Here is a 56,337-nt window from a genome sequence, read left to right on the forward strand (position 1 = left end):
ATCATAATCATGATCGTCGATGTTCGGACGCATCTTGATCTCCTTGATCTCCTGCGTCTTCTGGCTCTTGCGGGCGAGGTTGGCCTTTTTCTGGGCCTCATATTTGAACTTGCCGACATCAAGAAACTTGGCGACGGGCGGATCAGCGTTGGGCGACACTTCGACCAGGTCGAGGCCAACGGCTTGCGCCTGTTCCATCGCTTCGCGGGTGTACATCACCCCCAGATTTTCGCCATCCTGATCGATCACGCGCACTTTGGGCGAGACGATGAATTCATTAAAGCGCGGACCGTTGATCGGCGGTGGCGCGAGTGGGCGCCGGGTCATGGGAGGACGTATGGGTAAAGCTCCTGTGGTTGTAAGGGGTCTATATAGGGTTTTTTGCGCGAATGCGAAAGGGTGATGCGGCCCGATCAGCGAAGATCGGGCGGCGTGGCATCCTTGACCAGCATTGCCACCAGATCATCGAGCGTCATCATCTGCTGCCGGTCGCTGCCGAGTTGACGTAGCGCGACGGTGCCTTCCTCCGCCTCACGCTTGCCGACGACGAGCAGATTGGGGACTTTTGCCAGCGAATGTTCGCGCACCTTGTAGTTGATCTTCTCGTTGCGCAGATCGGTTTCGACGCGGATGCCGGCCTTGGCGAGCTTGTCCGCCACCTGGTGCGCGTAATCGTCGGCGTCGGACACGATCGTGGCGACGACCGCCTGCACGGGTGACAGCCAGAGCGGGAAACGCCCGGCATAATGCTCGATCAAGATGCCGATGAAGCGTTCGAACGTACCAAGGATCGCGCGGTGGAGCATGATCGGCCGGTGGCGCTCGCCATCCGCGCCGACATAGCTCGCATCGAGCCGCTCGGGCAGCACCGTATCGGTCTGCATCGTGCCGACCTGCCATGTCCGCCCGATCGCATCGGTCAGGTGGAATTCCAGCTTGGGCGCATAGAAAGCGCCTTCGCCCGGCAGTTCTTCCCAGCCATAGTCAGCCGTATCGCGCCCGGTGGCCTTCACCGCATCGCGCAGTGATTGCTCGGACCAGTCCCACATTTCCTCACTACCGAAGCGCTTTTCGGGGCGCAGCGCGAGCTTGATCGCGTATTTGTCGAAACCGAGATCGCGATAGACCGAATCGAGCAGATCGCAGAACGCCTTCACCTCATCGATCAATTGATCCTCGCGCACGAAGATATGCGCGTCGTCCTGCGTGAACTGACGCACGCGCATGATGCCGTGGAGCGCGCCATGGGCCTCGTTGCGGTGGCAGCAGCCAAACTCGGCCATGCGGATCGGCAGGTCGCGATAGGATTTGATGCCCTGCTTGAAGACCAGAATATGCGCCGGGCAATTCATCGGCTTGAGCGCCATCATGTCGCCCTTGCCATGCAGTACCGGGCCTTCGCCCTCGGCATTGGGGACCTCGTCGGGCACCGCGAACATGTTTTCGCTATACTTGCCCCAATGGCCGGATCGCTCCCACTGGCGCACGTCCATCAGCTGCGGCGTCTTGATCTCGGCATAGCCCGCTGCGTCGAGCCGGCGGCGCATATAGGCCTCGAGCTGGCGCCACAGGATGAAGCCCTTGGGGTGCCAGAAAACCGACCCTTGCGCTTCGCTCTGCAAGTGGAACAGGTCCATTTCCTGCCCGATCCGGCGGTGGTCGCGCTTGGCGGCTTCCTCCAGCCGCGTCATGTGCTCGGCGAGCTGCTTCTTGTTGAGCCAGCCGGTGCCATAGATACGGCTCAGCTGCGGGTTGTTCTGGTCACCGCGCCAATAGGCGCCGGAGACGCGCGTCAGCTTGAAGGCGTCGGGATCGAGCTTGCCCGTGGAAGCAAGATGCGGCCCCCGGCACATGTCGAGCCAGTCCTCGCCCGACCAATAGACCGTCAGCGGCTCGTCGCCCGGCAGTTCCGCCGCCCATTCGGCCTTGAAGGTCTCGCCCTGCTGCTTCCAGCGGCTGATCAGCGTCGCGCGGTCCCACACTTCGCGGCGCAGCGGCTTGTCGGCGCGGATGATGGCGCGCATCGCCTCCTCAATCGCGGGCAGATCTTCATCGGTGAACGGGCCCCGCTCGGCCGTCGGCGCGAAGTCATAATAAAAGCCGTCGTCCGTCGACGGTCCGAACGTAATCTGCGTGCCCGGAAACAATTGCTGCACCGCTTCGGCCAGCACATGCGCAAAATCATGCCGCGCCATTTCGAGCGCATCGGCCTCGTCGCGACTGGTAACGAGCGCCAGCTGAGCGTCACCCTCAAACGGCCGCCCGATATCGCGCAACTCACCGTCGACGCGCGCGGCAATCGCCGCTTTGGCAAGGCCGGGGCCGATCGCGGCGGCGATATCTGCCGGCGTGGTGCCGGGGGCTACTTCCCGAACCGAACCGTCGGGCAGCGTAATCGCATAAAGGTCTGTCATAATCGTTCCTGTCGCATGGGCGCGCTTATGCACAAAGGGGCGTCAGGGGAAAGGGGAGAACGAGAAAGCGACGCCAGCCTCCCCCGTTCCCGGGTGGAGCCTGAAGCGTGGACGTCAACCGGTGACGCGCAACCCCAAGCCCCCCGGGAAGCCCCGGGTGGTGGTAACAAAACAAGTCACCTGAAACGGCGTGACAGCACCCCGCTAATCATTGTGTTGCCTGCTGCATCAAGCCTAACCTGTGCCTTACAACCTCAACGGGAGTCGCCGCATGTTAGACCTCACGCGTCCTGAAGGATCGGAGCCGCAGGATTTCCACCTGACCCGGCGCACGGCCGTTAGTATGTTTTTCGCAGGCTATGCGGTGGCCGCCGTGGCGGTGAATGCGAAACCCGTGACGACGCCCGCCGATGGGCTGGTGATCGAAGAAGTGTTGATCCCCAACGGGGCGGCCACGCCGCTCCCCGCTTATGTCGCGCGGCCCAAGGGTTCAGGCAAACATGCAACGATCATCGTCTGCAACGAGATTTTCGGGATCCACGATTACATCAAGGATGTCTGCAAGCGGCTGGCGACGCTTGGCTATGTTGCCGTCGCACCCGACTTTTTCTACCGCGCCGGGGTTAGCCTGCCGGCGCTGAAGGATTTCGCGCAAATCCGGCCAATCGTCGCCCAGGCAACGCCCGATCAGGTCGATGGCGATGTCAAGGCAACGACGGCATGGATCAAGGCGGCCAAATTCGCGCGGGCAGGCAAAATCGGCATCACTGGTTTTTGCTGGGGCGGCGCGGTCGTTTGGCGATCGGCGATGGTCAACCCCGATATTAAGGCAGGGGTGGCGTGGTATGGCCAATTAAAGCCGCTAATTCCCCGTGCCGCCGAACTCAAAGCACCAGTTCTTGGTCTCTATGGTGCGCTCGACAACGGCATCCCGCAAACCGATGTCACCGCCATGCTCGATGCGCTCAAAGCAGCTGGCAAAAATGACAGCAGCATCCAGGTATACGCCGACGCGCAACACGGCTTTCACGCCGATTACCGGCCAAGTTATAATGAGGCGGATGCGAAGGACGGCTGGGCGCGACTGCTGGCGCATTTTAGGGCACATGGGGTGGGGTGATTTTTTACCCTAAACATTTGCATCAATAGGACGAAGGAAGTTCATATCGGTGCGCGATCGTCCTGAATACTGTGTACCCGATCAACCTAGACCGATTTATTGGTCCTTTTCAGCATCTTTGCGCTTGAGTTTTCCCTTTGCGCCAATCAATTGTGTGAATCGAAAAGCATTGGTGCATCCTTAATTTTTAACGATCGCACGGTGCTCAACCGATAGGGGGCAGTTTGTGCGTAAAGGGGGATTTTTAGCATCGGTTTCGGTCATGGTGCTCGTGACCGCCTGTTCAGGCGGCAGCGGCTCAACATCTGCACCAGCACCGCTGCCGGCGCCGGCACCTATGCCAACACCTACTCCGACGCCGACGCCGACGCCGACGCCCACTCCAACGCCAACACCCACTCCAACTCCAACTCCAACGCCAACACCCACTCCAACGCCAACACCCACTCCAACGCCAACTCCAACGCCAACACCCACTCCAACGCCAACTCCAACTCCAACTCCAACTCCAACTCCAACTCCAACTCCAACTCCAACTCCAACTCCAACTCCAACTCCAACACCCACTCCAACGCCAACACCCACTCCAACGCCGACGCCGACGCCGACGCCAAACGCGTCGTTGATCGGGCTTAGCAATACCCAGACATTTACAGCGATCGGCGCGACAGCAGCGGCTACCTATCCAGGCAACGGCACCAGCGCCCAGCCCCGGCAACGCGCGGCAATTTCTGTCACTTACGATGCTGCAACCCAGAGCTATGCGATCGTCGCACCCCAAGCATCACAGACATTTACGCCATCTGACCGCGTCGCCGGGCTGAGCAACGCCAACCTCACGACCTTTCAGCGCATTGCTGGCACGACCACGGACACCCTTATTCTAACCAATCCCGGCACATCAGGCCTGTTCAACTACCAATTTGTGGGCGGCGGCATTCAAAGTCGCGTAGTGAGCGCGAGCGGGGTTGATGACGGTCGTTTCAATGCGTTTACCTATGGCATTCCCGCACCGAACACGGCGATTCCGCTGACCGGCACCGGCACTTTTCCGATTACGATCACCGGCATGCAGGCAATGAACAGTGCGCCCGTGCGTTTCGATGGCACCGGATTATTGACCGCCGATTTTGCGGCACGGACTTATAGTGGTTCAGGTATCGTAACGACCAGACTCCCGTCTGTCACAGGAAATGCATTCAGCCTATTGAACCAGCCGTTTTCGCTGAACGGCTTAATCTCAAATGGCACCGTAATCTTCGATGGTTCGATAATCGTCAATTCAACCGCAAGTTATACAGCCGGCATCAGCCTGGGTTTTTATGGTCCTGGGCTACAGGAAATCGGCGGATCCTTCACCGGCCAGAATGCAAGCAACCAGAGCATCGTCGGTGTTCTGCTTGGGCGCACCGGCACAACTGCCCCGCCGCTCGAAACGCTCGAATCCTTGCTCACGCCCGTCAGCGTCCAGGCGCTCTCAACGGGCATACGTTATTCAGCGAACAGCCCCGGATTAGGGTTTAACGGCGCGACGCTCGAATCGTCATTTCAATCGGAATTGCTACTCAACACACCGCCCGTGAGCTATATCTTTGGCGATACGCTCGATAGTAGCAATATTGTGGCGGCCGAATCCAATGCCCGCTTCAACGTGTATCGGCCGAATGCAAGCACCCTCGTCAGAATCTATCGGGCCGGGTCCGGGAATGACGAACTCGCGCTGAGCTATTCAGGGTTCGGCTCGCGGGAACTGCAATTTACCGGCGCACCGAGGATCGACCAGTTTTTCGTTTTCGGTCTGGAAACCGGCGTTTCGCTTCTTCCGAGAACCGGCACCGGGATATATCAAGGTGTTCTTTATGGCAGCGGGGTGGGTGCCGGCAGCTTTGCCGACCGGTTCAGTTTGACGGGCACGGCCAATTTCAACTTCAATTTCGCAGGCGGCACCTTCACCGGATCGCTCTTGCCCGTCGCCATCAACCAGCGCGATCTGTCCTCGACAAATCTTGGAACGTACACCTTTAGCAATGGCCAGGCGCCCGGGGCCAATGCCATGTCAAACGCGTTTTTTGGCGACATCATCGGTATTGCTGGCGCAACCGGACGGATCAACGGCAGGTTCTACGGCCCCAACAGTCAGGAAGTCGGCGGCGCGTTCAATCTCACGACCCCCGGCGCTGGAACAACCTTGACCATCGCTGGTGCGGTTGTCGCAAAACGCCAATAGATTGTTCGCATCCGTTGAAGAAATTGCCGATATGGCTGGCCGCATTGGCCGTGCTACCGCTTGCGCTCCACCCCGGAGCGGCGCTTGCGCAAGAGGTATCCGGCGTATCGGCGGTAAAGATGTTCGATCTGGCCGATAAACTCCGTGTGGCTGGGCGAATTGACGATTCAGAAGCAATTTATCAGGCGCTGACTCGCGATCCTGATCTCGAGATTCGCACCGAAGCCCGGTTTCGACTGGGTCTCATGCTCGCCGAATTGAATCGCCCGCGTGAAGCAGCGGTGTTGTTTCGTGCACTGCTCGATGAAAAACCGGATGCCCCCCGAGTACGCGTCGAGCTTGCACAGATTCTGGCGAAACTGGGAGATATGGGCGCGGCTGCACGCCAGCTCCGCCAGGCCCAATCGGCTGGGCTACCGCCCGATGTGGCGCGGGCAGTGGATCAGTTTGCTACCGCGCTGAGATCCTTCAAGCGCTATGGTGCCAGTATCGAGCTCGCCCTCGCCCCCGATACCAATATCAACCGGGCCACCGATGCCCGCACGATCGATACCGTGATCGCGCCGATCGACCTGAGCGACGATGCGCGGGCACGGTCCGGCCTTGGCCTAAAGGTTTCGGGTCAAGCATTTGCCCGCTTTGCGCTGGGGGCACGCACCGCCATATTGCCCCAGATTTCTGCCAGCGGGGACATATATGGGGCATCGCAATTCAACGACGTTTCCGCCCGTGCCCAGATCGGCGTCGAGCGATCGGGCCTAGGTTCGGGGCGAGCAACGCTGTCGGTCGGCCAAAGCCTGCGCTGGTTCGGCGGCAATCCCTTTTTGCGGATGACCGATGCGACGCTCGATTGGCTAAAGCCCCTGGGCAAACGCAATCAGCTCACGCTGGGCGCATCGATTGGCCACGCCGTTTATCCGATCAATCGCCTGCAGGATGGTCTGCTGATCACGGGCAATATTGGCTATGAACGGGCCTTCACGCCGCGATCGGGCGGTAGCATGCGGATCGATGCGTCCCGCCAGACAGCGGCCGATAGGGGATATTCGAACGTCGCGGCGGGCGTGACCGGTGTGTATTTCCGCGACATCGGCCGGACGACCGCGTTCACGTCAATCACCGCACGTCGGCTGATTGGCGATGAGCCCTTCTTTCTGTTCCCCGAAAACCGCCGCGAATGGCTGATCCGATCGACCCTGGGCGCGACCTTCCGCCAGGCCACGATCCGCGGTTTTGCCCCGATTGTCCGATTGAGCTATGAGCGAAATTTCTCAACGGTCCCCTTGTTCGATTATGGCCGCAAGACAATCGAACTGGGCATCAACCGCGCGTTCTGAAGGCTGCAACGCACCGCATCCATTGCCTTTCAGCCATCTATTTCCTCGGCCTGCCTAGCTGCTTTGGTGACGAATAGCATCTAAGCGACCAGGCTCCGTGCGGCTGGGCGCGACTTCTGGCGCAATTCGAGGCGCATGAGGTGGCAGGTCCGCAGACGGACGTCGGTCGATCGGACAATTCTTTGTCATTCTTCAAGCCTGCCCGCTCCGGCACCAACGCCTTTTCTATTCGCTGTTAAGCCATCGTCGGCTGGGCACGCGCCAACCCCCAAAATCCGCCAAATTTTCGCTTATTCGTTGATGGCGCGCCCGTGCCAATTGATCTGCCACACGGCTTTTGCATTGACGGACCTTGGCTGATCGTCAACCGGGGGCTACGATACCGATCAGCAGCGCAATTCAGCATAGGCACTGAGCAAATTACGATTCCCGATTTGCATAATCGCCCCTGCGCGCCCGCAGATAAATTTCGCCCAAGCGATTGGGTTGTTCCTGTGTTAATCAATGGTCAATAGCTAATGATGTTGCTGTTTACGCTATGAAAATTTCAGATCTCCGCGTTGCACTGTTAAGCGGAAACTATAATTACACGCGCGACGGTGCCAATATGGCGCTGAATCGCCTTGTCGGCTATCTGCTCTCGCAAGGGGCGGCCGTGCGGATCTATTCGCCGGTGGTCGACAAGCCGGCCTTTCCCGCGACAGGGGATTTGATCGGCGTGCCGGCGATTCCCATTCCGCTCCGGTCTGATTACCGGATCGCCTTTGGGATGGGTCGCCGGATCAAAAACGACCTGCGCGATTTCGCGCCCAACATCATGCATATCTCTGCACCGGAAACGCTGGGGCATTGGGGCGTATCCTATGCCCGCCAGCATGACCTGCCGTTGATGGCATCAGTGCACACGCGGTTTGATACCTATCTTCGCTATTATCGTCTGGGGCTGCTGGAGCCGTCGCTGACTGCCTTGCTGCGGCGCTTCTATCGGCGCTGCGATGCCATTGTCGTGCCGTCGCAGTCGATGGCCGATTTGTTGCGCGACCAGCAGATGAATGACGATATCGGCATCTGGCCCAGCGGTGTTGATCACCATATTTTCACGCCCGAAACGCGTTCGCTCGAATGGCGGCGCTCGGTTGGCATTGCCGATGACGAGGTGGTTGTCGGTTTCTTCGGCAGGCTGGTGCTGGAAAAGGGTATCGCCGTTTTCTGCGATACGATCGACGAACTGAAGCGGCGCGATGTCAAGATTCGTGTGCTTGTTGTCGGTGACGGCCCTGCCCGCACCGTGTTCGCCAATCGCCTGCCGGACGCGATATTTGCAGGGTTCCAAAGCGGCGACGCGCTCCCCCGCGCGCTTGCCTCGATGGACATCTTGCTTAACCCAAGCGTCACTGAAACCTTTGGCATTGTGACGCTGGAGGCCAATGCCTGCGGTCTGGCCGTGGTTGGGGCCGATGCCACCGGCACATCAAGCCTGATTGTCGATGGCGTGAATGGACGGCTAATCCCGGCTGGCGATGTGAAGGGCTTTGCCGACGCGGTTGAGCGCTATGTCGCGCATCCTGCTGATCGCGCTGCCGCTGGTGCCGCTGGCATCAAATCCGCCGCTGCCTATAGCTGGGATGCCGTCAACCACGCCTTGGCCGATACCTATCTGCGCGTGATTGAAGGCCATCAGCAAGTGCAGAACAGCCGCCCGGCCTAGGCGACGCGCTATTTACCCGGCTTGCCGCCTGGCTTCCAGCTTGGCCGAAACGCGCTATTGGCCAACCAGCGCGCTGGCCCGACCAGTGACTGGATGGCGGCGGTCATGAAATCAATGTCGAGCTTTTCGACCGTGTCGTTCGGCGTATGATAGGTCGGCACCACCGCCCAGCCGGATATTGTGTGCGCCACCACGCCCTGCAGCGCGAGTGAGTAGTTGTCTGATCGCTGGAAGAAGTTCTGCTCGGGATACGGGTCCGCCGTCACAAGCGCGCCATGCGCCTTCATCGCCTCGCCAAAAGTAGATCGGTCGTAGCCGGTCATCATCATCACGCCTTTTGGCAATTTCGGGTCCTGCGCACCGATCATCTCGATTTCGAGATTGGCAATAATGTTTGAGAGCGGCACCGGCGGATGTGCGGCGAAATAGGTCGAACCAAAGCCGCCAATTTCCTCGCTGCCATAAGCGACGAACAGGATACCGCGCTTCATTGGCTTGCCCGATGCCAGCACGCGGGCCAGCTCAAGCACGGCGGTGGTGCCCGAGGCATCGTCATTGGCGCCCGGCATCACTACGCCATCGGCGCGTCGCCCAAGATGATCGAGATGCGCGGAGAACAGGATGACGCCCGCCTTGGGGTCAGTGCCCGGCAGATAGCCAATCGCGTTGGTGGTCGGCGCGGTCGTCGTCACGATCTCTGGGAAGCGCAGCGCGATATCGCTGCCCGGCATCGCCGCCAGCGCCTTAAGCGATGCGTCGGAGAGCGTGGCGAGCGCAGTGCCGCTGGCGGTCGCCATCGATGCGCCAGCGCTTGCCGCACCTTCCGGGCGGATCGGAAATTGCGGCTCGCCACCCGTTTGCGCGACGCGGCTGCGCGTCGCCGCACTTTCCGGCACGATAACGAGCTTCACCTTCTTGGCTTGCGCAGCGCGGAGCAGCGCAAAGGGCGACGCCTTGGCTGAGGTGACCACCACGACATCGCCCATGGGCAATTCCTTGGGATCATCGCCGGTGAAGACGGCCAGCGTGCCGATCACCCCGCCGCTCGCGATCAGCACCGATGCGCCGTCAACCGGCTTGCCATTGGCAGTGAGGACAGCCGCGCCAACCGCGCGCTGACGGACGAGATTGATCGACTGGAGATAGCCATCCATCCCCGGCGCGGGCTTTAGCCCATAAGCCAGGAACTGGGCGGCGACATAGGCAGCAGCAATCGCCTCATCCCGCGTGCCGCTGCCGCGGCCCTGCAGCGCGTCACCCGCCAGGAAGCGCTCATGCGCCAGCACCCATTCGCGCTTGACGGTCGCCGCCGATGACGTGCGCGCCTCGGCCAGTGGGGCGGCAAGCATCGCCCCCATCCCCAGCATCAAAGCAAGCGCGGCATGCGGGCGAGGAGAGGGCATCAAGAAGGACCTTTCGGGGCTCAAGCGATCATGCCGAACGGCACAACCTTGTTGTCGGCATCATGACCGATATCCGCCGCGCCAAGAAAGGGCACGCCGAGATCGCGGCACCAGCGCGTGATCATTGTGTCCAGCGGCTCGGTCCAGGGCGGATCATTGGGCTGGATATCGCTGATCCGGCCAAGCCTGATTCCGGCAACCCCTTTGAGCTGAGTCGCGTTGGCGATCTGGAACAGCATGCGGTCGATGCGGTAAAGCGGTTCGGACACATCCTCGATCAGCAGGACATGATCGGTCAGGTCGGGCATCCACTGGGTGCCTGCGAGCGACGCGAGTATCGCGATGTTGAACGCCGCACTTGGCCGTCCGGCTAATCCGCCTTCCAGCCCCGCCCGGTCCTTCGCCACCAGCCATCCCAGCGCGCGCGCTACGGCCGCGCTGCCATTGCTGCGGGCCAGGTCCATTACCAGCGGGCCATGAACGGGCCGCCCGATCCGCCGGGCATAAAGCGCGCCAAGCAGGAAGCCCATGTCGGAATAGCCCAGATAGGTCTTGCGCGCCGCCGCCGGCCCCAAAGCGGGCATCACTGCCTCCACTATCCGGTTCGATCCATAGCCGCCGCGCGCAAACCATATCGCGTCGATCGTCGGATCATTGGCGACCTCAAGAAACGCGGCAGCGCGCGCTGAATCCGGCCCGCCAAAATGGCCATCGACCAGATAGCATTGCGGGTGGATCACCAGCTCGACGCTTGGAAAAGCGAGCGCCGCCAGCGCCTGCACCTCGGCAGCAACCGCCCGGTCCAGCGTCTTGGCCGGTGCCACAATCCCGATCCGCATCTTGCTGTCCCGCCCCGGCTTGCCCCGCGTCTGAAATGTCGCGATAGCGCGGGCGCATGAGCACAGGCAAATCCTTCTTCTTCGTCGGCATTGGCGGCAGCGGCATGATGCCGCTCGCGATGATCCTCGCCGGGCAGGGCGCGACCGTCGCTGGGTCGGATCGCAGCCTTGACCAAGATCGGCTGCCAGCCAAGTTTGATCAGCTCCGCGCGATGGGAATCGCGCTCTTCCCGCAGGACGGCAGCGGCATCACTAGCGCCGACCAGATCGTGATCGCCTCCGCCGCCATCGAAGCCACCGTCCCCGACATGATCGCTGCCGACCGCGTTGGCGCGACCCGGATGAGCCGTGCCCAGTTGCTCAGCGATTTGTTCAACGCAGCCCCCCAGGCCATCGGTGTCGCTGGCACCAGCGGCAAATCGACCGTGACGGGGATGATCGGCTGGATGCTGCAGGCACTTGGCCGCAACCCGACGGTGATGAACGGCGCCGTGATGAAAAACTTCGCGCATGCCGATGCGCCCTTTGCCAGCTCCCTGGTCGGCGCGGGCGATCTGTTCGTCAGCGAAGTCGATGAAAGCGATGGCTCGATCGCGCTTTACCAGCCGGCCGTCGCGGTGCTCAACAATGTCAGCCTCGATCACAAATCGCTCGATGAACTGCGCGCGCTGTTCGCTGATTTCATCGGTCGCGCCGGCCACGCCATCGTCAATATCGACAACCCCGATGCCGACGCGCTCGCCGCCGCGCTGCCGGCCGACCGCGCCACCCGCTTCTCGATTGAGCGCGCGGCTGATCTTCAGGCGATCTTCATTGAGGAAAAGCCGTTCGGCGTCGATTTCATGGTCACCGAAGCTGATCTGATCGTTGAAGTCACCTTGCAGGTACCCGGCCGACACAATGTCGCCAATGCGCTGGCAGCGATCGGCGCGGTGCGCGCGGTTGGCGTTTCGCTGCATGACGCGGCCTCTGCGCTGGCCGGTTTTGCCGGGCTAAAGCGCCGCTTCGATCTCGTCGGGCAAGTCAATGACATCGCGGTAATCGACGATTTTGGGCACAACCCGGACAAGATTGCCGCCACGCTGGAGACGCTCCACGCCTTTGCCGGGCGCCTGCTGATCCTGTTTCAGCCGCATGGCTATGGGCCATTAAAGGTGATGCGCCACGAACTGGTCGCTAGCCTGGTCGCCCATATGGCCCCCGATGATCTGCTGGTGCTGCCCGACCCGGTCTATCATGGCGGCACGGTGACGCGTGAGGTCACCAGCGCCGACATCATTGCCGACATCGCCGCCACCGGCCGCCACGCCCGCCACATCCCGCTGCGCGAGCAAGCGGCGGCCTGGCTGGTCGATCAGGCCCGGCCGGGTGACCGCATCATCGTGATGGGCGCGCGCGACGATACGCTCAGCCAGCTTGCGGCGGATATGGTGACGGCGCTGGCATCGCGCGGATAGCGTGATAAGGTATCACACCGGCAACCAAGACGAGATCGCCCATGTTCCGCCGCCTGTTCCTCGAACACCCTGAATCGGTTGGTGAAAGCTATGCCGAGCATTTCCGCGTGGCGGGCGGCTTTGGCGTGACGATGATCGTCGGCGGGCTCGGCGCAGTGCTCCACGCCTTCCTACCCTTTGTCTGCAAGACGCGTGGCAGCGACACGATCAACACCCTTCACGCCCGCATGGTCGCCAAGCGCGACGCAAAACGCGCGGCGACGACGCAGATGAAGACGGTCGACTATATCATCTGACGACCGCGCGCTTTGGCGCGCCCCGCTTCCCTGATCGACAGCTCATTTGCGTTGCTCGGCACCCATTGATGGCGACCGTAGGCGCTGCATTTTGGAAAGCGTCCGCTCCACAATGACAAGCGTCATTGACAATCCGCGACTCGCGATGTAAAGTGTCCTTCACTAATTCGAAAGGAAGCTTGTCATGGCTAAATCTCTGGCGCTGCGTCGCCATGATCGAGCGATCATCGGGCTCAGTCTGGCCTATGCGGCGGCGTTGATCGGGGCCAATCTGGTTTTCAAAGGCGCTGCGCCGAACGGCCCGTTGGCCTATGCGGTTGCCGTTTTGCCCGCCCTGCCGATCATCGGCATGTTCGCCGCGATCGGCCGCTACCTAAACGAGGAGCAGGACGAATATGTCCGCATGCTCGCCGTGCGCAAAACGCTGATCGCCAGCGCCTTTGCGCTCAGCATCGCGACGGCCTGGGGCTTTTTGGAGAGCTTCAACGTCGCTGGCCATGTCGATAGCTATTACATCGCCGTGCTGTGGTTCGGCGGGCTGGGCGTGGGGGCGTGCTTCAACCAGATCGCGCCCGCAGGCGCTGCCGCATGAAGGCCGTCCGCACCGACCCGGCCTTCCGGGCCTATCTCCGCCGATTTTTCCCGACCATGGCGCTGTACGTCATCCTCGTCTGGGCGTCGCCCTTCGCGATCGAGTCCACCGGTGCCACTGGCCCGTTGCTCTGGGCGATCGCAATCCTGCCCGCGCTGCCACTGATGGCGGTATTCTGGATCATCGGGCGGCTGCTGATTGAGCTGCGCGACGAATATATCCGCATGCTGCAGATTCGCCAGGCGCTGGTCGCCACTGGCTTTGCGATGTCAGCGGCGAGCGCCTGGGGCTTTCTGGAAGTCTATGCCGATGCCCCGCATCTGCCGTTATTCACGGTGCCAATCCTGTGGTTCGGGGGTCTGCTCATCGGGTCGATCGTCAATGTCGTGCTTGAACGACAGGCGAGTGACGCATGAAGAATCGCCTCCGCGTGCTCCGCGCCGAACGCGCATGGAGCCAGGGCGATCTGGCCGACCGGCTGGAGGTGTCGCGCCAAAGTGTGAACGCCATTGAGACCGGGCGTTACGACCCATCCCTGCCGCTCGCCTTTCGCATCGCCGAACTGTTCGAGCTTTCGATTGAAGACATTTTCATCAGCCCCTCAAAGGAGTCCTGAATCATGAACCACCTTCTGCTCCGTCTGTCGGTTGCTGTGCTGGCCCCGATCGCGATTCTTCACCCGCAAGCAGCCCATTGCCAGGCCGCCCCGGTCACGGCGGCACCCAAGCTTGATCCTGTTGTCACCCAGTTGCCGCATATTTCAATCGCGACGGTCGGCAAGGGACCGGCGCTGTTCCTGATCCCCGGCCTCGCCAGCCCGCGCGCAGTGTGGGACGGCGTCGTTGCCGATCTTGCGAAAACCCACCGCCTCTATCTGGTCCAGGTCAATGGTTTTGGCGGCGATGATGCGCGTGAAAACACCAAGTCCGGTCTGCTTGACGGGATCACCGCCGATCTCAACACCTATATCGTCGCCAACAAGATCAAGGATGCAGCGATTGCTGGGCATTCGATGGGCGGTCTGCTCGCGATGATGATGGGCGCGCGCTATCCGCAATCGACCGGGCGGGTGCTGGTGGTCGACTCACTGCCCTTTTTCAGCCTGTTGTTTGGCCCGACGGCGACCGTCGAGAGCGCCCGCCCCTTTGCCGAACAAGCGCGCGCCCGCACGATATCGACACCGCAAGCGACTGCACCCGTGACGAGCGATCCAGGGGGCATCTGGTCGATCACCGCAGAAGGTCGGATCAAGGTCGCCAATTGGGGGGCCAAGGCCGATCCACGCGTGTCGGGTCAGGCCGTCTATGAAGTGATGACCACCGATCTGCGCCCGGAACTCGGCAAAGTTACCGCCAAGCCCTTTACCGTGCTTTATGCGACCGGTGCCGGCCCTAAGGCCAAGACCATCTGGGAAGGCGGCTATGCCGGGTCGCCAGCGACTTTGGTGCCGATCGCCGATAGCTGGCATTTCATCATGCTCGATCAACCAGCGGCATTCTTGCAGGCACTGAAGTCCTTTGTTGGTCCGCAATGAGGCGGTTGATCGCCTAGCCCGCATCGAATCATTTGACCCCGGCGTCGCGCTCGGCTCCACCTAGGCGACGACCGGGGGGCAACGAATGACGACCGACCAGCAACAAGAAGCGTTTGAGTTTACCAGCGATTGGAAACAATTTGCGCCGATCGCCTTCACCAATTTGCTGCTCTGCATTGTCACGCTTGGCATTTATACTTTCTGGGCCCGGACGCGTGAACGCCGCTATTTATGGAGCAATACGCGCTTTATCGATGATCGGCTGGAATGGACGGGCACCGGGCTTGAACTGTTGATCGGCTATGTGTTGGCGATCATCCTGTTCGGCGTACCGGTCGCGGCGCTGCAATTCGGGCTGCAATCGCTGGCGATCCGCGGCTATGGCGCCGCCGCCGCCGGGATAGGCATCGCCCTCTATTTCGCGCTGCTCTATATGGTCGGCATCGCTATTTTCCGGGCGCTGCGCTACCGGCTGAGCCGCAGCTATTGGCGCGGCATTCGCGGCGGCAGCGACAGCCAGGGCTTTGGCTTTGGCTTCAGCTATTTGTGGCGCACCATCGTCGGGGCATTCGCCTTTGGCCTGCTGGTCCCCTGGTCAATGGTCAGCTTGTGGAACCAGCGCTGGAACGCGATGAGCTTTGGTCCGATGCCGTTTGAATCCAATGCACGGGTCGCGCCGGTGTTCGCACGCTATCTGCTGTTTTACCTCACCCCCATCATCATGCTCGTGCTGTTCGGCGTGCTGGCCTTTTTGGGATTTGCCGGCGGGATAGGCCAAATGGCGCCGACGCCGCAGCAACTACAGCAGAACGTCATCTTCATCGCGGTGGGGACATATCTGCTGTTTTTCGTGGTGTTCGGGCTGATCGCTTTGGTGTTTTATTCGGCCTATTTCCGCGAAGTGATCAGCCAGCTGACGCTGGGCGACCTCTCCTTTGAATTCACCGCCACAAGCTGGGACTGGTTCAAACTGGTGTTCGGCAGCCTGTTGCTGGTGGTGTTTACGCTGGGCATTGGCCAGATTTTCGTCGGCTATCGCAACTGGACCTTTTTTATCCGCCATATGCGGGCCTATGGCGAGGTCCGGATCGATACGCTCACCCAGTCCGCCACCCGCGAACCCGGCCAGGGCGAAGGACTGCTTGATGCCTTTGATGTTGGTGCGTTCTGAGATGATCGAACCGATCCGCGTCTGGCATTATGACGGGCAGATAGCGGTCCGCCGCGAGCCGCAGTTGATCGACGACGGCGCGATGTTCCGCCTGGTGGAGGGCGATTGGACGAGCGATTCGGTCGCCTATGCCGATCTGGTCCCGCGCGATCCGATCGGTGGCCAGCCAAGCTATGGGCTGAAAAAGCTGCCAGGCTGGAAAATCGGCTTTTTCAGCCCGCCGCCGGCCGGCTTGCTGGATCGGCTGCCCAAGCCGCGTACCTATGGCGGGCTGATTGATCGCTTCGGCCTGTGGCCAGCCGCCGCCGGCTGCGGCGTGCTAGCGGCGAGCGCGCTGTTCGTGGTGGCGCAGACGCCATCGCTGGTCGCCAAGCTGGTGCCACCCGCGGTGGAGCGCCAATTGGGCGACGCGATGGTCGGCGATTTCGGCAACAGGGCCTGCACGAACGAGCCTGGCCGTGCCGCGCTCGCCATGCTCACTGATCGGCTTGGCGTGCGCGGTCAGCAAGGCGTGCGCGACCGGCGGGGCATTGATGCCAGCGACATCATCGTCGTCAACATCCCCATCAACAATGCCGTCACGCTGCCTGGCGGGCGCATCATCCTGTTCAATGGCCTGGTGCAGGATGCCAAATCGCCCGACGAGATTGCTGGCGTTCTTGGCCATGAACTTGGCCATGTTGCGCACCGCGACGTGCTCGAATCGCTGTTGCGGCAATTGGGGCTGAGCGTCGTGCTCGGCGGGCTCGATGGCAATATCGGCGGCTATACCAACATGCTGCTGTCGACCGCCTATTCGCGCAGCGCCGAATCGCGCGCGGATGAATTTGCAATTGAAACGCTCAACCAGCACCGGATTTCCCCTGCCCCGACTGCGGGCTTTTTCCGTCGGTTGGAAGGCGAAAAGCCGGGCCCCAAAGGCAGCGCCGCCACGCTGCTCGCTTATGTGTCGTCGCACCCGGTCTCGTCGCAACGCGCGGAGCGCTTCGCGCAGGCAGCCAAGCAACAAAAGGATTACCGTCCGGCGCTTGATCCGGGTCAATGGGCGGCGCTGCGATCAATCTGCACAGGAAGCAAGGCAGATCCCCGGTCGATGTTCGGCTTCTGACACGCCCGCGCCATCGGGGGACATGCTTTCCAAGGCCGCCCCTTTTGCCTAGACGCTGGCGACCATGACCGATGCCGTCTCCCCACCAACCGAGCCCGTTGATCCAGCGGCGGCGCGCCCGGCGCTTGCCTATCACCAGACCGAGGGGCGCGGGCCTACCATCTTGTTTCTGCCCGGCTATGCCTCTGACATGAGCGGCAGCAAGGCGCTGGCGCTCGAAGCCTGGGCGCGGGCGACGGGCCGCGCCTTTATCCGCTTCGATTATGGCGGCTGCGGCCAAAGCCAGGGCGCGTTTGAGGATCAGACGCTGGCCGGCTGGCGCGATGACGTACTGGCGATGATTGATCTGGTCGATACCGGGCCAGTCGTGCTGGTCGGCTCGTCGATGGGCGGCTGGCTGATGCTGCTCGCCGCGCTTGCCCGGCCGGATCGCATCGCCGCGCTGATCGGCATCGCTGCTGCCCCTGATTTCACCGACTGGGGCTTTAGCGTCGACGAAAAACTGGCCTTGCTCAGCAACGGACGGCTTGAGCGGCCCTCCCCCTATGCGCCAACACCGACCGTCTATACCCGCCACTTCTGGAGCTCGGGCGAGGCCAATCGCATCATGCACGGCGTGATCGCGATCGATGTGCCCGTCCGGCTGCTCCATGGGATGCACGATAGCGATGTCCCGGTGATGCGCTCGGTTCGGCTTGCCGAGCTCATTCGTTCAGCCGATGTGCAGCTGGTCATCGTCAAGGATGGCGATCACCGCCTGTCACGCGATAGCGATATCGCACTGCTGATCCGCGCGGTGGAGGAAGTGATCGACCACCCATGATGTTCCTGCTGCTGCTTGCCCAAAGCGCCGCCCAAACGCCGGCCGCCACACCGCCATCCATCGCCGAGGGCAGAGCAGCGCGGTATGACGAGTGCGTTGATCTGGCGACCGGCGATCCGCCCCGCGGCGCTTCGGCGGCATCGCAGTGGCGCACGAACGACGGCGGCTTTCTCGCCCGGCAATGCCTGGGCATCGCCTATGCCAATCAGCAACAATGGATCCCAGCGGCCGAGGAATTTACCGCCGCCGCGCAGGAAGCAGAAGTGGCGCGCGACCCGCATGCTGCGCAATATTGGGCGCAAGCCGGCAATGCCTGGATCGCGACTGGCCAACCAGCCAAGGCGCGCGCTGCGCTTGATGCTGCGCTGGCCGCCGGGACACTGACCGGGCTTGACCGTGGCGAGGCGCAGTTTGATCGCGCCCGGGCCTTTGTCGGCATTGGCGATCTCGAGTCGGCACGCGCTGATATCGATAAGGCAATCGAGCTGGCACCTGCAGACCCCCTGATCTGGCTCGCCTCCGCCGCGCTCGCGCGTCGGATGGAAGATCTGCCGCGCGCGCGCAGGGATGTGGCGGAGGCATTCCGCCTGTCCAGCGATGACCCGTCGGTTTATCTGGAAATCGGCAATATCTCGGCAGTAGCCGGCGATGAAGCGGGCGCCCGATCAGCCTGGAATGACGCGATCCGCATCGCACCGTCGAGCCCGGCCGCCGAAAGCGCGCGCACCGCGATGCAGCAGTTTACGACCGACCCACCCAAGCCTTGACCGGATGGCATTTTCCACCGCGTCGCCCTATGTCCTAGTCGGGACGTCAACCCGGAGCCATGCCAGACCCAAATCGGAGCGCAGCTTTGAAATATCTCCACACCATGATCCGCGTCAGCGATCCGGATGCGACCGTCAACTTTTTCAAGCTACTCGGGCTGGAGGAGCAAAAACGCTTCGATAGCGAACAAGGGCGCTTCACGCTGATCTTCCTCGCCGCGCCGGGTGACGAGCAAGCGCAGGTTGAGCTGACCCATAATTGGGACCCGGAAAATTATGGCGAAGGTCGCAATTTCGGCCATCTCGCTTACCGGGTCGATAATATCTACGAAACCTGCCAGCGGCTGATGGATGCCGGCGTCACGATCAACCGCCCCCCGCGCGACGGTCATATGGCGTTCGTTCGAACCCCCGATAACATCTCGATCGAATTGCTCCAGGACGGGCATTTGCCGCCCGCTGAACCCTGGGCATCGATGCCGAACACGGGGCACTGGTAATGGCCGGTCTGGAGGTCGTTCGCCTTCCCGTCCTCAGCGACAATTATGTCTGGCTGATGCACGATGCGGCATCAGGCGAAACCGTCATCATTGATCCCGCTGTCGCCGGTCCGGTACTCGCTGCCGCCGACGCCCGCGGCTGGACGATCTCCGCGATCTGGAACACGCATTGGCACCCCGATCACACCGGCGGCAATGCCGAGATCAAGGCCGCGACCGGGGCGATCATTACCGGCCCGCGCGCCGAAGCCGGGCGCATCCCGACGCTCGACAAACAAGTGGCGGAGGGCGACACAGTCAGGATCGGCGCGCATGTCGCAACCGTCCTTGAAACCCCGGCGCACACCGCAGGCCACATCACTTATTATCTCGCCAACGACGCTATCGCCTTTACCGGCGATACGCTGTTCGCAATGGGCTGTGGCCGGTTGTTTGAAGGGACCGCCGAACAGATGTTTGCCAATATGCAGCGCCTCGCCGCGCTGCCGGACGAGACAATGGTCTATTGCGCGCATGAATATACCCAGTCCAACGGTCGCTATGCACTTGCCGCCGAACCCGATAACAGCGCGATTGTCTGGCGCATGACCGATGTCGACGCGGCCCGCGCGCGTGGTGAGCCGACCGTGCCAACAACAATTGCGCTCGAACGCGCCACCAATCCTTTCATGCGCGCAAGCTCAGCGGCGATGCTTGCTGAGCGGCGCGCAGCAAAGGATGTATTTACCGGCTGAATCTGCTATAGAATCGTGGACGGGGCGACGGCCAAGGGGCCAGTATTGGAGACCAAGATGCGCATCATCACCTTGACGACCCTGCTCTTGCTCGCCGGCTGCACGGCAAATGCCCGCAGTTCTTCCAATCAGACGACAGACGAGAGCAATGCGGCCGAACTCGCCAAGGCGCTTGACGGCCTGACGCCGGGCAAGCCGCGGTCCTGCCTCAATCCGTTGGCGCGTCGCTATGAAACCAAGACGATCGGCGACACGATCCTGTACCGTGTAAACAAAAATCTCATCTATCGCACTGAAGCGCCGGGCTGCTCGCATGCCGCCTCCGGCGACGCGTTGGTGTCAGTCAATTATGGCAGCCAGCTATGCAGCGGGCAAATCCTCCAGACTGTCGATTTCTTCACGCGGATCTATACCGGTGGCTGTACGCTGGGTGAATTCACCCCCTATACCCGGGTGAAATAGGCGCCGCACCTTGGAGCGTGATGACGTTAGGTCGCCTCAACGTTATACCCGTTCGGGCTGAGCCCTTCGACTGCCTGCAAGGCAGGCGCTCAGGATAAACTTCGGCCAATATGGCCGAAGTCGAAGCCCACGCGCTACGCATGCCCTTCGACTTCGCTCAGGGCGAACGGAGTTTGGGTTGGTCCAATCCAAAGTCATCAGACTCTAGCCGCCAGCTTTACAGGACGAAGCGGCTGAGATCGGTGTTGCGGGCAATTTCTTTGAGCTGGCTGTCGACATAGGCAGCGTCGATGACGAGCGTCTCGCCGACCCGATCTTCGGCCTCGAAACTCACCGCCTCAAGCAGCTTTTCCATCACCGTCTGCAACCGGCGCGCACCGATATTTTCAATTTCGGCATTCACCTCGGCAGCGATCCGCGCGACCGCGCGAATGCCGTCTTCGGTAAAGTCGATCGTCACGCCTTCAGTTGCGATCAGCGCCTTATATTGGGCGGGTAGCGATGCCTTGGTGTCGGAAAGGATCGCGACGAAATCGGCCTCGGTCAGCGCTTTCAGCTCGACGCGGATCGGCAAGCGACCCTGTAGTTCGGGCAACAGGTCGCTCGGCTTGGCCACATGGAATGCGCCGCTGGCGATAAACAGGATATGGTCGGTCTTCATCGGCCCATATTTGGTCGCGACCGTCGTTCCTTCGATCAGCGGCAACAAATCGCGCTGCACGCCTTCGCGGCTGACCGAGCCACCTCGGACATCACTGACCGCGATCTTGTCGATCTCGTCGAGAAAGACGATCCCGTTGGCCTCTGCATCCGCCAGGGCGACCTGGCTAACCTCGTCCTGATCGAGCCGCTTGTCCGCCTCTTCCTCGACCAGCTTGGTCCAGGCAGCGGGCACGGTGAGCTTGCGGCGCTTGAGCTGCTGGCCACCCATCGCCTTGCTCATCATCTCACTCAGGTTGATCATGCCCATCTGCCCGGGCACCTCGAACGCTGGCTTCGCGGCGTCCTCCACTTCGATCTCGATCTCGGTTGCATTAAGGTGGCCATCACGGAAACGCTGGCGGAACGCTTCGCGCGTCGCCTCGCTCGCGCCCTTGCCGGTCAGCGCATCGAGCAAGCGGTTCATCGCCGCTTCCTCGGCCTTGTCCTTCACCGCGATCCGGCGGCGCTCCTTTTCCAGCCGCACCGCTTCCTCGACCAGATCTCGCGCGATCTGCTCGACATCGCGGCCGACATAGCCAACTTCAGTGAACTTGGTCGCCTCCACCTTGATGAAGGGCGCGTCGGCCAGCTTGGCGAGCCGGCGGCTGATCTCAGTCTTGCCGCACCCGGTGGGGCCAATCATCAGGATATTTTTGGGCGTCACCTCGTCACGCAGATCCGCACCGAGCCGCTGCCGCCGCCAGCGATTGCGCATCGCAACCGCGACGGCCTTTTTGGCATCGGTCTGGCCGATGATATGCGCGTCGAGCGCGGCAACGATGGTTTTGGGGGTCAGGGCGTCGTTCATTTCATCTTCTCGACTCCCCTCCCGCTTGCGGGAGGGGCTGGGGGTGGGAATGGCCACGGGCGAGGCGGTGGTGGCTAGGCCCACCCCCGACCCCTCCCGCGGGCGGGAGGGGAGTTATGTCGCCGAGTCGAGCGTCTCCACGGTCAGCCGGTCATTGGTGTACACGCAGATGTCCGCCGCGACCGCCATCGCCTTGCGCGCGAGTACCTCGGCATCGGCCTCATAATCAGTCAGCGCGCGCGCTGCTGCCAGCGCGAAGTTGCCGCCCGAACCGATCGCTGCGATCCCCTTTTCGGGCTCCAGCACATCGCCATTGCCGGTCAGGATCAGCGTCACATCCTTGTCGGCGACGATCATCATCGCCTCCAGGTTGCGGAGATATTTGTCGGTGCGCCAGTCCTTAGCGAGCTCGACTGCCGCACGCAGCAATTGCCCATGATGCTGCTCCAGCTTGCGCTCAAGCCGCTCGAACAGCGTGAAAGCATCCGCCGTCGCGCCCGCAAAGCCGCCGATGACGCTGCCGTCACCGAGCTTGCGGACCTTCTTGGCATTGGGTTTCATCACCGTTTGGCCCATCGAGACCTGACCGTCACCGGCGATCACGACCTTGCCACCACGCCGCACGGAAAGGATTGTGGTGCCGTGCCACACCATCGATTGTTCGCTCATGAGTGGCGATATGGGAGCGCGGGTGCGGGTGCGCAATCCACCCCCCTCCCCTACCGACTGTTCGCCTTTAGGAACGCAACGCTGTCCGCCAGCGTCGTCGCATTGCCGCGAAACGGCACCGACAGGCCCATCACCAGATCATTGTGGCTCTTGCCCGGATAAAGCTTCAGCACAAACGGCGCCCCGACAGCCTTCAACCGCCTTGCCAGGCGCGGCGCGTTGCGCGGCTTCACGACATCGTCGGCGGTGCCTTGCGCGATGAACAGCGGCGGCGCATCGGCGCGGGCGAAGGTAACCGGCTGCGTCTCGGCGGGCTTTGGCCAGGCGCCGAACGCGGCACGCGATCGCGGCCCGTCAAACGGATAGAAATCGAGCGGGGCCGCGAATAACGCCGCAGCACGAACGGTGCGCGGATCAACGCCAATCTCCTTAAGATAGTGCCCGTCGAGCGCAAGGATCGCGGCGTTGTAGGCGCCTGCCGAATGGCCCGACAGCGTGATCCGGTCAGGATCACCACCATAGGCCGCGATGTTATCGCGGACCCATTTCACCGCCAGCGCAGAATCCTGGACAAAGATAGGGAACACCACGCCCGGCACCAGCCGGTAATCGGGGACGACCGCAATAAAACCGTTGGCTGCAAAGGCCCGGCCTGCAAACGCATATTCCTGCCGCGACCCTTTTATCCAGGCGCCCCCATAATAGAAGATCACGACCGGCAGTTTCTCCTTGCCGCGCTTGGCCGGCGCCCAGATATCAAGCTGCTGGCGCGGTGCCGTGCCGAAATCCAGTCCCTCGGCAATCTGCTCGACCGGCGCATCGGGCGCCATCATCTTGTCGATCAGATTGAGCATCATCGGCGGCGACGCGAAGAAATAGCCATAGCCGACGGCCAGCAGGATCGCGCCCAGCAGGCCAAACACCACATTACGGATCATTGCAGAAATTTCCTCAGGCCACCGGATTCGGTGCTCGAGCAAGCCTGCGTCATGACGAAACCGGGCGCAAGTCCTGACAGGCCGATTGCCACTACCCCGCATCGCGCCTATCCTGCCCACAACCAAAATAGGAGAGCGATATGCGGAAATGGGCGATCAGTGCGTTGGCGCTGGCGAGCGTCATCAGCGGCACGGCAATGGCCAAGGGGCCGACCTACAACGCCAGCATTGTCCGCACCAGCTATGGCATTCCGCATATCACCGCGGCCAATTGGGGCGGGGTCGGCTATGGCGTCGGCTATGCCTATGCGCAGGACAATCTGTGCATGCTCGCCGAGGAATTCGCGACCGTCGCGGGCGAGCGATCCAAATATTTCGGCCCGAAGGCCACAGCCGTGCTTGGCTTTGGCCCGATCGACAATCTGTCATCGGACGTCTTCTTCCGCGCCGCGATTGATCTGCCCAAGCTGCGCAAGAACCTGCTGAAACAGGGTCCAGATGCCACGCCGATCCTGGCCGGCTACGTCGCTGGCTATAACCGGCTGCTGCGTGAACTCGGCACCGAAGGCGTCCCTGTCGCCTGTCGCGGCAAGGCCTGGGTCCACCCGATCACCATCGACGACATGCTGCGGCTCACCGAAAAGCAGATGCTGCTGGCGAGTTCGCTTGCCCTCGCTCCTGCCGTTATCGGTGCCGTCCCACCAAGCGAGGCAAAGGCCGCGCGCAACGACATTTCCCTGCCCGATCCCGACAAGATCGGTATTGGCAGCAATGGCTGGGCCTTCGGGGCCGATGTCACCACCAACGGGCGTGGCGTGCTGGTCGGCAATCCGCATTTTCCCTGGAATGGCCCGTCGCGCTTTTGGCAAATGCATGTGACGATTCCCGGCGTGTACGATGCAATGGGCGTTGGTCTGGCGGGAACGCCGCTGGTGACATTGGGCTTCAACAAGGACATTGCCTGGACCCACACCGTTACGGCCGCGCGCCACTTCACGCTCTTCGAACTGGCGATCGATCCCGCCGACCCGACCAGCTATATCGTTGACGGCAAATCGGAAAAAATGATCGCTCGCACGGTCAGCGTGCCGATGCCCGACGGCGCCGCCCCAGTCGAGCGCACGCTCTATTCGACCCGGTTCGGCCCGATGGTCGCTGCCCCCGCGCAGTTGCTCGTGTGGAGCAAGACCAAGGCGTTTGCGATGCGCGACGCCAATGCCGGCAACCAGCGCGGGCTGGGCACCTGGGAGGCGATTGGCAAAGCGAAGAACGTCGCTGACATCAAGGCGGCGGTATCGACAACGCTCGGCATCCCCTGGGTCAACACCATTGCTGCCGATCGCTATGGCGACGTCCTCCACGCCGATGTCACTGCCGTGCCCAATGTCTCGACCGAAAAGGCAAAGGCCTGCGCGACCAGCCTGTCGGCGCTCGTTGCTGCCCGGGTCACCCTGCTTGATGGCAGCAAATCGGCGTGCGACTGGGACAATACCCCAGGCACCGCTGCGCCCTATCTGCTGCCCGCCAGCGAACAGGCGATCTATGAACGCCGAGACTATGTCGCCAACAGCAATGACAATTACTGGCTGAGTAACGCCAACGCGCCTTACCGCGAACTCTCGCCGATCCTGGGGCCTTGGGGCACGACGCGCACGCTGCGGACCCGATCGGGCCTGGTCGAGATTGACCGCCGACTGACCGGAACCGATGGCCTGCCCGGCAACAAGGTCGATCAAGGGATCGCCGAAACAATGGTCTTCGCCAATAAGAGCCTGGCGGGCGAACTGGTCATCGACAAGCTGCTGGCGCTGTGCGCCGACAAGGCCGATGTCGCCGCTGCCTGTGCGGCGCTGAAGGGTTGGGATCGCCGCGTCAACGTCGACAGCCAGGGGGCGTATCTGTTCCACCAATTCTGGATCAAGGCGCAGAATATCCCCGGCATCTGGGCAACCAAGTTCGACCCCGCTGACCCGGTCCACACGCCGCGCGACCTGGTCACCGACGGCGCAATCGGCGAAAAACTGATCGCGACGCTGAAGGCCGCCGCCGACCAGCTCGCCAAGGAAAACATTGCGCTCGACGCGCGCTGGGGCGATGTCCAGTTCGCCCAGCGCGGCGATCAGCGCATCGCCATCCATGGCGGCGATGGCCAGCTCGGCATCCTGAACGTCCAGATTGCCACGCCCGTCCCGACGGGCGTCACGCCGGTCCACGGGTCAAGCTATATCCAGGTTGTGACCTTTGGCGACACCGGGCCGCAGGCGGACGCGGTGCTGAGCTATTCGCAATCGACCAATCCCGCCTCGCCGCATTTCGGGGACCAGACCTTGCTTTATTCAGCCAAGCGCTGGGTCCGCCTGCCCTTCACGCCAGCGGAGATAGCGGCAGATGCGCAAGGGCCTGCGGTAAAGATCAGCGAATGAAGGCCGGCCCCGCTTAGGCGGCCAGCAGCGACGTTGCCCCGCCCAGATCAACCGATACCAGCCGGCTCACCCCCTGTTCGATCATCGTCACGCCGAACAGGCGGTGCATCCGGCTCATCGTCACGGCGTTATGGGTGACGATCAGGTAGCGGGTGCGCGTTTCCTGGGTCATGCGGTCAAGCAAGTCACAGAAGCGCTCAATATTGGCGTCATCGAGCGGGGCGTCGACTTCGTCGAGCACGCAGATCGGCGCGGGATTGGTGAGAAACAGGCCAAAGATCAGCGCGACCGCCGTCAGCGCCTGTTCGCCGCCTGAGAGGAGGGTGAGCGACTGGAGCTTCTTGCCGGGCGGCTGGGCCATGATCTCCAGTCCGGCTTCGAGCGGATCGTCTGAATCGACCATTTGAAGATGCGCCTGGCCGCCATTGAACAGCGTCGTGAACAGCCGCCGGAAATGCCCGTCGACCGCTTCAAAGGCTGCCAGCAAGCGCTGCCGCCCCTCACGATTGAGCGTGCCGATCGAGCCGCGCAATCGGTTGACGGCCTGTCCCAGCTCGTCACGCTCGGCGGCATTGCTGGCGCTCGCCGCTTCAAGCTCAGCCAGTTCGGTATCGGCGACAAGATTGACCGGGCCGATCCGCTCGCGCTCGATCGACAACCGCTCATGCCGCGCCGATTCATCGGCGGGGGTGCGGATCTCGTCGGCCCTAAAGCCAACCCGCTCGGGCAGCACTGGTGGGGGGCATTCGAAGCGTTCTCCCGATAGCCGCCCCATCTCAACACGCCGCAATTCCTGATTTTCCGCGCGCGCAGCGGCCCCGGCTCGCGTCTCGCGGGCTTGCGACAGCGCCTCGGCGGCCTGGCGCGCCACCGCTTCGGTTTCGCGCAGCAACGCCTCGCCCGCATGCTCGGCGGCGAGCGCCGCCTCAGCGTCGGCACGGGCCGACTCATGCATGGCCGCACCTTCGCCAATCTGGCGGTCAAGAATCGCCGGGCGCACGGCCAGGATCGCCGCTTCCTCGCTCAGTTGCTCTTCGCGCTTGGCCATATCGGCAATCCGTCGTGCCGCTTCGCCCGCGCGCGCGCGCCAGCTTTTGGCATCGGCCTGGCCAACCGCGATACGCTCGCGATCCGCCGCCAGATCACGGTCGAGCGCGGCGCGATCGCTACGAGCCTGCGCCACTGCCGTGCGCCGCGCTTCGGCCTCACGCTGGAGCAGCGCAACCCGGTCGCGCGTGGCGCTGCCATCGGGCAAACCGGCAATCTGTGCCTCGGCGCGCGACACCTCCCCTGCGGCTTCTTCCTGTTCGGCGGCGATGCGGCGCCCACGCCCATCCAGATCGGCGCGCTGCGCATCAATCCGCTCAATCGCGGAAGCGGCGCGGTCTTCAGTCCGCAGCGCCTCGCGCCCGCTCGCCTCAGCCGCCTCTAACGAGCGTCGCGCCTCGCTCGCCGCGCGCCGCGCCTCGCCGACAGCGGCGTCGATCCGCGCCAGCTCGGCATCTTTTGCCTCGACCGCGCGAACAGCCGGGCCCCGCGCTGCCTCCAAAGCCCGTAGCCGATTCATGCGTTCAAGCCGCTCCGCGGCAGCCGCGCCGCCTGATTTAGCGATATAGCCATCCCAACGCCGGAGCACGCCTGCCAATGTCACCAGCCTTTGGCCAACCGCGAGCCGCTGCCCATCATCCTGATCAGCCACCAGGATCTGCGCCAGCCGCCGCGCGAGCGCTGGTGGCGCCGCGACATGGCGGGCAAGCGGTACCACCCCGGCCGGGGCGGCGGGGTCGGCGTCATGCGGTTCTGCGCCGCCCCAATAATGCATCGCCGCCGGATCGAGCCCCGCTTCCAGATCATCCCCCAGCGCCGCCGCCAACGCGCGTTCATAGCCCGGATCGGGGCGGAGCTGGTCAAGAACGCGATCCTTGCCGGTCCGCTGCGTCGCTATGGCAAGGGCGGCGCTTTCGCTGTCAATCGCGGCGAGCTCGGCATGCGCGGTCGCGCGAGCGGATTGGGCACCATCGCGCGACTCGATCGCCGCACGTTCGGCGGCGTCGGCACCCGCCAGCATCGCCCGGGCCGCTTCGGCCTGGCGTAGCGCCTGATCGCGGGCGTCAGCTGCGGCCTGGCGTTGCGCTTGCAAAGGCGCGGAATCGCTCAGCGCATTGGTTTCCGCCATCACCCGCGCGGCATCGCGATTGGCGCGATCGAGCCGGGCGCGCGCTGCCACCAAAGCCGCCTGCGCCACGCGCGATTCCGCTGCTTCGCTTGCCTGCGCGGCCAGCGCCTGGGCAAGCGCGACCTCTGCATCGCGGGCCAGGCCCTCAGCCTCGGCAAGCAATTTTTCGAGCGCGGGTTGACGCGTGGCCGCCGCCACAATCCGCGCCTCCAGCGCCTTGCCCTGCTCGGCCAACCGCGCCAGCGCTTCGGCGGCGTCATGCGCCAGCGCGCCTTCGCGGTCGCGATCAGCCACGATCCGCGCCTGGGCGTCGGCCAGCTCGGTAATTCGGCGATCGACACTCGCGCGCTCGGTGCGCAACGTGGCAAGGCTGTGGCCCGCCTCGCTTGCCCGATCACGCGCGGCCAGCGATGTCGCGCGCGCCAGTGCCAGCCGATCGGTTGCTGCGGTTTGATGCGCTGCCGCCGCGCGCTGCGCCTCGGCTGCCTCGGCCACCCGCGCTTCCGCTTCGCTTGCCTCCGCGCGCGCGATATCAGCCGCAGCCGCAGCGTCGCGCCAGCGCGCGAAGATCATCCGCGCCTCTGCCACGCGAATCTGGTCTGACAGCGCCCGGTATCGCTCCGCCTGTTTGGCCTGACGACGGAGTGCTGCAGCGCGCGCGTCCTGATCGGCGATCACTTCATCAAGCCGGGTAAGATTGGCCTCAGTCGCGCGCAATTTTTGCTCGGCATCGCGGCGGCGGACGTGCAGCCCGGCGATCCCGGCTGCTTCCTCTAGCATCGCCCGGCGCTCGGCGGGCTTGGCGGCGATCACCGCGCTGATCCGGCCTTGGCTGACAAGCGCTGGCGAATGCGCGCCGGTAGCCGCGTCGGCAAACAGCAGCGACACATCCTTGGCGCGGACATCGCGCCCGTTGATCCGATAAGCAGACCCAGCCCCGCGCTCGATCCGCCGGACGATTTCGGTTTCGTCGGCACCCTGGTCGCCGTCAGCATCGCCATCGATCAGGATGGAAACCTCGGCAAAATCGCGCTGCGGCCGGGTCGCGGTGCCCGCGAAGATCACGTCTTCCATCCCGGCACCGCGCATCGATTTTGCGCTGTTTTCGCCCATCGTCCAGCGCAAGGCTTCGAGCAGGTTGGATTTGCCGCAGCCATTGGGCCCGACAATGCCGGTCAGCCCGGGTTCAATGCGCAGATCTGCTGGATCGACGAAGCTCTTGAACCCGGTTAACCGAAGCCGCTTAATCTGCACGAAACTGTGGCCCTGTCGTCAGGCGCCGGCAGCCCTAAGCACGCCTTCGAGGCCCTTCCAATCAAGCACGCCGTCAGCAATCTTGCCGTTGACGATGAAGGTTGGCGTACCGCTGACCTTATATTCGGTATCGGCTTGCTGGAGATTGGCGGCCAGCCGCGCGATGGCGGCTTGATCGGCGAGACAGGCCAGGGCCTTGCTCTCTGGCACGCCGCGCTGCTTGACGAAATCGATATAGCCCAGATTTTCGGCAAAGAAGCGCGCGACCTCCATCGGCGGCTTGCCCTGCAGCGCCTGGCCGGCCTGCGCCACCTGTTGTTCCTTGGCGAGCAGCGTCTGCTGGTTGCGCATCATATCCTCTAGCATCGGGAAAAACGCCGCTGGCTCTACGCATTGGCCAAGCAGGATCGGGCCGATATCAAGGGGGCCATGGACCGGAAAATCGCGGAACTCATAGGAAACCTTGCCGCTCGCAATCATGCCCGATTTCAGCGCAGGCAAACCCTCCGCATCGAAGCGGGCGCAGGTTGGGCAGGTGCGAGCACCATATTCAATCAGCTTGATCGGCGCGTCGGGATTGCCCATCCGCATGCCGCCTTGCGGTGTCGGCGCGACAACATCGGCCCAGGCGGTGCCAGCCGGCGCTGGCGCGGCGGCGATGCTCTTGACCGGCGCAGAGACAGTCGCCGTGTCATCCTTGTTGCAGGCGGCAAGCGCCAGCGCGGGCAGAACAGCAAGCATCAGGGGCAGCTTCATTGGACGAGACTCCTTGGTGATGTGGCCATGGGGCAAATGGAACTGCACCCGGCCAGGATCGGTTGATCTTAGCGGGCTCCCCCGGCGCGGAGCAACGGTTCGACGCCCGCCCAGGTAAATTCTTTGACCATCGTTCCATTGATAACGATCGCTGGCGTGCCCTTGATCACCTTCCGCGCGGCTTCGCCATTGGCCAGGATGCTCGCCAGCAGTTTCTCATTTGCAAAACAGGCGTCGATCCGTTCGCGTGACAGGCCGCGCGCCAGCATCAAATCGATCAGCCCATTTGCCTGCGCGCCCGCGCGAATCTGACCGAGCGGGGTATCGAGCACGAAACGCTTCGCATCCCGCTCCATGAATCCCATCGCGAGCGACAGCCATTCGGACTGGCGCGCAAAAATCTCGTCGGCGGCGTTGGCAAAGCTTAGCCCGCCAGCGCAGCGCGCCAGGATCGTGGCCCCAAGATCGGGGAAATCACGCCCGATCGGGCGATATTCGATCGATAACGACCCCGATCGAATGAACTGCTCCTTCAGCACTGGCCCGGATTCCACCGAAAAAGCGGCGCAGTGTGAACAGGTGAAGCTCAGATACTCGATTACCTTTACGCGGGCGCGCGGATTACCAAGGACGACATTGCCCGCCGGTGTATCGGTCGCCACCTTGGTCCAGTCGCGCAGCACACCGGGAGCCTTTACGGCTGGCTTGGCTGAAGATTTGGTCGGCGGCAATGCATTGGCCGCACCTGCAAAAATGATCGCAGCGATCATAGCAGCGCTGATCGGACGGTTCATTCGGCTCGCTCCGGCGTCTCGATAATCGGCGGGCCGCGTGTGGCGGCGACACCAGCGGCAAGCGCCTCCAAAACCGCCTTGAACTCAGGATCGGCAATCGCCCGCAGGCTATCGCCCAATTCAATCGGCACCGGTCTAATCGACGGCGGTGGTTTGCGGCTTGGGGTCGAGGGCACATCGCACTGGCGGATGGCAACCCTGGCAATGGCCTCATAGCCAAAAAAACGATTCACCCGCTCAATAATCTCGGGCGCAATATGCTGCATCATCGGCCCATGCGCGCCGCGCACAACCAGGGCCAATGTGCCTTCGGCGCGCTTGCCGTGGGGGAATTTGATCGATTCGGGTGCCGATACCGCCGCAAATTTCGGCCCGACAATTTCCGCCCAGCGACTGACCACCGCGCTTTGCACAAAGCCGAATCGCCGGAACGCCGCGCCACCAACATCAGGCAGCAGATCAGCGACCGCGCGCGCAGGCCCGCCGCGCTTGGCCTCTGCCGTCGGCGTCGCATTCTTGGGGCGGGGGGCGCGCACGCCGCTTTTGCTCATGGTGCCTCCCATGCCATAGCGATGCCGTGAACGCCAAGGCCCACGATCAGGAATCCATGCTGCCCGCCGATCCGGGCGACGCGCGGTACAGCCAGTGGCTGCTCCGCTGGTATGATGCCCATGCCCGCGATCTACCGTGGCGGCACAAGCCGGGCGAGCCCGCTGATCCTTATCGCGTCTGGCTTTCTGAAATCATGCTGCAGCAAACAACGGTGGCGACAGTGCGCCCGCGCTTTGCCGAGTTTATTGCTCGCTGGCCAACGGTCACTGCCCTTGCTGCCACCGATGATGCTGATCTGATGGGCGCCTGGGCGGGGCTGGGCTATTATGCGCGCGCCCGCAATTTATTGGCCTGCGCGCGCCAAGTGGTGACGGCGCATGGCGGCGTTTTTCCGCCCGAAGAAGCGGCTTTACGCGCGCTGCCGGGGATTGGCGACTATACCGCTGCCGCCATCGCCGCGATCGCCTTTGGCAAGCGCGCGGTGGTGATCGACGGCAATGTCGAACGCGTCGTCGCGCGATTATTTGCCATCGACACGCCGCTGCCTGCCGCCAAGCCGATCATTCGCTTGCTCGTCGACCAGATCACGCCAATGACGCGCGCAGGCGATTTTGCGCAGGCGATGATGGACCTGGGATCGGGCCTGTGCGGTCCACGGGTAACCCAATGCTTGCTCTGCCCGCTGCGCACGGTCTGCAGGGCAGCCGCAGCAGGCACACCTACTGCCTTTCCCGTCAAACCGCGCAAATCGGCCAAACCGCAGCGCTACGGCACGGTTTTCTGGCTCGAACATGCGGGAAAAATCCTGTTGGTTCGCCGACCAGACAAGGGGTTGCTCGGTGGCATGCGCGCGCTGCCGACAGGTCCGTGGACCGACACAGCGCCTGGGCTTGAAGGCGCACCCGATGCGGCGATTGATTGGCAAATCGCGCCCGATCGTGTCAGTCATGTCTTTACGCACTTTACCCTTGAACTCGCCCTTGCGGTTGGCCGCGCCGAGGGGCATTCACCACCAGCAACAGGCGAATGGTGGGCGATTACGTCGCTCGATTCGGCAGGGCTGCCAACCGTGTTCGCCAAGGCGGCCCGGTTGGGACCCCGGTTGGGACCCCGTTTGGGAAATTGAGAGGATGAAGACGCACATGGCCACCAAGATTCAGACGCTAGCCCTGAGCAGTGCGTTGCTCGCCCTGTCAGCCGGGGGCGCCTTTGCCGGCCAGGCGCAGCGCCAGCCAGTGCCGATGGCGCATGAAAAGGCGCCGCTGACCCAAGCTGCTGCGTTGATCGACAGCTACCCGGCCACGGACAAGACGCCGGGAATCGTCGCGGTCGTTGGACAAGGCGATAGCGCGCCAACCGTGCTCGCGGCGGGCAAGATCGCTGCCGAGGAGGGCACTGCCAAGGCCGATGCCGATTCGCTTTGGCGCGTCTATTCGATGACCAAGCCGATCACCGCGATGGCGGCGATGATGCTGATCGAAGAAGGCAAGATGAAGCTCGACCAACCCGTGTCGGATTTCATCCCGGCCTTTAAGAACATGACCGTGCTTGTCGATCCAGCCAAGGATTTAACCGCGCGCCCGGCCACGCGCCCGATCACGGTCCGCCATCTGCTGACCCACACGGCAGGGCTTGGGTACACCATCATCACCACAGGCCCGTTGCTGAAGGAATATGAACGCCAGGGCATCACTCCTTTTACGGCCAATGCCCAGGTTGAGGCGCAGATGCGGCTGGCCCGGCCCAAGACGCTGCAGGAATTCGCCAATCGGGTGGCCGGCCTGCCGCTGATTGCCGATCCCGGCACCAAATGGAGCTATTCGATCGGCCTCGACGTGATGGGGGCGGTGATCGAGAAGGCGAGCGGCATGCCGTTCGATACCTTCCTGCAAAAGCGCATTTTCACGCCGCTCAAAATGAGCTCAACCTTCTTCACCGTGCCCACAGCAGACGCCAAGCGGCTCGTGACGGGCTATACTTGGGTCGGCGCGAACCGCGTGCCGCTCGATCCCGGTGCGACATCGGTCTTCCTCCAGCCGCCAAGCTTCCCCTATGGCGGTGCCGGGCTAGTGATGTCAGCGCATGATTATGATCGCTTCCTGCATATGCTGCAAAATGGCGGCACGCTGGACGGCGCACGGATCCTGAAACCGGCGACCGTTGCACTCGCCATGTCGAATCTCTTGCCTGAGGGCGTCACCTATGGCGGTGCTGTGGCCAATACCGGCGGCGCGACTGGCCAGTCGCAGGGCTTTGGCGCGGGTGGTTCGGTCTATCTGGTCGACATGCCCGGCGGCCCGTCGAAAGGCACCTATGGCTGGGGCGGGGCTGCCGGCACGATCGCCTGGGTCGATCCGGTGCGCCACCTTCGTGCGACCGCGATGGTCAATTATCTACCCGGCGAGAAATGGCCGCTGCGGCGTGATTTCACTAAGGCACTTTACGCTGATCTCGCGCAATAATGTCGCCGGGATTTACGGGCGGGCGGCTGGATCGCGCCGACCGCCTGCGTCATGATCAAGCGGCGCTGGCGGCGGCAACCAGTGATTGGCGCGCCCGCGTCCTGAAGCTCGACAATTTCGAGCCCGAATTGACGGCAGAGGGCTTGCTCGGCTGGGGAAGTCTCGCCGATCTCGCGGATGATGCTGAGCTGATTTTGCTTGGTCTTGACGGTGATCGCCCGCATTTCGCCGCCTATCTGCCGGGCATGCGCGCGCCTGCGGGTCGGTCAATGCGGCTATTCGCGATGCTCGACCGGTTCGCGCCGGGCGAAGCCGCAACCTATGCGGCGGCCCGCAGCGTGCTTGACTGGCATAGCCGCCATCAATTCTGCGCAAATTGCGGCACCCAGACGGTAATGTTCCGGGCGGGCTGGGCGCGTAAATGCGGCCAGTGCCAGGCGGAACATTTTCCGCGCGTTGACCCCGTCGTCATCATGATCGCCGAATATCAGGGCTGCGCCTTGCTGGGGCGCGGGCCGAGCTGGCCGGCCGGGCGCTATTCGGCGCTGGCGGGCTTTCTGGAGCCGGGCGAATCGATGGAAGAAGCCGTCGCGCGCGAGATTTTCGAAGAAGCAGGCGTGCGCGTATCGAACGTGCGCTACATCGCCAGCCAACCCTGGCCCTTCCCCTCATCGCTAATGATGGCCTGCGTTGCCGAAGCGCAGGATGATGCGCTCACGATCGACACCAATGAGCTTGAAGACGCCATTTGGGTGGAGCGCGACGTGGTGCGGGCGGTGCTGGCCGGCGAGCCCGGCCCTTTCCTGCCGCCGCCGCCCTATGCGATTGCGCATACATTGCTGACGGCATGGGCGGACGGCTAGCTGGCCGGGCTATCCTCGCGCCCGCGCCTGACGATATGTGCCCAGCAGCCGCAGCCATTTCGAATGGAAGCCTAGCTCTTCGAGCGCGCGATCGACGGCGGGATCGCCGGGCTTGCCGACAATATCGGCGTAAAACTCAGTCGCTGAAAAGCTGCCGCCGCGCTGATAACTCTCCAACTTCGTGATGTTCACGCCGTTGGTCGCAAAGCCGCCCAGCGCTTTGTACAGCGCAGCGGGCACATTCTTCACTTCAAAGATTAACGTGGTCATGAACGGGCCATCGCCATCAACCGGGCGGCCACCGCGCGCAAGGACGACGAATCGCGTGGTGTTGTGGTCGGCATCGGCGATATCCTCGGCGAGCAGGTTGAGCCCATAAATCACCGCCGCGCCGGGTGGCGCAAGTGCGGCCAGCGCGGGGTCACGGCGTTCGGCGACCACCGCCGCCGCGCCCGCCGTATCGGGATAGGCAACCGGCGCAATGCCATGGTCGCGCAACCAGTGACGACATTGGCCGAGCGCCTGGGGGTGGCTCATCGCCTCGCGCACCTGATCGCGCGTGCCGACGCCCATCAGCGCATGGCGAATCGGCAGAAAATGCTCGCCGGTGATCACCAGCCCCGATTCGGGTAGCAGGAAATGCATGTCCGCCACGCGGCCGTGGAGCGAATTTTCAATCGGAATGATGGCGCAGTCAGCGCGTCCCTCCTGCACCGCTTCAATCGCATCGGCGAAATCGAAACAAGGCAGTGGCAGACCATTTGGAAAGGCCTGCACGGCGGCAACATGCGAATTTGCGCCTGGCGCGCCCTGAAAAGCAACCGCGCTTTCGGGATGCGCGGCAGCGCTGGCAATCATCTCTGCCACAATCGGGCGGGCGGGGGCGGCGAAATTTTCCATCGGGGTCGCGCCTATCGGTCCGCACGCGCCTCGGCAAGCGCGCTTGCGGTGCTGCACTTGCGAACCTAAAGGGAGGCCAACTTCAAAAATCCCTACCTTCAAGATCGAGGCGCGACTCCAAGATGGATATTCGGACCAATACAATTCTCGGCTGGATTCTGGCGGCGCTGTTTGTCGCGCTTGGGCTGGGCAACCTCAGCCACCTGTATTTCAAGTCCGAGAAGCTTGAAAAGCCGGGCTTCCCGATTGAAGGCGCTGTCGAAGCCAGCGAAGCTGGCCCCGCGGCGCCTGAAGTACCGATCGAGGTGATGATGGCATCGGCCGATGTCACCCAAGGCGCTGAAGTCTTCAAGAAATGCGCGTCATGCCACACCGTTACGCAGGGCGGTGCCAATGGTATTGGCCCCAATTTGTGGGCGACGGTTGGTGCAGCGATCGCTGCCGGCAAGGGCGGCTATGCCTTTTCCGATGCGCTGAAGGCCAAGGGCGGCAATTGGGATTTCGCGACGCTGAATGAATGGATCACCAACCCGCGCAAATTCGCATCGGGCACCAAGATGAGCTTTGCCGGCCTGGCCGATCCGGCAGCGCGCGCCAATGTGATCGCCTATCTGAACGCGCAAGGGTCCAACATCCCGTTGCCGCCGGTGCCGGCCGCAGCGGCTGCGAATACGCTGACGACGCCGGAAGATCCCCCGCTGGATGGCAATGCTGCTGCCCCGGCCGATGCAGCGGCACCAGCCGAGGCAGAGTGAAGCGCTATTCTTCGTGATCGCCCGGCGTCCGATGCGTGATCCTACGCGTCGGAATCCGGGTGTTCGCGGTAGAAGCGCTTAACCACCTCCCACGCTTCTTCAGCGGTTTCGACAAAGGTGAAGATGCCAAGGTCGCGCGCGGAAACGACCCCTTCTTCGACCAGCGCTTCAAAATTAATCACGCGATTCCAAAATTCGCGGCCAAACAACAACACGGGGATTGGCTTGATCTTGCCCGTTTGGATCAGCGTCAGCAGCTCAAACAGCTCGTCGAACGTGCCAAAGCCACCCGGAAACGCCGCGAGCGCACGCGCATGAAGCAGGAAGTGCATCTTGCGTAGCGCAAAATAATGGAACTGCAGGCTTAGGCTCGGCGTGACATAGGGATTAGGGGCCTGTTCGTGCGGCAGCACGATATTGAGGCCGATCGATTCAGCTCCCACATCCGCTGCACCGCGATTGGCCGCTTCCATGATCGATGGGCCCCCGCCCGAACAAACGACAAACTGGCGCATGTCGTTTTCATCATGCGGGCATAAGCTAACCAGCCGCGCGAGTTCGCGCGCGACATCATAATATTTGGACTTGGCGACCAGACTTTCGGCGATCCGCCGCGCCTGATCATCCTTGGCCTGGGCAAGCAAGGCCTGGGCTTTGCTGGGCTCAGGGATTCGCGCCGACCCGTAAAACACAAAGGTCGAGCCGATATTGGCTTCCTGAAAAACCAGTTCGGGCTTGAGCAGCTCAAGCTGAAAGCGGACCGGGCGCAGATCTTCACGCAGCAGGAAATCCATATCCTGAAAGGCGAGCTTATAGGATGGATCGCGGGTTTGGGGGGTGGAGACCTGCCCCTTGGCGGTTTCGGCATCCTGGGCGGCGCGCGCAAAGACGCGCGCGGGTAGTTTTGGTTCTGTCATTAGCCCGCCCTAACCCAAACAGCCGTGAGCGGCAAAGCCCTGCACGATCATTACTTCCATGTCGGCAACTCGCCGCACGCAAAGGGGCGGACAGGAACAGAAATACCGGCGATCCGTTCATGTGCCGGAGCGCAAGGGTGCCCACAGACTATATCTATACGCTGCACTGCACACGGAATTGATTGACAGGCGCAAGCGCGACGCTAGGGCGGTAAGTGGGCCACGCGGTCCCAACGCCGCGCGTGCTCTCTGTGAGGAGAGACTGACATGACTGATACGACTGCGCTTGACGCCACCACTGCGTCTGCACCTGCAAAACCCACCACAAAAGCTGCTCGCCCGTTTTTCTCGTCGGGCCCGTGCGCCAAGCCGCCAAGCTGGGATGCGGCTAAACTCGCAACCGAGTCGCTTGGCCGCTCACATCGCTCGAAGATCGGCAAGGCGCGGCTGCAGCTCGCCATTGACCTGATCCGCAAGATTCTGGCCGTGCCCGACACGCATCGCATCGGCATTGTGCCGGCATCCGACACGGGTGCCTATGAAATGGCGATGTGGACGATGCTGGGTGCGCGGCCCGTCACTACGCTCGCCTGGGAAAGCTTCGGCGAAGGCTGGGTGACCGATGCCGCCAAGCAGCTCAAGCTTAATCCAACGGTGATCAGCGCCGATTATGGCCAGCTGCCCGATCTCGATTCGGTCGATTGGTCGAATGACGTGCTGTTCACCTGGAATGGCACCACCAGCGGCGTGCGCGTGCCGAACGGTGACTGGATCGCCGACGACCGCGAAGGCCTGAGCTTCAACGACGCGACCTCCGCTGTATTCGCGTACGACATGCCGTGGGACAAGCTCGATGTAACCACCTTCTCCTGGCAGAAAGTGCTGGGCGGCGAAGGTGCACACGGCGTGATCATCCTTGGCCCCCGCGCGGTCGAGCGGCTCGAGAGCTATACCCCCGCCTGGCCACTGCCAAAGATTTTCCGGCTCGTATCGAAGGGCAAGCTCGCCGAGGGCGTGTTCAAGGGCGAGACGATCAACACCCCGTCGATGCTCGCGGTCGAGGACGTCATCTTCGCGCTCGAATGGGCTGAAACACTGGGTGGCCTGACCGGGCTGATGGCACGGTCCGACACCAACGCCGCCGCGCTCGACAAGATCGTCGAAGAGCGCGCCTGGCTCGGCCATCTTGCCGCTGATCCGGCGTCGCGGTCAAAAACCAGCGTCTGCCTGACGGTCGAGGGGTCGGACGAAGCCTTTATCAAGAAAATGGCCGGTGCGCTCGAAAAGGAAGGTGCGGCCTATGACGTGGCGGGCTACCGCGACGCGCCGCCGGGCCTGCGCATCTGGTGCGGCGCGACCGTCGATACCGCCGATATCGTGGCACTGGGGCCTTGGCTCGACTGGGCCTATGCGGTCGCCAAGGCCGCTTAACTCTACCTGTGCTCCGGCGGAGGCCGGAGCCTTGGCCGCAAGCGTCTCGCGGTCGATCCAGCGCTCCGGCCTTCGCCGGAGCACAACATTCTCCGATAGGATACTCCCTTGCCTAAAGTCCTTATCTCCGACAAAATGGACCCCAATGCCGCCGCCATCTTCCGCGCACGCGGTGTCGAGGTCGATGAAATCACTGGCCAGACCCCCGAAGAACTGATGGCGATCATCGGCCAATATGACGGCCTGGCGATCCGCAGCTCGACCAAGGTGACCAAGGCGATCCTCGAGCACGCAACCAACCTGAAGGTCATTGGCCGCGCGGGCATCGGCGTCGACAATGTCGATATTCCGGCGGCCTCGGCCAAGGGCGTCGTTGTCATGAACACCCCGTTCGGCAACAGCATCACCACCGCCGAACACGCCATTGCGCTGATGTTCGCGCTCGCCCGGCAGCTTCCGGAAGCGGACGCCAGCACCCAGGCCGGCAAGTGGGAAAAGAACCGCTTCATGGGCGTCGAGCTGACCAGCAAGACGCTCGGCCTGATCGGCGCGGGCAATATCGGCTCGATCGTGGCGGACCGCGCTTTGGGCCTGAAGATGAAGGTGATCGCGTATGATCCTTTCCTCACCCCTGAACGTGCGCTGGAAATGGGCGTTGAGAAGGTGACGCTCGACGATCTACTCGCGCGCGCCGACTTCATCACGCTGCACACGCCGCTGACCGACCAGACGCGCAACATCCTGTCCGAGGCAAATCTCGCCAAGACCAAGAAGGGCGTCCGAATCATCAATTGCGCGCGCGGCGGGCTGATTGATGAGGCAGCGCTGAAGGCGGGCCTCGATTCAGGGCATATCGGCGGCGCAGCGCTTGATGTGTTCCAGACCGAACCTGCCAAGGACTCGCCGCTGTTCGGCACGCCAGGCTTTATCTCGACCCCGCATCTGGGCGCATCGACCACCGAGGCGCAGGTCAATGTCGCACTGCAGGTTGCCGAGCAGATGGCCGATTTTCTGGTGACCGGCGGCATCACCAACGCGCTCAACGTCCCGTCCTTGTCAGCCGAGGAAGCGCCCAAGCTGAAGCCCTATATGGCGCTTGCCGAAAAGCTTGGGAGCCTGATCGGCCAGCTCGCCCACGGCGCCCTATCGGGCATCTCGGTCGAGGTAGAAGGGGCGGCGGCACAGCTCAACCAGAAGCCGATCACGAGCGCCGTGCTCGCGGGCATGATGCGCGTGCATTCGGACATCGTGAACATGGTCAACGCGCCATTCCTCGCCAAAGAGCGCGGCATTGACGTCCGCGAAATCCGGCATGACCGCGAGGGCGATTACCACACGATGGTCCGCGTAACGGTAAAGACCGATGCCGGCGACAAATCGGTCGCGGGCACGCTGTTCGGCGACGCCGCGCCGCGCCTGGTCGAGCTGTTCGGCATCAAAGTCGAAGCCGATCTGGCGGGACACATGCTCTATGTCGTGAACGAGGACGCACCGGGGTTCATTGGTCGGCTTGGCACCACGCTCGGCGAATCGGGCGTCAACATCGGCACCTTCCACCTTGGTCGCCGATCGGCGGGGGGCGAGGCAATTGTGCTGCTGTCGGTCGATGAGGCGGTGACCAATGACCTCATCGCCAATGTCCGCGCGCTGCCGGGGGTGAAAACGGTGATGGGATTGAGCTTCTGACAGGGCTAAGGGGCAGGCATGACTCTCTCCCTCCTCCCCGAAGGCTTTCACGATCGCCTGCCGCCCTTTGCCGATGTCGCGGCGCGGCTGGAAGCGCGCGTGATGGAGGCCGCTTTCGCGCATGGTTATGAGCGGATTGATCCGCCGCTGGTCGAGTTCTTCGAAGGACTCGCCCAGCGGCTAAAGGCGTCACGCACGATCGATGCCGTGCGCTATGTCGATCCGGTTTCACAGCGCACGCTGGCGATCCGGCCCGATATGACCGCCCAGGTCGGGCGGATCGCCGCCACACGGATGGCGCACCATCCGCGCCCGGTGCGGTTGAGTTATGCTGGCCCAGTTGTGAAACTGCGCGCGTCGGAACTCGCGCCCGAACGCGAACAGCGCCAGATGGGCTGCGAACTGATCGGGCTCGACAATGTCGCTGCAGCGAAGGAAATCGTCGGTGTCGCGGTCGAGGCACTGGAGGCTGCGGGAGTCGCGGACATCTCGATCGACTTCACCTTGCCCGATCTCGTCGATGTGCTGGCGGCGGGCCCTTTCCCCGTCGCTGCCGATCAGATCGAGACGCTGAAGGACCGGTTGGACGCCAAGGACGCCGGGGCCGTCGCAACGCTCGCGCCCGCTTATCTGCCGCTGATCGAGGCGGCGGGGCCGTTCGAGGCGGCGCATGACCGGCTCTGCGCCTTCGCGACCGGCGGCACGCTCACCTCGCGGCTCGACGGGCTTTGGGCGATTGCGCAGAGCCTGAAGGGCAAGGTTGCGCTCACGCTAGACCCGACCGAGCGCCACGGCTTCGAATATCAGAGCTGGATTGGCTTTTCGATCTTCGCCGGGGGGGTACGCGGCGAAATCGGACGCGGCGGCAGCTATACGGTGATGCACGAGGATGGCAGCGAGGAACCCGCGATTGGCTTCTCGCTCTACGCCGATGCGATCGTCGATGGCGGGCTGGCTCCGACCGAGCGACGGCGGTTGTTTGTGCCCGTCGGGGCCGATCCGACGCTGGCGGCGCAGATGCGCGGCGAAGGCTGGGTGACGGTGGCGGCGCTCGACGATGGCGATACCCCGCAGGCGCAATTGTGCACGCATGCGTTGGCGGGCAATAAGATCGTGTCCGTTCGTCCTGCGTAGCCATTGAGCGAAGTCGAAATGGCGTACCGAAGGTCCAGCTGCTTCGATACGGGTCTTCGACAAGCTCAGCCCCTACTCAGCACGAATGGCGTAAATTGAAGGATTTAGGTGTTGGCGAACGTAGCAGTAATCGGTGCCCAATGGGGCGATGAGGGCAAGGGCAAGATTGTCGATTGGCTCGCCGAGCGCGCCGATGTCGTCGTGCGCTTTCAGGGCGGGCATAATGCAGGGCATACGCTCGTCGTTGGCAACATGGTCTACAAGCTCTCGCTGCTGCCGTCGGGCATCGTTCGCGGCACCTCCAGCGTCATCGGCAATGGCGTGGTGCTCGATCCCTGGGCGCTCAAGGCCGAAGTGGAAAAGCTGCGCGGCCAGGGCGTGACAATCACGCCCGACACGCTGATGGTCGCGGATAATTGTGCGCTGATCCTGCCTTTTCACCGCGATCTCGATGCGCTGCGCGAGGATGCGAGTGGCGATGGCAAGATCGGCACGACGCGGCGCGGCATCGGCCCGGCGTACGAAGACAAGGTCGGCAGGCGCGCGATCCGGGTGTGCGATCTGGCGCATCTCGACGATCTGGGGCCGCAGATGGATCGGCTGACTGCACATCATGATGCGCTGCGCGCCGGGTTTGGCGAGCCGCCGATCGACCGCGCTGCATTGGTCGAGCAATTGCGCGAGATTGCCGCATTCGTGCTGCCCTATGCCCAGCCGGTCTGGCGGATGCTGGGTGAGGCGCGCTCGGCGGGCAAGCGCATCCTGTTCGAAGGCGCGCAGGGCGTGCTGCTCGATGTCGATCATGGCACCTATCCATTTGTCACGTCGTCGAACACGATTGCAGGGACGGCGGCCGGTGGGTCGGGGCTGGGGCCAAGTGCGGTCGGTTTCGTGCTCGGCATTGCCAAGGCCTATACGACGCGCGTGGGCAGCGGCCCCTTCCCCACCGAACTGGCCGACGCCACCGGCGAGCGGCTGGGGGAGCGCGGGCATGAATTCGGCACCGTCACCGGCCGCAAGCGCCGCTGTGGCTGGTTCGATGCTGTCCTCGTGCGGCAATCAGCGGCGGTCGGCGGCATCACTGGCATCGCGCTGACCAAGATCGACGTGCTCGACGGCTTTGACGAGGTGAAGATCTGCATCGGCTATCGGCTTAATGGGATTGAGCTCGATTATTTCCCGGCGCACTATGCTGATCAATCGGGTGTCGAACCGATTTATGAAACATTGCCGGGATGGCAGGAATCGACCGCAGGCGCGCGCAGCTGGGCTGATCTGCCGGCGGCGGCGATCAAATATATCAAGCGGATCGAGGAGCTGATCCGCTGCCCGGTCGCGCTGGTGTCGACCAGCCCAGAACGCGAGGATACGATCTTGGTGCGCGATCCGTTCGCGGATTGAGCGCTCAACCGATCCCCTTGCCGTCACCCCGGGCTCGACCCGGGGTCCCGCTTCTTCTCAGTCCGTGCAAAAGCGGGACCCCGGGTCAATCCCGGGGTGACGGTGAAGTTTTCATTGCCCGATCAGCCGCATTGCCCCCGGTGGCGCAATTTGTGATCGGCCAGCACCAGCGCAACCATCGCTTCGACCACCGGCGCGCCGCGGATGCCGACGCATGGGTCGTGGCGACCCTTGGTCATGATTTCGGTCGCGTTGCCGTCGCGGTCGATTGTTTCGACTGGCGTCAGGATCGAGCTGGTTGGCTTGAACGCGACGCGTACCAGCACCGGCTGACCGGTCGAGATGCCACCTGCGATGCCGCCTGCGTGGTTGGCGAGAAACGCTGGTTCATCGGCACCGGGCCGCATTGCGTCGGCATTGTCCTCCCCGCGCAAATTCGCCGCGCCAAAGCCGTCGCCAATTTCGACGCCCTTTACTGCATTGATGCTCATACAGGCACTCGCCAGATCAGCGTCGAGCTTGGCATAAAGCGGCGCCCCCCAACCGGCGGGCACGCCGGTGGCCTCGCAAGCGATTACCGCGCCGAGCGATGACCCGGCCTTGCGGGCATCATCAACCAGCTTTTCCCAGCGCGCGGCAGCGGCGGCATCGGGACAGAAGAAGGGGTTGCGATCAATCTCATCACGATCGAAATTGGCGGGGTCAACGCAATCGCCACCGATTGCCTCAACCCAGGCGGTGATTCGCACCTCGGAGATTACCAGCCGCGCGACCGCGCCCGCCGCCACCCTTGACGCCGTCTCCCGAGCCGAAGACCGCCCCCCGCCACGATAATCGCGAAAGCCGTATTTGGCGTCATAGGCATAATCGGCATGGCCGGGGCGATAGGCCTTGGCTACTTCCGAATAGTCCTTTGATCGCTGGTCGACATTGTCGATCATGAGGGCAATCGGTGTCCCCGTCGTCCTTCCCTCGAACACACCCGAAAGAATGCGGACCACATCCGGCTCTTGCCGCTGCGTCGTGAAACGCGACGTGCCCGGTCGGCGCTTGTCGAGGAACGGCTGGATATCGGCTTCGCTCAGCGCCAGCCCCGGCGGGCAGCCATCGACGACTGCGCCGATGGCAGGGCCGTGCGACTCCCCCCAGGTGGTGAAGCGAAAAAGATGGCCGAAGCTATTGTGGCTCACGCGGCGGCAATACGCCGGTCATTATGTGCACCGAGGCCAGCCAGCATACCGGCCACCGAGAGATCTTCGTCCAGTGCGTCCCAATGCAGCCCTGACGGCGACAATTCCACTGCATTCAGCAATTCTGGCGATGCCCCCAACAGGCGTGGATACCATGCCAACGGCATGCCGAGCGTGCGCCCGTCTGACAGCTCGACCCACATCGTCGATTCATCGAACCTGACCGATTTCGGATTAACCAAAGTGTGCATACCAAGCGTCCCGAATTTCCTTGCGTCGCGCCCTGATGATCAAGCTGACCAATGCAAGGTCGCGGCTGTTAAGGCCATCATTGTACGCCAGCACGATTTCCTCTCCAACCCAGAACTTGGCGTCAGCATCATTGCCTTTGACATGGATATGAACGGGTTCGCGCGGACTGCCTTCAAACGAATAAAAGAAGAAACGAAATCCCCGCTCGCGAAAGACAACCGGCATCGGTTTACCCCAGCGTAATATCCGGCGCGTCCTCCGCCTTCATGCCGACCACATGATATCCCGCATCGACATGGTGCGTCTCGCCCGTCACGCCGCTCGACAAGTCGCTGAGCAGGTAGAGCGCCGAGCCGCCGACATCCTCGATCGTCACGTTGCGCTTGAGCGGCGAATTATACTCGTTCCACTTCAGGATCAGCCGGAAATCGCCGATGCCGCTCGCCGCCAGCGTCTTGATCGGCCCTGCCGAAATCGCGTTCACGCGGATATTGTCGCGACCCAGATCGACCGCGAGATACTGCACGCTCGTCTCGAGCGCTGCCTTGGCGACGCCCATGACGTTGTAATGCGGGATGACCTTTTCCGCGCCATAATAGCTGAGCGTCAATAGCGACCCGCCGTTGGGCATCATCGCCGCCGCGCGTTTGGCGACCGCGACGAAGGAATAGACGCTGATGTTCATCGTCATCAGGAAATTGTCGAGACTGGTGTCGACATAGCCGCCGCGCAGCTCATTCTTGTCGGAAAAGCCGATCGCATGGACGACGAAGTCGATCGTCTCCCAGCGCGTCTTGAGCGCTTCGAACAACGCATCGAGCGAGGCCATGTCGCTGACGTCGCAATCGAACAGATTTTGCGCGCCCAGGCTCTGCGCCAGCGGGCGCACGCGCTTTTCCATCGCCTCCCCCTGATAGCTGAAGGCGAGTTCGGCACCCGCTTCGCTCAGCTTCTTCGCAATCCCCCAAGCCAGCGAACGATCATTGGCGAGCCCCATGATCAGCCCGCGTTTTCCCTGCATCAATCCGGTCACACGCCTATCGCCTCTATTGCTTCGTCGGAACCCTCTACGCCTTCCGGATCGCTTTCCGCCAGTGCCGCGTTTAATTCGGCGCCAACCACCAGCCCAAGGCCGACCAGAAAGAAGAAAATCAAGGCGATCATCACCCCGGCCAGGCTGCCATAGGTGAGATCATAATTGGTCAGATTGGCCAGAATGCCCGGCAACAACGCCGTCACCAGGAGCCACCAGCCTGCCGTAAAGGCAGCGCCCGGCCATTTCGGATAGGCCCCATCGCGATATTGGCGCGGCGTGAGCGAATAGAAAACGACATAAAGCGCCGCAAACAGCGCCAGCGCCGGGGCGATTCGCGAGAGCGACACCGTTGTTGCCGCCCCGGGGGCCAGCGGCATCACCTGCAGAATAAATTGTTCAATCGCCACCAGCGCGACCTGAAAGCTGAACGCGATCAGCACCAGAATCAACGATGCCAACGTCAATCCCATCGACCAGAGCCGGTTATGCCAAAAGGGACTCCCTGATTGAACGCCATAGGCGCGGCGCAGGATATCGCGGATCGTCTCAATAAAGCTGGCCGTCGTCCAAAGCCCGACGATCGCGCCAAACCACAGCAATGATCCTGATCGCGCCGCCAGCACATCGCTGATCGGGGTCGCCAGCACCCGCGCGACGCCGGGTGGCACGGTCCGCAGGAAAGCGTCAATCGTGTGCGCCCCGGCATCGGTGCGTCCAATCAAGCGAGCGATTGCTGCCGCCACAATGCAGAAGGGAAACAGCGTCAGGAGTGACAAATAGGCAAGATTGCCAGCATGAATGAAACCATCGCTGATCACGCCGACAAACACGCGCCTGAGCAGTTCGCGAAGATAGCTGCCCGGCCGCATAAAGGCGAAGCGCCGATCGAGCCGGGGCGCCCGGCCCGGACGGCGCCGCCGTTCCTCTGGCGATTCAGGCGATATGTCCTGCACGCGCTGTCAACCGTCCAGCTTGCCGCGCGGTTTCCATTTATCCCTGGTAGACCAATTGGTGGCAAATTCGATCAGCGCATCGTCGTCTACCGGCAGATCAACCATCAGGGTGACCAATTGATCGCCGCGCTCGCCGGTCTTTTTATGAAAGCCGCGCCCTTTCAGCCGGAGCACCTTGCCCGAACTGGATCCTTTGGGCACCGACAGCATCACCGCACCCTCCACGGTTGGCACCTTCACCGATGCCCCCAGCACCGCTTCCGACAGGCTCACTGGCAGATCGAGCCGAACGTCATCGCCAACGCGTTCAAAAAAACGATGCGGCTGTACATCAATCGTCACGATCGCATCGCCCGCACCGCCGGGGCCGGGCTGGCCCTTGCCGGCAAGCCGCATCTGCGTGCCGGTTTCGACGCCCGCAGGCAGCTTGAGATCGATCGTCTTGCCATCGCCAAGCGTAATCCGCTGGGCGCTCAGTGTCGCTGCATCCACGAAGGGGACGGCCAGCTTATAGGCGATATTCGCGCCCTTGGGGTTTGGCCGTCGGCCAAAGCCGCTGGAAAAACCACCCCCGCCAGCACCGCCCCGTTTGCCGCCAAACAGGCCTTCGAAAATATCGCCAAAATCGCCCGAATCGCCGCCGCCAAAATCAAAATTGGCCCCACCGCCCGAACCGGGGCCTGGACGGAACCCGCCACTGCCGGCTTGGCCGGGGTTAAAGCCAAAGGGGGAGGCCGGATTGCCATCACCATCAATCTCACCGCGATCAAATCGCGCGCGCTTATCCTTGTCGTTCAGCAGATCATAGGCGTTGGTGACCTGCGAAAATTTCTCCGACGCCTTTGGGTTGTCCTTGTTGCGATCAGGATGCAGTTCCTTGGCAAGCTTGCGATATGCCTTTTTGATATCGGCTTCGCTTGCCCCGCGCGACACACCCAGCAATTGGTAAGGATCGGCCATTGGGTTCCCGATGAGTTGGTCTGTTCGTGCCTATTTGGGGGATCAAGACTGGAAGCGCAAACCCGATGCCGCAGCAATCTCGCTACCCCACCGGGGCAACATCAACGCTGACCTCTAATTTCTGTGCGCCCGAACCCAGGACGATGCCGTCAATCGGGGCGATTTCGGCATAATCACGGCCGATCGCCATGATGATATGGTCACCCGCCATCCAGATGCCGTTGGTCGGGTCAACCCCCACCCACCCGATCCGGTCGCCACACCACAGCATCACCCAGGCATGCGTCGCATCAGCGCCGACCAGCCGTTCCATCCCCGGCGGCGGAATGGTGCGGATATAGCCAGACGCATAGGCAGCTGGCAGGCCCGCGGCGCGCAGACCAGTGATCATGATCTGGGCAAAATCCTGGCACACCCCGCCGCGCTTCATAAACGCCTCGCGCGGGGGCGTGTCGACCAACGTCGCGGTCGGATCGAAATCGAAATCGCGCTGGATGCGCTGTGCCAGCGCAATCACGGCGTCCAGCGCGGGTCGATCAGGGGCCAGATCCGCAGCACAATAGGCCGCGATGTCAGGATCAAGCGGGATCAACGGCGACGGGAAGACATAGGCGCTTGGCCCAGCGGCTGATCCGTCGCGGCTGCGCCGGGCGGCATGGGCAATTTCTGCCAGCGTCGGATCATCACTACTCGGCACCGGCACCAGCCGATCAACCGTCACCCGCGAGACGCTTTCGATCGTCAGATAGCGCACCGGTTCTTCCACCGTCAGCCGCACGACATTGGCCAGCCCGGCCTCGGCCCGCGCGGGGGCGATCCGTCCGGTTGGGCTGATCGTCAGCTGGTAATCATCAAGCGTCTGGCCGGACCATAAAATCGGCTTCAGCCGCAAATTACAGCGCGCAAAACGCACCTGCGCACCATAATCGAAACGGGTGACATGTCGGATGGCGTAAATCATCTGGCAATCAGCATCATGCCAGCGTCAGGCCACCCGCCCGCAGCGGTTCACCCCCTTGCAGGAAATAACGCCGGGCAATCGCCTCTGACAAACGGCACAGCCGCCGTTCGATTTCGCGTAAGGTGGCTTCGTCAAGCGTTGCGGCGGTAGCTGTGGCCACCAGCGCAGCAAGCGCGGTTGCCTCCACCTGATGCGCTTCGGCCATGCCGTCATCAGCCAGAACCGGCAGCGCGCGCAGATGCTCGCTGATCGTGGCGACCTGATAGGCGATGGCGCGCGGATTGCCCGGATCGAGCGCAACCAGATCGACCACCGGGCCGTGTGCCAGACCGCCCAGATAGCGCTGCCGATAACTGATCTGGCTATCCGCAACATCAAGCAAGGTCGACAAGTCATCGGCGGTGGCGGCTGCGCAGCCAAACACCCGCACCGCGCGGGCAACCGCGGTCGCCCGCTCGATCCGTCGGCCAAGATCGTGGAAGCGCCAGGCATCGGTGCGCCCCATATGTTCGGTCGAGAGCCCGGCCAGCGCCGCAAACCGCCGCTGGAGCGATCCGGCGCGATCGAGCAACGCACCGCCTGCCGGTGCTGGTGCATCCAGCAGCCGAGTCATGTCCGCTGACAACCGATCGCGCGATCCCGCCCCGATCGCCCGCGCCGTCCGATTGATTGATCGCACGCTGTTCCAGCCGCCATCGCCAGCTTCCATGGCCGTGCGGGCCAGCGTGATCAGATCGGTGCGGCGCAGGCTGGGCGGGCGCGGCGCGGCGCCATCCTCGACGATGATCCCAACCAGCCGCGCAATCGTTTCCGGCGCCAGCGCGGCGCCGGCATCGGCCGTGATCGAATTGCCCAGCATGACCCGAATCACGCCGAGCAATGCCTCACCGCGTTCCAGATAGCGGCCCAGCCAATAAAAATTATCCGCGACCCGGCTGGGCAAGGTGCCGGGATTGCGCCGGATATTGACGGTACTGGCATCGGGCAGCAACGACACCGGCGCAACGGGCGTATCGCCATAAATGGCGACATCAGCCGACCAGCTACCCTCCCCCATCATCGAGGCGCGTGGATCGGGATGTTCGCCAATGCGGGCAAAGCCGCCCGGCATTACGGTCCAGCCGCCATCGGCGCCGCGTGCCGCAAACACCCTGAGCGTAAACGGGCGCGCCACCAGGTGATCATCGCTCACCACCGGCATGGTCGACAGGCGAACATTTTCCTGCCCGACATAATCCTGCGGGCGACGCGCCATATCCGCCAGCAACGCCGCACGGTCCTCAGCCGAGAGATCGCCCGGCATCACTGGCTTGCCGCCGGGCAGGCCAAGCGGCGCCGCAACAAAGGCCGGCCCGATCAACATCGAATCGAAATGCGAATCAACATGCGCCTGCGCCGCATCCTGCCCGCACCACCAAGTCGCGATATTGGGAATTTTGAGCGGCGCACCGAGCAGTTCGCGCGCCAGCCGGGGCATAAATGCCTCAAAAGCCGGACTTTCAAGCACCGCCGAGCCGGGAGCATTGCTGACAACGACATTGCCCGCCGCCATCGCGTCGATCAGCCCCGCCACACCAATTTTGGAATGCGAATCGAACGCCAGTGGATCGATCAGGCGCGGATCGATCCGCCGCCACAAGGCATCGACCCGCTTCAACCCGGCAATCGTGCGAATATAAAGCTTGTCCTCCAGCACCGCGAGATCGGCGCCTTCGACCAGCAACAGGCCGAGATAGCGCGCCAGATGCGCTTGCTCTGTATAGCTTGGATTATAGCGCCCCGGCGTCAGCAGGCCGATCCGAGGCTCGCTGCGCTTACACGCCGCCGCCAGCCCGGCACGAAAATTGGCAAAGAACGGGGCATGGCGCTGGATATTCAACCGGGTCTGGAGACCACCCAGCGTCCGCGATACCGCCAGCCGATTTTCAAGCGCATATCCCGCGCCCGCCGGCGCGCGAAGATGATCGGCGAGGACCCGCCACTCACCGCCCGGACCGCGCCCCAAATCCACCGCGACGAAATGCAGATGGTGCCCGCCCGGCGGCTCAAGCCCCACCAGTGGCCGCAAGAAAAACGGGCTGCCATTGACCAACGCCGCGGGAATCGATCCCCCCGCGGTAAGATTGCCGGGGCCATAAATATCCGCGAGAATCATCTCCATCAGCACGGCGCGCTGTTCGACGCCCTCGGCAATCGCGGCCCATTCGTCGTGATTGATCAGCAGCGGCACCGGCGAGACCGGCCAGGGTCGCTCTTCGCTCTCCCCGATAATCCGAAAACCCGTGCCGATATCCTCGGCCTGGCGCTGCACCCGGTCACGTGCATGGCCGAGATCATCGCCCACCGCACCGGCCAATTCCTCCAGCATTGCTGTCCAGGCATCGCCACCATTGCACATCACATCGCCAAGCTGGTGCTCACGACAATAGTCAGCGATCCAGCGCGCTGCCTGGCGGGCAGGGTCGATAACAGCAGTGGGAACCGTGGCCATCAGCTCATCTGGCTCCTGCGCCCTTGCGGCAATGATCGTTCAACTGCCGCCAATGATTCCCCCTGCCGGTTGTGTGCGCGCATGGTCACCACAATCGATGCTGCCGTGCAACAACCAAGCGCGTCGCCATGGGTATGACTCGCTGGGTTGGAAGGTGACGGAACCGGGCAGAGCCTATAAGGACGGCGCATGACCACCAATCCATTTGATCTTTTCGACAGCTGGTATGCCGAAGCGCGCACCAGCGAAATCAACGATTCAAACGCCATGGCCCTGGCGACCAGCAATGCGGAAGGCCGGTTGGGGCTGCGGATGGTCCTGCTGAAGGGCCATGGCCCGGACGGGTTTGTCTTTTACACCAATCAGGAAGGCCGAAAGGCAACGGACCTTGCCGCCAATCCGCAGGCGGCATTGCTGTTTCACTGGAAATCGCTGCGTCGGCAGGTTCGGATCGAAGGATCAGTGTCCACGGTTAGCGCGGCAGAGGCCGACGCCTATTTCGCCAGCCGCAGCCGTGATTCGCAGCTGGGTGCCTGGGCGTCCGATCAATCGCGCCCGCTGGATAGTCGCGCGACGTTCGAAACACGCTTTGCAGCGATGAAGGCCCGGTTTGACGGTGGCGACGTCCCGCGGCCGCCACACTGGTCTGGCTATCGCGTGACCCCGCAGACGATCGAATTCTGGCAGGACCGTGAACATCGGCTGCACGAACGCTGGGTGTTTACCCAGAGCGGCGATGGCTGGACCGAAGGCATGCTGTATCCGTGACTGTCGGGCACAACCATCATCACGCCCGCGCCGCGCATCATCAGGCGAGCGGTGCGCTAACCACGCGGGCCGCCGTCGCCAGCGTGACGGCTGCGGCAGTGCTGATGGCGATCAAGGGCTATGCGGCCTGGCATACCGGATCGGTCGCAATGCTTGGGTCGCTTGCCGATACCGGGCTTGATCTGGTCGCTTCGTTGATGACGTTGTTTGGCGTGCGGCTTGCTGCGCAGCCGGCCGATCATGATCATCGCTTCGGCCATGGCAAGGCAGAGGCGCTGGTTGCCTTGTTCCAGGTCGCGATGATCGCGGTATCCGCCTTTGCAATCTTTGGTCGCGCGGTCGATCGACTGGTGGCGCGCCAAGTCACGGCAGATGCCGAACTGGGGATTGGCGCATCGGCGATTGCGATCGTCATCACCATCGGCCTGCTCGCCTATCAGCGCCACGTCATCGCCCGCACCGGCTCTGTCGCGATCGGCGCGGATCATGTCCATTATCAGTCGGACGTGCTGTTGAACGCTGCCGTCATTGCCGCCTTGGTGCTCGATCAATATCTGGGCGTTACGGGCGCCGATCCGATCTTCGGCATCGCAATTGCGGCCTGGCTGCTCTGGGGCGCCTGGCGCGCCTCCAGCGCCGCGATCGATCAGTTGATGGACAAGGAATGGCCACCCGAAAAGCGCCGCCGCTTTGTCGAGGTTGCCGGCCGCCATCCCGAGCTGAAGGGCCTCCACGATTTGCGCACCCGCACCAGCGGCGCGACCGATTTCGTCCAGTTTCACATCTGGATGGACCCAGCCATGACGATTGCCGAGGCGCATGACGTAACTGACCGGATCGAACACAGCCTGGCGAAGGAATTTCCGGGCACCGAAGTGCTGATCCATATCGACCCGGACGGCCAGGTCGATCACCCTGGCAACGATCTGGTCGAAGCCGATGAAATGGCCAAGCTGAAGGACGTCCAACCGTGACTGCGCCCGCCCGAATCCGCCTGCCGATCACCCAGATCGACGCCTTTGCCGATGCGCCGTTCACTGGCAATCCAGCGGCTGTCATGCCGCTCGATGCCTGGCTGAGCGATGATGTGTTACTGGCGATCGCGGGGGAAAACAACCTGAGCGAAACGGCATTTCTCGTGCCCGATGCGAGCGGTGCTGCTGATTACGAGCTGCGCTGGTTCACGCCCGCCGCCGAAGTGGCGCTGTGCGGCCATGCCACGATTGCCAGCGGCCATTATCTGCTGGCGCGCGATTCCGCGCTGGTGCGGGTCACGTTTCGGACGCGTCAGGCGGGTATCCTCTGGGTCGAGCGCGATGGCGACGGCTATCGCATGGCCCTGCCCGCCTGGGGCCCCACACCGACGCCCCTGCCCGATATTGTTGCGGCGATCGGTGCCGGCCCGGCAATCGAAACTTTGTGGTTTGAAACGGGCTATGCGCTGATCGTGCTGGACAGCGCCGACAAGATTCGCGCGCTAAAGCCCGATCAGCGCGCACTGGCGGCGCTTGGCAAGCTGGTCGCCGTCGTCACCGCGCCGGGCGATTCCACCGATGTGATCAGCCGGGTGTTCACGCCTTATTATGACATTCCCGAAGACCCGGTAACGGGGTCAGCCCACGCCGTGATGACGCCTTATTGGGCCAAACGGCTTGGGCGCGACAGCTTTACCGCCTATCAGGCAAGCGCGCGCGGCGGCTTTGTCGCGTGCCGGCTTGATGGCGACCACGTCATCCTCGGCGGCCGCTGCGTAACGGTGATGGAAGGCGTGTTTCTGCTCTAACGGCTGCGCGCGCCGGCCAGCGATTGCAGCGCCGGGCGGAGCACCAGAAACCGCCGGTACAGCCATTCCAGACCAGCCAGCACATAGTGGTTTCGCGCTGCCAAGCCGATTGGGCGGAGCAGCGGGATCGCGCGCCACATCGCGGCAAAGGCTGCCGCGCCCGACAGCATCACGCCATTTTCGCGCGCATGAAAACGGGCCAGCAGGGCATCGCGATCAACCGGGCACGCTGAATCGCCATCGCTAACATCGACAAATGCAATCGCCCCGCGCCGGTCGAGCCGCCGCATCAGGCCGATTTCGCGCCTGCACAGCGGGCAACCGCCGTCGAACCAAACCGTGAGCTTTTCCATCGCGCTGCTATGCACTCAGGCGGCAGCGCCGTCATGCTGACCTAAATCCCGTGTTCGGCAATCAGGATTTGGTCAGACTCGCGGCAATGTCGCCCAACCCGTTGATCACTGGACGGCGATTGCCGTCCTGCGTCTTGCCAAGCCGGACCAGCACATAGCGGTGTGGCGTGCCGTCAGCCCCCTTGCCATCAAACGCCATGACATATTGCCCGAGATGACCGTTCATCGACACCAAGGAAGGCACGCCTTTTTCCGGGAATAGCGACGGGCTGCCATCGGGCGCGCCGGGGCGGTTGAGCCATAATTGCCCGCCATATTCGGGGTCGGTCGGCGATGATTGCTTCATGAAGGCAAGCCATTCGGGGGCGATCACTTGCGTGCCGTCCAGCGCCTTGCCTTCGTGCAGCAGCCCGCCCAGCCGACCGAAATCCTCCAGCGACATATGGATCAGCGAGCCGCCAATCTGCGTGCCCGCCCCGTCAAATTCGGGAAAGGCTGTGGTGACGCCAGCGGGGGTAAACAGCCGCGCATAGAGAAAATCGCGATAGGTTTGCGCTCGGACGCGCGGGTCGCGGCTGTCGGTCAGCGCGCGGGTGATGATTTCCGACAGGATGATCGTGGTGAGCGAACTATATTCGAACTTCTCGCCGGGCTTCGCCTCGAGCGGCTGGGCGATCGACCGCGCGGCCATGTTTTCCGTGCCGTTGACGAACAGCACTTGGTTGGTATCCGATTTCTCGACCGGCTGACCTTCTTCGGTATGCTCAAGCCCCGACGCCATATGGAGCAATTGCCGCAGGGTGATCTTGCCACGCGGATCGCCGGGCTTTTGCCACTCGGCAATCGGTGCCGGGGCATCGAGCTGCAATTTGCCGTCCGCGACCAGTTCGCCGACCAGCATCGCGGTAATCGTTTTCGCCATCGACCAGCTGATGAAGCGATTCGCGTCCGAATAGCCGGGCGCATAATGTTTCGCGATCACTCGCCCGTCCTCAATCAGGATCGCAGCGCGCGCCTCGGCCTGATCAGCAGCGAAGAGAGGTTTAAGCGGGCCGACATCAGCGGACAGGGCCAGGCTGGCACCTGCACCCAACACACCAGCGACCCCGGCGAGAACAAGGCTTTTTATTTTCATGGGCACAGCCTAGGCTGGCCGACGATGAACGCAAGACGCCTTATGCTGCCGATCGGCCTTGTGCTGATCATCGCCGCCCTGCTCGCCGCCTGGCTGTATATCAGGGCGTTGCAGCCACAGCTTGAACTCGGGGTCGGCTATGGCGCCCGCGTTGCCTGTGCCTGCCGCTATATCGGCAATCGCCCGCTCGGCAGTTGTTACAAGGATTTCGAGCCCGGCATGGAGCGCATCCAGCTGAGCGACGATCCCGCGACCAAGACGGTGACGGCGTCGGTACCCTGGATCGCCAGCCGATCGGTGACCTTTGATCCCTTGCTTGGCTGTCAGCCAGCGCCGCTGAAAAAGCCCTAAGCGGTCGCCAGCGCCCGCTCGGTCTCGGCGATCCAGCCGCCGCCCAGCACCCGCTCACCGGCATAGAGCACCGCCGCCTGGCCCGGCGCGACCCCATATTCGGGCAAGTCGAACACGACGCGATCATCAATCAACATCGCCGGGACCGGCTTGGCGAGCGAACGGACCTTGGCAGTGACTGGCCCTGCATGATCGCCGCCAATCCAGTTGATGTCGGTCAGCCGCGCAGCGCCCACCGCCAATGCCCGTTTTGGCCCGACAACCACCCGCTTCGTCGCCGGTTCAAGCCGAATCACATAGAGCGGTTCGGGCGTGCCGCCGATTTCGAGCCCGCGTCGCTGGCCGACGGTGAAGTGGATCATGCCCTTATGCCGGCCGAGAAGCTGACCGGCTTCGTCGACGATCTCGCCGCTGCTATCGGAATCAGGGCGGAGTTTTTTGACCAGACTGGCGTAATCGCCATCGGGGACGAAGCAGATATCCTGGCTGTCGGGCTTGGTGGCGACGCCCAGGCCGATCTCCGCTGCAATTTCGCGCACGCGCGCCTTGGGCATGCCGCCCAGCGGAAAACGCAGATAATCGAGCTGAGCCGCGGTTGTCGCGAATAGAAAATAGCTCTGGTCGCGCGCCGGATCGACCGCCCGGTGAAGTTCAGCACCGAGCGGCCCTGCCACCCGGCGCACATAATGGCCCGTCGCCAGACAATCCGCGCCCAGATCGCGTGCCAGCTTGAACAGATCGGTAAATTTCGGACCCATATTGCATTTGATGCAGGGAATGGGGGTGCGCCCTGCGAGATATTCGTCAGCGAAATCATCGATCACCTGATCACGAAAGCTGCTTTCATGATCGAACACATAATGGGCGATGCCCAGCCGATCACACACGGCGCGCGCATCGCGAATGTCGCGGCCCGCGCAACAACTGCCCGCCCGGCCAACCGCTTCGCCGTGATCGTAAAGCTGGAGCGTCACGCCGATCACCTCGGCAC

General features: G+C 62.8%; 55 protein-coding genes (1 of these 55 only partly in view). 30 read left to right on the forward strand and 25 right to left on the reverse strand.

Annotated features, from left to right (window positions below; all coding sequences use genetic code 11):
• A partial coding sequence (gene infC, locus B7Y43_RS13555) for a translation initiation factor IF-3 (RefSeq protein WP_374132196.1) occupies positions 1 to 327 on the reverse strand: 327 nt, incomplete at its 3' end.
• Between the two features lie 86 nt (positions 328 to 413).
• The gene (gene thrS, locus B7Y43_RS13560) at positions 414 to 2,414 is read right to left on the reverse strand and encodes a threonine--tRNA ligase (protein WP_374132197.1); all 2,001 of its coding nucleotides are present in this window, start codon (positions 2,412 to 2,414) and stop codon (positions 414 to 416) included.
• A 271-nt stretch (positions 2,415 to 2,685) separates the two neighbouring features.
• Between thrS and B7Y43_RS13565 the strand changes: the two genes are divergently transcribed.
• On the forward strand, positions 2,686 to 3,534 hold the full coding sequence (locus tag B7Y43_RS13565) for a dienelactone hydrolase family protein (RefSeq protein WP_374132198.1): 849 nt from the start codon (positions 2,686 to 2,688) through the stop codon (positions 3,532 to 3,534).
• 347 nt (positions 3,535 to 3,881) lie between these two features.
• Here B7Y43_RS13565 and B7Y43_RS13570 read toward each other — a convergent pair whose 3' ends face one another.
• Positions 3,882 to 4,148, reverse strand: coding sequence for a hypothetical protein (locus tag B7Y43_RS13570; protein ID WP_374132199.1), 267 nt, complete (start codon positions 4,146 to 4,148; stop codon positions 3,882 to 3,884).
• Positions 4,149 to 4,156: 8 nt separating this feature from the next.
• Between B7Y43_RS13570 and B7Y43_RS13575 the strand changes: the two genes are divergently transcribed.
• The 3 genes from B7Y43_RS13575 to B7Y43_RS13585 all read left to right on the forward strand — a co-directional run bounded on the left by B7Y43_RS13575 (position 4,157) and on the right by B7Y43_RS13585 (position 8,806).
• Entirely contained in the window at positions 4,157 to 5,761 is a 1,605-nt protein-coding gene (locus tag B7Y43_RS13575) for a transferrin-binding protein-like solute binding protein (protein ID WP_374132200.1), read from the forward strand.
• A 14-nt stretch (positions 5,762 to 5,775) separates the two neighbouring features.
• Entirely contained in the window at positions 5,776 to 7,098 is a 1,323-nt protein-coding gene (locus B7Y43_RS13580; protein ID WP_374132201.1) for a tetratricopeptide repeat protein, read from the forward strand.
• A gap of 538 nt (positions 7,099 to 7,636) precedes the next feature.
• The gene (locus B7Y43_RS13585) at positions 7,637 to 8,806 is read left to right on the forward strand and encodes a glycosyltransferase family 1 protein (RefSeq protein WP_374132202.1); all 1,170 of its coding nucleotides are present in this window, start codon (positions 7,637 to 7,639) and stop codon (positions 8,804 to 8,806) included.
• Positions 8,807 to 8,814: 8 nt separating this feature from the next.
• Here the strand turns inward: B7Y43_RS13585 and B7Y43_RS13590 are convergent, their stop codons facing one another.
• A complete protein-coding gene (locus B7Y43_RS13590) occupies positions 8,815 to 10,209 on the reverse strand; it encodes a M28 family metallopeptidase (protein WP_374132203.1) in 1,395 nt (464 codons plus the stop codon).
• 20 nt (positions 10,210 to 10,229) lie between these two features.
• Positions 10,230 to 11,048, reverse strand: a complete 819-nt coding sequence (locus tag B7Y43_RS13595; RefSeq protein ID WP_374132204.1) for an LD-carboxypeptidase — start codon at positions 11,046 to 11,048, stop codon at positions 10,230 to 10,232.
• A gap of 56 nt (positions 11,049 to 11,104) precedes the next feature.
• Here B7Y43_RS13595 and murC point away from each other — a divergent pair, with 56 nt between their 5' ends.
• The 13 genes from murC (at position 11,105) to B7Y43_RS13660 (ending at position 20,492) form a co-directional block, all read left to right on the forward strand.
• Entirely contained in the window at positions 11,105 to 12,505 is a 1,401-nt protein-coding gene (gene murC, locus B7Y43_RS13600; RefSeq protein WP_374132205.1) for a UDP-N-acetylmuramate--L-alanine ligase, read from the forward strand.
• 41 nt (positions 12,506 to 12,546) lie between these two features.
• Positions 12,547 to 12,801 carry a DUF6356 family protein gene (locus B7Y43_RS13605; RefSeq protein WP_374132206.1) on the forward strand — a complete coding sequence of 85 codons (255 nt, stop codon included), beginning with the start codon at positions 12,547 to 12,549 and terminating at the stop codon, positions 12,799 to 12,801.
• A gap of 184 nt (positions 12,802 to 12,985) precedes the next feature.
• A complete protein-coding gene (locus tag B7Y43_RS13610; RefSeq protein WP_374132207.1) occupies positions 12,986 to 13,393 on the forward strand; it encodes a hypothetical protein in 408 nt (135 codons plus the stop codon).
• On the forward strand, positions 13,390 to 13,809 hold the full coding sequence (locus tag B7Y43_RS13615; protein ID WP_374132208.1) for a hypothetical protein: 420 nt from the start codon (positions 13,390 to 13,392) through the stop codon (positions 13,807 to 13,809). The genes B7Y43_RS13610 and B7Y43_RS13615 overlap by 4 nt, the downstream gene beginning before the upstream one ends.
• Complete coding sequence (locus tag B7Y43_RS13620) at positions 13,806 to 14,009, forward strand: helix-turn-helix transcriptional regulator (protein ID WP_374132209.1); 204 nt, start codon at positions 13,806 to 13,808, stop codon at positions 14,007 to 14,009. The genes B7Y43_RS13615 and B7Y43_RS13620 overlap by 4 nt, the downstream gene beginning before the upstream one ends.
• 3 nt (positions 14,010 to 14,012) lie before the next feature.
• Entirely contained in the window at positions 14,013 to 14,927 is a 915-nt protein-coding gene (locus B7Y43_RS13625; protein ID WP_374132210.1) for an alpha/beta fold hydrolase, read from the forward strand.
• Between the two features lie 85 nt (positions 14,928 to 15,012).
• Positions 15,013 to 16,098, forward strand: coding sequence for a YjgN family protein (locus B7Y43_RS13630; RefSeq protein ID WP_374132211.1), 1,086 nt, complete (start codon positions 15,013 to 15,015; stop codon positions 16,096 to 16,098).
• On the forward strand, positions 16,073 to 17,206 hold the full coding sequence (locus tag B7Y43_RS13635; RefSeq protein WP_374132212.1) for a M48 family metallopeptidase: 1,134 nt from the start codon (positions 16,073 to 16,075) through the stop codon (positions 17,204 to 17,206). Before B7Y43_RS13630 ends, B7Y43_RS13635 begins: the two co-directional genes overlap by 26 nt.
• A 64-nt stretch (positions 17,207 to 17,270) precedes the next feature.
• Entirely contained in the window at positions 17,271 to 18,029 is a 759-nt protein-coding gene (locus B7Y43_RS13640) for an alpha/beta fold hydrolase (protein WP_374132213.1), read from the forward strand.
• Positions 18,026 to 18,796: a tetratricopeptide repeat protein gene (locus B7Y43_RS13645; protein ID WP_374132214.1), complete on the forward strand. Its 771-nt coding sequence runs from the start codon at positions 18,026 to 18,028 to the stop codon at positions 18,794 to 18,796. Before B7Y43_RS13640 ends, B7Y43_RS13645 begins: the two co-directional genes overlap by 4 nt.
• A gap of 86 nt (positions 18,797 to 18,882) precedes the next feature.
• Positions 18,883 to 19,296 carry a VOC family protein gene (locus tag B7Y43_RS13650; RefSeq protein WP_374132215.1) on the forward strand — a complete coding sequence of 138 codons (414 nt, stop codon included), beginning with the start codon at positions 18,883 to 18,885 and terminating at the stop codon, positions 19,294 to 19,296.
• Positions 19,296 to 20,030 carry a hydroxyacylglutathione hydrolase gene (gloB, locus tag B7Y43_RS13655; RefSeq protein ID WP_374132216.1) on the forward strand — a complete coding sequence of 245 codons (735 nt, stop codon included), beginning with the start codon at positions 19,296 to 19,298 and terminating at the stop codon, positions 20,028 to 20,030. Before B7Y43_RS13650 ends, gloB begins: the two co-directional genes overlap by 1 nt.
• Before the next feature lie 57 nt (positions 20,031 to 20,087).
• Positions 20,088 to 20,492, forward strand: coding sequence for a hypothetical protein (locus tag B7Y43_RS13660; protein WP_374132217.1), 405 nt, complete (start codon positions 20,088 to 20,090; stop codon positions 20,490 to 20,492).
• Positions 20,493 to 20,709: 217 nt separating this feature from the next.
• Here B7Y43_RS13660 and hslU read toward each other — a convergent pair whose 3' ends face one another.
• The 3 genes from hslU to B7Y43_RS13675 form a co-directional block, all read right to left on the reverse strand.
• Entirely contained in the window at positions 20,710 to 22,002 is a 1,293-nt protein-coding gene (gene hslU / locus B7Y43_RS13665; protein ID WP_374132218.1) for an ATP-dependent protease ATPase subunit HslU, read from the reverse strand.
• A 114-nt stretch (positions 22,003 to 22,116) separates the two neighbouring features.
• Entirely contained in the window at positions 22,117 to 22,671 is a 555-nt protein-coding gene (hslV, locus tag B7Y43_RS13670; RefSeq protein ID WP_374132219.1) for an ATP-dependent protease subunit HslV, read from the reverse strand.
• A gap of 50 nt (positions 22,672 to 22,721) precedes the next feature.
• The gene (locus tag B7Y43_RS13675; protein WP_374132220.1) at positions 22,722 to 23,609 is read right to left on the reverse strand and encodes an alpha/beta hydrolase; all 888 of its coding nucleotides are present in this window, start codon (positions 23,607 to 23,609) and stop codon (positions 22,722 to 22,724) included.
• A 140-nt stretch (positions 23,610 to 23,749) separates the two neighbouring features.
• Here B7Y43_RS13675 and B7Y43_RS13680 point away from each other — a divergent pair, with 140 nt between their 5' ends.
• Positions 23,750 to 26,032, forward strand: coding sequence for a penicillin acylase family protein (locus B7Y43_RS13680; protein WP_374132221.1), 2,283 nt, complete (start codon positions 23,750 to 23,752; stop codon positions 26,030 to 26,032).
• A 13-nt stretch (positions 26,033 to 26,045) separates the two neighbouring features.
• Here the strand turns inward: B7Y43_RS13680 and smc are convergent, their stop codons facing one another.
• The 4 genes from smc to B7Y43_RS13700 all read right to left on the reverse strand — a co-directional run bounded on the left by smc (position 26,046) and on the right by B7Y43_RS13700 (position 31,575).
• On the reverse strand, positions 26,046 to 29,462 hold the full coding sequence (gene smc / locus B7Y43_RS13685; protein ID WP_374132222.1) for a chromosome segregation SMC family protein: 3,417 nt from the start codon (positions 29,460 to 29,462) through the stop codon (positions 26,046 to 26,048).
• An 18-nt stretch (positions 29,463 to 29,480) separates the two neighbouring features.
• Complete coding sequence (locus B7Y43_RS13690) at positions 29,481 to 30,218, reverse strand: thioredoxin domain-containing protein (RefSeq protein ID WP_374132223.1); 738 nt, start codon at positions 30,216 to 30,218, stop codon at positions 29,481 to 29,483.
• A 68-nt stretch (positions 30,219 to 30,286) separates the two neighbouring features.
• Positions 30,287 to 31,012 (reverse strand): thioredoxin domain-containing protein, encoded by a 726-nt coding sequence (locus tag B7Y43_RS13695; RefSeq protein WP_374132224.1) that lies wholly within the window; start codon positions 31,010 to 31,012, stop codon positions 30,287 to 30,289.
• The gene (locus B7Y43_RS13700) at positions 31,009 to 31,575 is read right to left on the reverse strand and encodes a DUF721 domain-containing protein (RefSeq protein ID WP_374132225.1); all 567 of its coding nucleotides are present in this window, start codon (positions 31,573 to 31,575) and stop codon (positions 31,009 to 31,011) included. The genes B7Y43_RS13695 and B7Y43_RS13700 overlap by 4 nt, the downstream gene beginning before the upstream one ends.
• Before the next feature lie 44 nt (positions 31,576 to 31,619).
• Here B7Y43_RS13700 and B7Y43_RS13705 point away from each other — a divergent pair, with 44 nt between their 5' ends.
• The 3 genes from B7Y43_RS13705 to nudC are packed head-to-tail and all read left to right on the forward strand — an operon-like array spanning position 31,620 to position 34,889.
• The gene (locus B7Y43_RS13705; protein ID WP_374132263.1) at positions 31,620 to 32,690 is read left to right on the forward strand and encodes an A/G-specific adenine glycosylase; all 1,071 of its coding nucleotides are present in this window, start codon (positions 31,620 to 31,622) and stop codon (positions 32,688 to 32,690) included.
• 16 nt (positions 32,691 to 32,706) lie between these two features.
• Positions 32,707 to 34,026, forward strand: a complete 1,320-nt coding sequence (locus B7Y43_RS13710) for a serine hydrolase domain-containing protein (RefSeq protein ID WP_374132226.1) — start codon at positions 32,707 to 32,709, stop codon at positions 34,024 to 34,026.
• Complete coding sequence (gene nudC / locus B7Y43_RS13715) at positions 34,026 to 34,889, forward strand: NAD(+) diphosphatase (RefSeq protein ID WP_374132227.1); 864 nt, start codon at positions 34,026 to 34,028, stop codon at positions 34,887 to 34,889. The genes B7Y43_RS13710 and nudC overlap by 1 nt, the downstream gene beginning before the upstream one ends.
• Before the next feature lie 9 nt (positions 34,890 to 34,898).
• On the opposite strand, the gene B7Y43_RS13720 is transcribed toward nudC, so the two are convergent.
• On the reverse strand, positions 34,899 to 35,789 hold the full coding sequence (locus B7Y43_RS13720; protein ID WP_374132228.1) for a prephenate dehydratase: 891 nt from the start codon (positions 35,787 to 35,789) through the stop codon (positions 34,899 to 34,901).
• Positions 35,790 to 35,911: 122 nt separating this feature from the next.
• Between B7Y43_RS13720 and B7Y43_RS13725 the strand changes: the two genes are divergently transcribed.
• Entirely contained in the window at positions 35,912 to 36,544 is a 633-nt protein-coding gene (locus B7Y43_RS13725; RefSeq protein ID WP_374132229.1) for a cytochrome c family protein, read from the forward strand.
• Positions 36,545 to 36,585: 41 nt separating this feature from the next.
• On the opposite strand, the gene B7Y43_RS13730 is transcribed toward B7Y43_RS13725, so the two are convergent.
• Positions 36,586 to 37,461 (reverse strand): LOG family protein, encoded by an 876-nt coding sequence (locus B7Y43_RS13730; RefSeq protein ID WP_374132230.1) that lies wholly within the window; start codon positions 37,459 to 37,461, stop codon positions 36,586 to 36,588.
• A 267-nt stretch (positions 37,462 to 37,728) separates the two neighbouring features.
• On the opposite strand from B7Y43_RS13730, the gene B7Y43_RS13735 reads away from it, so the two are divergent.
• From B7Y43_RS13735 to B7Y43_RS13750, 4 genes are all read left to right on the forward strand, one after another.
• Complete coding sequence (locus tag B7Y43_RS13735) at positions 37,729 to 38,892, forward strand: phosphoserine transaminase (RefSeq protein ID WP_374132231.1); 1,164 nt, start codon at positions 37,729 to 37,731, stop codon at positions 38,890 to 38,892.
• A gap of 108 nt (positions 38,893 to 39,000) precedes the next feature.
• Positions 39,001 to 40,578 (forward strand): phosphoglycerate dehydrogenase, encoded by a 1,578-nt coding sequence (gene serA / locus B7Y43_RS13740; protein ID WP_374132232.1) that lies wholly within the window; start codon positions 39,001 to 39,003, stop codon positions 40,576 to 40,578.
• An 18-nt stretch (positions 40,579 to 40,596) separates the two neighbouring features.
• The gene (locus tag B7Y43_RS13745) at positions 40,597 to 41,712 is read left to right on the forward strand and encodes an ATP phosphoribosyltransferase regulatory subunit (protein ID WP_374132233.1); all 1,116 of its coding nucleotides are present in this window, start codon (positions 40,597 to 40,599) and stop codon (positions 41,710 to 41,712) included.
• A gap of 111 nt (positions 41,713 to 41,823) precedes the next feature.
• Positions 41,824 to 43,113 (forward strand): adenylosuccinate synthetase, encoded by a 1,290-nt coding sequence (locus B7Y43_RS13750; protein ID WP_374132234.1) that lies wholly within the window; start codon positions 41,824 to 41,826, stop codon positions 43,111 to 43,113.
• 122 nt (positions 43,114 to 43,235) lie between these two features.
• Here B7Y43_RS13750 and aroC read toward each other — a convergent pair whose 3' ends face one another.
• The 8 genes from aroC to B7Y43_RS13790 form a co-directional block, all read right to left on the reverse strand.
• Entirely contained in the window at positions 43,236 to 44,303 is a 1,068-nt protein-coding gene (gene aroC, locus B7Y43_RS13755) for a chorismate synthase (RefSeq protein WP_374132235.1), read from the reverse strand.
• On the reverse strand, positions 44,300 to 44,554 hold the full coding sequence (locus B7Y43_RS13760) for a DUF2442 domain-containing protein (RefSeq protein ID WP_374132236.1): 255 nt from the start codon (positions 44,552 to 44,554) through the stop codon (positions 44,300 to 44,302). Before B7Y43_RS13760 ends, aroC begins: the two co-directional genes overlap by 4 nt.
• Positions 44,538 to 44,780, reverse strand: coding sequence for a DUF4160 domain-containing protein (locus B7Y43_RS13765; protein ID WP_374132237.1), 243 nt, complete (start codon positions 44,778 to 44,780; stop codon positions 44,538 to 44,540). The genes B7Y43_RS13760 and B7Y43_RS13765 overlap by 17 nt, the downstream gene beginning before the upstream one ends.
• A 4-nt stretch (positions 44,781 to 44,784) precedes the next feature.
• Positions 44,785 to 45,588, reverse strand: a complete 804-nt coding sequence (gene fabI / locus B7Y43_RS13770; RefSeq protein ID WP_374132238.1) for an enoyl-ACP reductase FabI — start codon at positions 45,586 to 45,588, stop codon at positions 44,785 to 44,787.
• Positions 45,585 to 46,544: a YihY/virulence factor BrkB family protein gene (locus B7Y43_RS13775; RefSeq protein ID WP_374132239.1), complete on the reverse strand. Its 960-nt coding sequence runs from the start codon at positions 46,542 to 46,544 to the stop codon at positions 45,585 to 45,587. Before B7Y43_RS13775 ends, fabI begins: the two co-directional genes overlap by 4 nt.
• 6 nt (positions 46,545 to 46,550) lie before the next feature.
• Complete coding sequence (locus B7Y43_RS13780; protein WP_374132240.1) at positions 46,551 to 47,504, reverse strand: DnaJ C-terminal domain-containing protein; 954 nt, start codon at positions 47,502 to 47,504, stop codon at positions 46,551 to 46,553.
• Between the two features lie 82 nt (positions 47,505 to 47,586).
• Positions 47,587 to 48,465 carry a transglutaminase family protein gene (locus B7Y43_RS13785; protein ID WP_374132241.1) on the reverse strand — a complete coding sequence of 293 codons (879 nt, stop codon included), beginning with the start codon at positions 48,463 to 48,465 and terminating at the stop codon, positions 47,587 to 47,589.
• A 13-nt stretch (positions 48,466 to 48,478) separates the two neighbouring features.
• Positions 48,479 to 50,956, reverse strand: a complete 2,478-nt coding sequence (locus B7Y43_RS13790; protein ID WP_374132242.1) for a circularly permuted type 2 ATP-grasp protein — start codon at positions 50,954 to 50,956, stop codon at positions 48,479 to 48,481.
• Positions 50,957 to 51,145: 189 nt separating this feature from the next.
• On the opposite strand from B7Y43_RS13790, the gene pdxH reads away from it, so the two are divergent.
• Genes pdxH through B7Y43_RS13805 form a run of 3 tightly spaced genes read left to right on the forward strand, consistent with a single transcriptional unit; the run spans position 51,146 to position 53,507 of the window.
• On the forward strand, positions 51,146 to 51,724 hold the full coding sequence (gene pdxH / locus B7Y43_RS13795; protein WP_374132243.1) for a pyridoxal 5'-phosphate synthase: 579 nt from the start codon (positions 51,146 to 51,148) through the stop codon (positions 51,722 to 51,724).
• Positions 51,721 to 52,698: a cation diffusion facilitator family transporter gene (locus B7Y43_RS13800; protein ID WP_374132244.1), complete on the forward strand. Its 978-nt coding sequence runs from the start codon at positions 51,721 to 51,723 to the stop codon at positions 52,696 to 52,698. Before pdxH ends, B7Y43_RS13800 begins: the two co-directional genes overlap by 4 nt.
• A gap of 14 nt (positions 52,699 to 52,712) precedes the next feature.
• Positions 52,713 to 53,507 carry a PhzF family phenazine biosynthesis protein gene (locus tag B7Y43_RS13805; RefSeq protein WP_374132264.1) on the forward strand — a complete coding sequence of 265 codons (795 nt, stop codon included), beginning with the start codon at positions 52,713 to 52,715 and terminating at the stop codon, positions 53,505 to 53,507.
• Here B7Y43_RS13805 and B7Y43_RS13810 read toward each other — a convergent pair.
• Together B7Y43_RS13810 and B7Y43_RS13815 are read right to left on the reverse strand one after the other, a co-directional pair.
• Positions 53,504 to 53,860 (reverse strand): thiol-disulfide oxidoreductase DCC family protein, encoded by a 357-nt coding sequence (locus B7Y43_RS13810; RefSeq protein WP_374132245.1) that lies wholly within the window; start codon positions 53,858 to 53,860, stop codon positions 53,504 to 53,506. The genes B7Y43_RS13805 and B7Y43_RS13810 overlap by 4 nt on opposite strands.
• A gap of 61 nt (positions 53,861 to 53,921) precedes the next feature.
• Complete coding sequence (locus tag B7Y43_RS13815; RefSeq protein WP_374132246.1) at positions 53,922 to 54,995, reverse strand: serine hydrolase; 1,074 nt, start codon at positions 54,993 to 54,995, stop codon at positions 53,922 to 53,924.
• A gap of 24 nt (positions 54,996 to 55,019) precedes the next feature.
• Between B7Y43_RS13815 and B7Y43_RS13820 the strand changes: the two genes are divergently transcribed.
• The gene (locus B7Y43_RS13820; RefSeq protein WP_374132247.1) at positions 55,020 to 55,346 is read left to right on the forward strand and encodes a hypothetical protein; all 327 of its coding nucleotides are present in this window, start codon (positions 55,020 to 55,022) and stop codon (positions 55,344 to 55,346) included.
• Here B7Y43_RS13820 and mnmA read toward each other — a convergent pair.
• Positions 55,343 to 56,337, reverse strand: partial view of an MnmA/TRMU family protein gene (gene mnmA, locus B7Y43_RS13825; protein WP_374132248.1) — the 3' portion only. It continues 112 nt past the right edge of the window; only the last 995 of its 1,107 coding nucleotides appear in the window; the start codon falls outside the window, past its right edge — the gene reads right to left on this strand; its stop codon occupies positions 55,343 to 55,345. The two genes, B7Y43_RS13820 and mnmA, sit on opposite strands and share 4 nt — an antisense overlap.

It is taken from the genome of Sphingomonas sp. 28-62-20 (genome assembly GCF_002281505.1).

What these genes read in the sequence shown, in the direction of transcription:
- B7Y43_RS13790 (WP_374132242.1), bottom strand. Translation starts at nt 50,956, where the DNA reads ATGGCCACGGTTCCCACTGCTGTTATCGACCCTGCCCGCCAGGCAGCG.
- hslU (WP_374132218.1), bottom strand. Translation starts at nt 22,002, where the DNA reads ATGAACGACGCCCTGACCCCCAAAACCATCGTTGCCGCGCTCGACGCG.
- B7Y43_RS13630 (WP_374132211.1), top strand. Translation starts at nt 15,013, where the DNA reads ATGACGACCGACCAGCAACAAGAAGCGTTTGAGTTTACCAGCGATTGG.
- B7Y43_RS13610 (WP_374132207.1), top strand. Translation starts at nt 12,986, where the DNA reads ATGGCTAAATCTCTGGCGCTGCGTCGCCATGATCGAGCGATCATCGGG.
- B7Y43_RS13780 (WP_374132240.1), bottom strand. Translation starts at nt 47,504, where the DNA reads ATGGCCGATCCTTACCAATTGCTGGGTGTGTCGCGCGGGGCAAGCGAA.
- B7Y43_RS13710 (WP_374132226.1), top strand. Translation starts at nt 32,707, where the DNA reads ATGGCCACCAAGATTCAGACGCTAGCCCTGAGCAGTGCGTTGCTCGCC.
- B7Y43_RS13605 (WP_374132206.1), top strand. Translation starts at nt 12,547, where the DNA reads ATGTTCCGCCGCCTGTTCCTCGAACACCCTGAATCGGTTGGTGAAAGC.
- B7Y43_RS13765 (WP_374132237.1), bottom strand. Translation starts at nt 44,780, where the DNA reads ATGCCGGTTGTCTTTCGCGAGCGGGGATTTCGTTTCTTCTTTTATTCG.
- B7Y43_RS13595 (WP_374132204.1), bottom strand. Translation starts at nt 11,048, where the DNA reads ATGCGGATCGGGATTGTGGCACCGGCCAAGACGCTGGACCGGGCGGTT.
- B7Y43_RS13690 (WP_374132223.1), bottom strand. Translation starts at nt 30,218, where the DNA reads ATGAAGCTGCCCCTGATGCTTGCTGTTCTGCCCGCGCTGGCGCTTGCC.
- B7Y43_RS13615 (WP_374132208.1), top strand. Translation starts at nt 13,390, where the DNA reads ATGAAGGCCGTCCGCACCGACCCGGCCTTCCGGGCCTATCTCCGCCGA.
- B7Y43_RS13620 (WP_374132209.1), top strand. Translation starts at nt 13,806, where the DNA reads ATGAAGAATCGCCTCCGCGTGCTCCGCGCCGAACGCGCATGGAGCCAG.
- B7Y43_RS13675 (WP_374132220.1), bottom strand. Translation starts at nt 23,609, where the DNA reads ATGATCCGTAATGTGGTGTTTGGCCTGCTGGGCGCGATCCTGCTGGCC.
- pdxH (WP_374132243.1), top strand. Translation starts at nt 51,146, where the DNA reads ATGACCACCAATCCATTTGATCTTTTCGACAGCTGGTATGCCGAAGCG.
- murC (WP_374132205.1), top strand. Translation starts at nt 11,105, where the DNA reads ATGAGCACAGGCAAATCCTTCTTCTTCGTCGGCATTGGCGGCAGCGGC.
- B7Y43_RS13730 (WP_374132230.1), bottom strand. Translation starts at nt 37,461, where the DNA reads ATGACAGAACCAAAACTACCCGCGCGCGTCTTTGCGCGCGCCGCCCAG.
- nudC (WP_374132227.1), top strand. Translation starts at nt 34,026, where the DNA reads ATGTCGCCGGGATTTACGGGCGGGCGGCTGGATCGCGCCGACCGCCTG.
- B7Y43_RS13660 (WP_374132217.1), top strand. Translation starts at nt 20,088, where the DNA reads ATGCGCATCATCACCTTGACGACCCTGCTCTTGCTCGCCGGCTGCACG.
- B7Y43_RS13725 (WP_374132229.1), top strand. Translation starts at nt 35,912, where the DNA reads ATGGATATTCGGACCAATACAATTCTCGGCTGGATTCTGGCGGCGCTG.
- B7Y43_RS13720 (WP_374132228.1), bottom strand. Translation starts at nt 35,789, where the DNA reads ATGGAAAATTTCGCCGCCCCCGCCCGCCCGATTGTGGCAGAGATGATT.
- B7Y43_RS13640 (WP_374132213.1), top strand. Translation starts at nt 17,271, where the DNA reads ATGACCGATGCCGTCTCCCCACCAACCGAGCCCGTTGATCCAGCGGCG.
- B7Y43_RS13565 (WP_374132198.1), top strand. Translation starts at nt 2,686, where the DNA reads ATGTTAGACCTCACGCGTCCTGAAGGATCGGAGCCGCAGGATTTCCAC.
- B7Y43_RS13815 (WP_374132246.1), bottom strand. Translation starts at nt 54,995, where the DNA reads ATGAAAATAAAAAGCCTTGTTCTCGCCGGGGTCGCTGGTGTGTTGGGT.
- gloB (WP_374132216.1), top strand. Translation starts at nt 19,296, where the DNA reads ATGGCCGGTCTGGAGGTCGTTCGCCTTCCCGTCCTCAGCGACAATTAT.
- B7Y43_RS13705 (WP_374132263.1), top strand. Translation starts at nt 31,620, where the DNA reads ATGCTGCCCGCCGATCCGGGCGACGCGCGGTACAGCCAGTGGCTGCTC.
- B7Y43_RS13680 (WP_374132221.1), top strand. Translation starts at nt 23,750, where the DNA reads ATGCGGAAATGGGCGATCAGTGCGTTGGCGCTGGCGAGCGTCATCAGC.
- B7Y43_RS13785 (WP_374132241.1), bottom strand. Translation starts at nt 48,465, where the DNA reads ATGATTTACGCCATCCGACATGTCACCCGTTTCGATTATGGTGCGCAG.
- B7Y43_RS13590 (WP_374132203.1), bottom strand. Translation starts at nt 10,209, where the DNA reads ATGCCCTCTCCTCGCCCGCATGCCGCGCTTGCTTTGATGCTGGGGATG.
- B7Y43_RS13810 (WP_374132245.1), bottom strand. Translation starts at nt 53,860, where the DNA reads ATGGAAAAGCTCACGGTTTGGTTCGACGGCGGTTGCCCGCTGTGCAGG.
- thrS (WP_374132197.1), bottom strand. Translation starts at nt 2,414, where the DNA reads ATGACAGACCTTTATGCGATTACGCTGCCCGACGGTTCGGTTCGGGAA.
- B7Y43_RS13820 (WP_374132247.1), top strand. Translation starts at nt 55,020, where the DNA reads ATGAACGCAAGACGCCTTATGCTGCCGATCGGCCTTGTGCTGATCATC.
- hslV (WP_374132219.1), bottom strand. Translation starts at nt 22,671, where the DNA reads ATGAGCGAACAATCGATGGTGTGGCACGGCACCACAATCCTTTCCGTG.
- B7Y43_RS13585 (WP_374132202.1), top strand. Translation starts at nt 7,637, where the DNA reads ATGAAAATTTCAGATCTCCGCGTTGCACTGTTAAGCGGAAACTATAAT.
- B7Y43_RS13700 (WP_374132225.1), bottom strand. Translation starts at nt 31,575, where the DNA reads ATGGGAGGCACCATGAGCAAAAGCGGCGTGCGCGCCCCCCGCCCCAAG.
- B7Y43_RS13760 (WP_374132236.1), bottom strand. Translation starts at nt 44,554, where the DNA reads ATGCACACTTTGGTTAATCCGAAATCGGTCAGGTTCGATGAATCGACG.
- B7Y43_RS13625 (WP_374132210.1), top strand. Translation starts at nt 14,013, where the DNA reads ATGAACCACCTTCTGCTCCGTCTGTCGGTTGCTGTGCTGGCCCCGATC.
- B7Y43_RS13695 (WP_374132224.1), bottom strand. Translation starts at nt 31,012, where the DNA reads ATGAACCGTCCGATCAGCGCTGCTATGATCGCTGCGATCATTTTTGCA.
- B7Y43_RS13745 (WP_374132233.1), top strand. Translation starts at nt 40,597, where the DNA reads ATGACTCTCTCCCTCCTCCCCGAAGGCTTTCACGATCGCCTGCCGCCC.
- B7Y43_RS13645 (WP_374132214.1), top strand. Translation starts at nt 18,026, where the DNA reads ATGATGTTCCTGCTGCTGCTTGCCCAAAGCGCCGCCCAAACGCCGGCC.
- B7Y43_RS13635 (WP_374132212.1), top strand. Translation starts at nt 16,073, where the DNA reads ATGCCTTTGATGTTGGTGCGTTCTGAGATGATCGAACCGATCCGCGTC.
- B7Y43_RS13735 (WP_374132231.1), top strand. Translation starts at nt 37,729, where the DNA reads ATGACTGATACGACTGCGCTTGACGCCACCACTGCGTCTGCACCTGCA.